Genomic DNA, 55,731 nt, shown 5'->3' on the forward strand with positions numbered 1-55,731 from the left:
GGCGCAGGATGAAGTGAAGCTGCTGCGCGCGATCGTGCGCCTGCTGGGCCGCGACATGGACATCCGCGATGTGCCGGGCTTCGAGCTGCAGACGCCGATCCGCTGGGGCAACAGTGCGCCGGGCAAGGCCGAGCACGATACCGGTGAGCGCGCACCGCGCAAGAGCCACGCGCGCCGTCCGCACGGCGATGCGCCGCGCCATGCGCATGCTGGCCCGAAGAAGGCCGGTGGTGGCCGCCGCGAGGGCGGTGGCAATGGCCAGCAGCGTGCCGGTGCGGGCGCGGGTCAGGGCCAGCGTCGTGGCGGTGGCGGCAATGGTGGCGGCCGTGGCCGCGGCCAGGGTGGCAACGGCGGCGGTCGCGCCGGCTGATCCCAGCTGACAGGGAGTGTGCTTCCCGCTGCGCGGGGGCTTCTTACCGAGGGACGGCGCTGACGCGCCGTCCTTTTTTTGTTGCTGGCTACCGTGAGTAGAAGCTGGCGGTGTGTTGCGCTGAGGGCGGATGGGCATGGGGCCCGAGGCATGCCTCGGGCGGGTTGGGCAGGACGCCCAACCCCGGTCTAGCCGTGTGCGCAGGACAGCGCACACGAGCAAGGCGCATCGAGCCCCCATGGGTGAGGGCGCTTTGCCTGCGAAGCACGGCTTCGCAAGCGACCGAACGCCCAGCCGCCAGCGGCTGGGCCGGCCCGCGGAGCGGGGTTTACGGCGTGTCCTGGCTGAGGCCCCCTGCCTCCCAAGCACAACAGAAACTCGGCGCCAAACACCTCAACCCCGCGCTTTCGCCGGATTCACCAGATTCCCGAAGAAGATCGCGTTGATCAGCAGCCGGTCCGTGCCATGCCAGTACTTGCGATGCGCCGGATCATCGGCGAACAGCACCACGTTACCCTGCCCCTGCGCCGACACCAGCAGCCACGCGCTGCCCGCCACCCGCGTGCGGTTGCGCTCGGACAAGTAACCGTTCACCCGCGGCGGCGCGTCGATGCGTACCACCGTCGAGAACGGGTTCGCACTCGGCTGCAGCGTCACCGTGTTTTCCTTGTTGATCGCCAGTTGCCGGCGCGGCACGCCGAACGCCAACGGATGGCTGGTATCCACGTCGGCACTGAGGATGTTGCCGCTGACCCGCTCGATCGCGGCGATGTCGCGCTGGTCGCCGAACGCACGGCGGCTCTCGTCGGCAGTCTCTTCTTCCTTTCCGAGCTTCTCACCGTCGGCCAGCTTCTGTTCGATCGCCCACTTCGAGGCGCTGCCGTAGGTCACCAGTGAACCTCCGGCCTGCACCCAGCGCTTCAGTGCGGCCACCGCCGTGGCATCGATGCCGGTGTAGGTGCCGCCGGACAGCACGATCGTGGTGTAGCGGTCCAGCGGCACCTTGCCCAGCTGCTGCGGGTCCAGCTTGCTGGCAGGCAGGTGCAGCTGCTGGTCGAGCAGGAACCACGCCGAACCGATCTCGGTGGCGGCCACGCCCTCGCCCATCACCAGCGCGACCGTGGGCTTGCGCAGCGCCTTGACGCCGTCACTGCCGAGGTCGATGCCTTCGCGGCTGCGGCCGCTGGGCAATGCGTGCACCTGCACACCCGCCTCGCGCGCGGCCGACGTCACTGCCTCAAGCAGCGCTGCGCCCTGCAGCGATTGCCCGGCCACCGGAATCACCAGGCTGCCGGCGGCGAAGCTGACCTCGCCCTGCGCGGTCGCGGTGGTGAACGGCTGGAATGCCGCACGTGCGCTCACGCCCTTGCCCTGCAGTGCGGCCAGCGCGCGCCCGGCGTTGTAGTCGCGCCAGTCGATCGCGTAGGCGAATCCGGCCTGGCTGCCCAGCACCGCGCCCTGCGCAGCCGGCAGCGCGGTCACGCGTGCACCGCCTTCGATACGGCTGCGGCTACCGGCGAAGGCCACGCCGTAGGCCGGTGCGATTGCATAGCTGGTGCTGCCGTAGAACACATCACCCTTGATCGGCGGCGTCTCGGCAAAGATCGAATGCACCAGGCGGAACTGCGCCTGTTGGACCGGCACAACGTAGGCGCTGCCGGCATCGAAGCGCTGGCCATCGACAGTGACGGCACGATCCAGCGCGCGCACCTCGACGCGATGCAGCAGCAACAGTTCCAGCAGGCGACGGGTCAGGGCCGGGTCATGCGCATCACCGAACACGAAGCTCTTCACCGGCTGCTGTGCGGCCTGCTTCAGCGCGCTCTGGAAGAACTGCTTCTGCAGGTCGAACAGGCCGCTGCGCTCGGTCACTGCGCCACGCACCGTGCCCAGCCCGGTGGCGACCTGGTTGCGGATGGTGAACGGGAACGTCAGCAGGCCATTCACCGATTCCTGCACGCGGCCGCGCGAGCTGGCCTGTTCGACGGTCACGCCGACGGCACCATGGAAGTCCGGGTAGGTCGAGCCGTATACCGGCGAGAAGTTGTCGAAGTTCTCGCCGGTGTAGTACAGCGAGCCCAGCGCATCCAGCGCCTGCGCGTGGTACCTGGCCAGGGTCTTGTTGAATTCGTACGACGCCGCGGGAATCAGCGGACTGTGCATGCTCTTCGGCGAGGGCTCGAAGTAGTAGGTGCTGTCCTTGCCCATTTCGTGGAAGTCGATCTGCACGTTCGGGTACCACTGGTGGAACACCTCCACCTTCGGCCGCGAGTCCTGCTGGGTCAGGGCCAGCCAGTCGCGGTTGAGATCGGTGAAGTAGTGGTTGGTGCGCCCTTGCGGGAACGGTTCGACGTGCTCCTTGTCGACCGGGTCGGCCGAGGCCGGATCGGAGGCCCACGCGTTGTGCCAGTTGGCGGCACGATCGCGACCGTCCGGATTCTGCGCCGGGTCGAACAGCACCACCGCCTGCTGCAGCCACTGCTGGGTTTCGGCGCTGCGGTTGGCCACCAGGTAGTAAGCCGTCAGCATCGCCGCCTCGGCACTGGAGGTCTCGTTGCCATGCACGCTGTATCCCAGCCACACCACCACCGGGCTGTCGCCCGCCGCACTGCGCGGCTGCGCCGGATCGGCCAGGGTCGCGTGCTGCTGGCGGATCTGTTCCAACCGCGCGTGGTTGCCTGCGGCAGTGACAGTGGCGATCAACAGCGGGCGGCCCTCATAGCTGCGGCCGATCTCGCGCACGCTGATCCTGTCCGAGCGCCGGGCCAGTTCCTGGAAGTACGCCACCAGCTGGTCGTGCCGGGTGTAACGGCTGCCGATCGGATAGCCGAGGAACTGCTCCGGCGTGGGCACGGCGGTATCGAACGCCGCTGCATCGGCAGCCTGCGGAAAGAAGTAGGTGCTCTGTGCCTGTACCGGCTGCGGCTGGAACAGTGCGGTGGCGGCGGCAAGCAGCAACGGAAGAACGGCACGACGATGCAAGGACACAGTGACTCCCCTGGAACACAACGGCAGGCGGTCGCGCGACCGGTCCCTTGGGGAGACCGGTCGCAGCGGGTGGATCAGAAGCGGTAGTCGAAGCCCAGCGTGAAGTAGCGGCCGCGCAGGTCGTACTGGCTGAAGTCGTACGGCGCGCGGATGCCCGGGAACGAGGCATCGTACGGCGGCGTCTTGTCGGCCAGGTTCTGCACCTTGGCGTACACCGTCAGCTTGTCGATGCCGGTGTAGGCCAGGTACAGGTCGTACTGGCTGTAGCTGCCGACGCGCTGCTGCACGGCCTTGGCGGCGGTGCTGGCCTCCTGGCGGTAGCTGCTGGTGTAGTACCAGGTCACCGCGGCGTTGAAGTCGCCGTATTTCCAGTCCAGGGTGGTGGTGGCCTTGTCCTTGGGCAGGGTCGCGCCGAGGTTGCTGCCGGCGTAGTCGACCAGCGGGCCACCGACCACGGTCGGGCGACGGTAGTCGCGCACGTGGGTGTAGGCGGAGGACACGGTGAAGTCGCCGAGCGCAGCGGTCGGGATGCGCTGGCGCAGCTCGACGTCGATGCCCGAGGTCTTCAGCTCGCTCAGGTTCTGGTAGCGGTTGTAGACGGCCTGCAGCTTGCCGCGCTCGTCGCGCTGCACGGCGCCGGCCACGTTGTCGTTGACCAGGGTCTGGGTGTTGTTGGTGCCGACCAGGTTGTCCAGCTGGATGCGGTAGTAGTCCACGCTGAGGTTGGTGTTGGCCCATGGCGACAGCACCACGCCGAAGTTCACGCTCTTGGTGCGCTCGGGCTTCAGTGCGTTGTTGCCAACGGTGAAGAAGGTCGGATTCTGGCGCGAGCCCGGCACGTCCGGATCACGCGGGTCGGCCACGCTGCCGTAGGCGATGCTGGTGCTGTTGGAGTTCTCCGACAGCGACGGTGCACGGAAGCCCTTCGACGCCGAGGCACGCACCAGCAGGAAATCGAGCGGCTGCCAGCGCAGGCCGATCTTCGGCGAGAACGCATCGCCGAAATCATCGTAGTGATCGGCACGCGCGGCGGCGGACAGTTCCAGGGTCGAGGCCAGCGGCACGTTCACTTCGGCGTAGGCGGCACTGACCTGGCGCTGGCCATGTACTTCGGCGATGGCCGGGCGCACCTGCAGGCCGGCATCGATCTGCCACGGGTTGTTGGAATCGAGCTTCTCGCGGCGCCACTCGGCACCGGCGGCGAAGCCGATCTCGCCAGCCCAGGTGTGGCCCAGGCTGCCGGAAATCTTGGCGTCGACGCCCTGCAGCTTGGACTCGGCCGGACGCAGCGTGGCGATGTTGATCGAATCACGTACCGACTGCGGCGTGGCCGCCGGATTCAGCAGGTTGTAGCTGCCGGTGGCCAGCGCATCGGCCAGCGCCCAGCGATTGGCGAAGCCGCCGGACACGCTCTCACGCTCGCTGCTGCGTGCGCCGAATGCAGCCACTTCCCAGTCCCAGTTCGCAGTGGTGCCACGCAGGCCGAACACGCCGCGATAGGCGGTGGAACGGTTGGTCTTGATCGTGCCGCCGAGGTCGAAGAAGGTGTATTCGATCGGGATCGCACGGCCGTACGGGTTGTACGGATTGTTGGCCGGCAGCAGCGACGACACCGGTTCGGCCAGGCCACTGTTTGCGTTCAATGCGAAGCGGCCGCTCTCCAGGGTGAAGAACGGGCTGCTGCCGAACCATGCGGCACTCTTGATCTGGCTGTACAGCACTTCGCCGAAGGCTTCGACGTTGTCGTTCAGGCGGAAGGTACCGTTGGCATAGGCCTGGTAGCGCTTGGTCGAGGGGATCAGCGTGGTGAACGGGGCCTGGTTGAAGCCGCAGGTGTCGCCGGCCAGGCCGTCGATCGGCGCGCTGGCGACGCGGGTGGTACCGACCGGGCAGTTGCCGTTGGCGTCGAGCATCGGCACCGACACGCCGTTGACCAGGTAGCGCGCGCCCTTGGCCGACCAGCCGTTCCAGCGGCCACCGGGCTTGTCGGTGTAGATGCCGCTCTTGGTCAGGTTGCGTTCGTCCTGGTCCAGGCGCTCGCGGTTGTAGCCCTGCAGGCTGAAGAGGATGTTGTAGCCGTCGGTGTCCAGATCACCGAGGCCACCGACGAACTTCAGGTTCTGCTCGTGCAGGCCGCCCTGGTCGGCACCGCCGAAGCTGCCGCCGATCTCGGCGCCTTCGAAGTTTTGCCGGGTGATGATGTTGACCACGCCGGCCACGGCGTCGGAACCGTACACCGCCGAGGCGCCGTCCTTGAGCACTTCGATGCGCTCGACCGCGACCAGCGGCAGCGCGTTGAGATCGACGAAGGTGTCAGACAGGCCACCGGCCGGGAAACCATAGTTGGCCAGGCGGCGGCCGTTGAGCAGCACCAGCGTGTTCTTCTGCGACAGGCCGCGCAGGCCGATGCCGGCCGAGCCGGAGGCCCAGCCGTTGTTGGTGGTTTCGTTGCTGGCGTTGCCGGTGTTGGCCGAGATCGAACGCAGCACATCTGCCACGGTAGCCTTGCCGGTCTGTTCCAGCTGCTGGCGGCCGATCACCTGCACCGGGTTGGAGGCCTCGGTATCGGTGCGCTTGATGTTGGAACCGGTGACACGCACGGCGGCCAGGGTGCTGGCTTCGCCACTGGCGTCGGCGGAGGTTTCGGCGGCGGCAGACAAAGGCGCGGCCAGAGCGACGGCCAGGGCCGCCACGAGCAGGGAGTGCTTGGGCATGACGATGTGGGGGAGGTGGTAAGGGCGATGAAGTTCCGCAGTAGTCCATGCCTGGCCCGGGTCCGGCCAATAACATCTCTTCATACGGATATAAGAGAAACTATCATCTCTTCATCCGGATGGAAAGAGTTACTTCACGAGAGCCCGGCATCCGCTCAGGATGGCCGGCCACCTGCGGCGTACAATTGCGCCATGGAAATCTTCAAAGTCTTCATGCTCGAGGCGGCGCACCGCCTCCCCAACGTACCGCCGGGGCACAAGTGCGCGCGCCTGCACGGCCACTCGTTCCGGGTGGAACTGAAGGTCGAGGGCGAGCCGGGTGCGCAGACCGGCTGGATCATGGATTTCGGTGACGTGAAGGCGGCCTTCCAGCCGATCTACGATCGCCTGGACCATCACTACCTCAACGACATCCCCGGTCTGGAGAACCCGACCAGCGAGAACCTGGCGGTGTGGATCTGGAACGAGCTCAAGCCCGGCCTGCCGGCGCTGAGCGAGATCACCGTGCACGAAACCTGCACGTCGGGGTGCCGTTACCGCGGCCCCACTGCCTGATCAACCCATTGATCTGAAAGGTGTTTCAAAGGCGCCCCGCGCGCCTTTGTTATTTTTGTTGCATTGCCGCATCAAGGGCGTATGCTGCAATGCATCAAGCCACTCCCTGACGCCCCCCATGGCCGCCGCCTTCAGCGATCGCTTCAGTGATGCCACCCGCCAGCTCGCCGCCGCGGCAACGCGTGCGAACCGGTTGGCGTTGGAGAACGCGGAAAGCATGTTCGGCGTGCAGCTGAAGGTGATGGAGCGCAACCTGACTGCGACCGGCGGCTGGCTGGGTGAACTGGCCCGCGGCGAGGATGCGGCCGGGACGCTCTCCAAGGGCGCGCAGCTGTGGCAGGACAACCTGCAGCGGCTGGGCCAGGCCCAGCAGGACGTGGTCGGTCTCGGCCTGCAGGCCAGCAAGGCTTGGTCCGAGCTGGTGCAGGGCTACAACGAATCAACGGCGGACGCGAACAACCACTGACGCGACGCAACACTCATTGCGTGGGTCCCTCCCCCCACGCAATCCGGACCCGGCAGATCCCTCCCTCTGCCGGGTCTTTTTTTGCTTGTCGTTTGGATACCGAAGCGCGTCTTCGTGCGACGTCTCTGCAGGCTGAAGGGCCCCGCCGGGGCGGGCAGGGGTCTGGGCAAATGTCCCCCGGCGCCGGCCGTTGGCCGTCACCTCCTCCTTTACTTTGCCCAGACCCCTGCCCGCCCCGACGAGGCTCGGCGTGCGGTGAGGAGAGCGCAGCACGCGCGGCAGCCTCTCAACGAGGCGCCGGAGGACATTCGTACGCAAGGGCATCCGTCCTGCGCCGCGCAGAATGCATCCGCCACAAGCGTGTCTTCGTCCTGATTCGCCGCGAACTGAAGGGCCCCGCCGGGACAGGCAGGGGCCTGGGCAAATGTCCCCCGGCGCCGGCCGTTGGCCGTCCCCTCCTCCTTTACTTTGCCCAGACCCCTGCCCGCCCCGACGAGGCTCGGCGTGCGGTGAGGAGAGCGCAGCACGCGCGGCCGCCTTTCAAGGAAGCGCCGACGAACTCCGAACGCAGGGCGGATGCCCTTGCGTACGAAGTAAAGGGGGAGGTGACGGCCAACGGCCGGCGCCGGAGGACATTCGTACGCAAGGGCATCCGCCCTGCGCCGCGCAGATTGAACCCGCCGCACGCGATGCAGGAACGGCTCAGCGCCCGCGACCACCGTGCCAGTGCGGGTGCCACGCCTGGAACATCAGCACGTTCCACAGGTGTGTGTGCCACTTGCGCTCGCCCCGCAGGAACGCCTCCCAGACACCACGCACGCGCGCCACATCGAAGCAGCCCTGATTGCGCAGCAGCTGCGGATCCAGCAGCGCCTCCGCCCAGTCGCGCAACGGACCAGCCAGCCAGCGCGCCATCGGCGGGCCGAAGCCGCGCTTGGGGCGGTACACCAGCGGTTCCGGCAGGTAGCGCGCCAGCAGGTGCTTGAGGATCAGCTTGTGCTCGCCATCGTGGTACTTCAGGTGCTGCGGCAGCCGCCAGGCCAGGCGCACCACCTCCATGTCCAGCAGCGGCGCACGGGTTTCAACACCCGCCGCCATGCCCGCGCGATCAACCTTGGCCAGGATGCCCTCGGCCAGGTCCATGCGGAAATCCAGCAGCTGGATGCGCGCCTCGGCCGGCAGCGCCGTGTCCTGCTGCTGGAAGATCGTCACCGGTTCGCGCGCGCCCAGCACCACCTGCGCCGGCTGCCGCCAGCGGGTCACGCGCTGCAGGTAGTGGCCTTCCACATCATTGGCAGCCACCTCGGCCACCAGGGCGCGCCAACCACCGAGGCGGCCGCGCTCGACGTTCATGCGGTTGCCGCTGCGCCGCGCCAGGTCGCGTACCCAGTCCGGCAGGCCACCACACAGGCGCGCATTGCGCAGCGCGCGGCCATAGCTGGGATGCCCGAAGAACAGTTCATCGCCACCGTCACCGGTCAGTGCCACCGGCTTGCGCGCCCCCAGCAGTTCACTGGCCAGCAACGTCGGCAGCTGTGAGGCGTCGGCAAAGGGTTCGCACCAGACCTGCGGCAGGCGCTGCAGCAGGTCCAGGCCCTGGCGCGCGTCCATGCGATGCAGGTGGTGCTGCACGCCCAGATGGCGCGCGACCTGCGACGCCCAGTCGCTCTCGTCATGCCCCGGATCGTCGAAGCCGACCGTCCACGCTTCGATCGGCAGGGTCGATTGTGCCTGCATCATCGCCGTCACCAGCGAGGAGTCGGTACCGCCGGACAGGAACGCGCCGCACGCCAGGGGCGAGTGCATGCGTGAGGCGATGGCCTTCTGCAGTACCGCTTCAAGCTGGTCGGTGGCCTGTTCCAGGCTCGGCGCCGGCTGCAGCGGCTCCTGCAGTGCACTCTGCATCGCGTCGCGTGCGCACCAGTAACGCGCGCCCCCCTGCGCGGCCTGGCTGGAGCAACCCGCGGCATGGTCGCTGAGATCGATACGCAGCATCGCGCCCGCCACCAGTTTGTGGATGCCACGGTAGATGGTGTGCGGCGCCGGCACATAGTCGTGGCGCAGCAGCAGGCTCAGGGCATCCTGGTCGATGCTCGGCGCGAAGCCGGCGAAGGCCTGCAGCGCCTTCAACTCCGAGGCGAACAGGAACTGGCCCTGATACCAGCCGTAATACAGCGGCCGCTCGCCCACCGGATCACGGGCCAGCCACAGCACGCGCGACTCCCGGTCCCAGACGCTGAAACCGAAGGCGCCTTCGATGCGCGACAGCGCCCGCTGCACGCCCCATTCGACGATCGCCTGCAGCAGCAGCCGCGCATCGCTGCAACTGCGGGGCAGATCGCGCAGCTGCGCCTGCAGGTCGCCGCGGTTGTACAGGCGGCCGTCCAGGCACAGCACGTAGCGACCGCAGTCCGAGCTCAGCGGCTGCAACGGCGTATCGGTCGGCGCCCGGCAATGGCCCAGCGCGAGGCCGGCCTCGGCGTCGGTCCAGTAGCCGATGCGGCCACGCCCACGCTGCTGCAGCGCGCGCAGCATCGGCGCCAGCTGCTGCAGCAGCTGCTCATCCTCGGCGGGCGGCAGCCAGGCCCCGACCACGCCGCTCATCGGAAGCCTCCGCACTGGCAGCGGCGGGACAGGTTCGGCAGGCAGGGGGCGGCGGGCGACATGGGGACGGCACGCGGAGCGGAGGAGACTCCATGCTCGGCGCGGGGGCGCGCGGCGTCAGTCGCTTTGCTGTCAGCGATCGTCACCAGCCGTATCACGAAGGTAACGTTTTGTAACAGCAACAGGCTATGCTGGCCGCCAAGTTGTTGCCGGGACTGAGACCCGGCCCGCGCGCCAGCAACCCCGGCTGAATGGCGCCCGCCCCCGGGACCCGGGCGGCCCGAAGCCTGGGATAGCATCGCCGCGCTCGTGCTGTGGCGGTACGTTTGCGCCCACGGAGGCCTTGGAAATGCTGGATATCGTACTGGTCGAAGACGATGCCCGCCTGGGAACGATGGTCAGCGACTACCTGCAACGGCATGGCTACCAGGTGGCCCACGAGCGCAGCGGCGAGCGCGCCGTGGCCCGGATCCTGGCGGAGAAGCCGGCCCTGGTGCTGCTCGATGTGGGCCTGCCCGACCAGGATGGTTTCGAAGTGTGTCGGCAGATCCGGCCCCACTATGACGGCATCATCTGCGTGCTGACCGCCCGTACCGACAACATCGACCAGGTGCTGGGCCTGGAACTGGGGGCCGACGATTACATCGGCAAACCCATCGAACCGCGGGTGCTGCTGGCCCGCCTGCGCGCCCACCTGCGCCGCCACCGCCGGGTCGAACCGCGTGACGGCAGCCTGCGCTTCGGCGAGCTGAGCATCGACCCGTCCACCCGCAACGTGCACCTGCAGGGCAGCCTGCTGGAGCTGACCACCGCCGAGTTCGACCTGCTGTTCCTGCTGGCCAGCAATGCCGGCCAGATCCTGGACCGCGACGCGCTGCTGCGCGGCCTGCGTGGCATCGCCTTCGATGGCCTGGACCGCTCAATCGATGCCCGCATCTCGCGCCTGCGCCGCAAGCTGGGCGACAACCCGGAGCAGCCGGAACGGATCAAGACCGTCCGTGGCCGCGGCTACCTGTTCAGCCGCTCGGCATGGGGATGAAACGCACACCGTCGGCGATGCGCGGCCACGCCTTCCACTTCCTGCGCTACGGCATCGGTTTCCTGGTCGCCCACCTGTTGTTGATCGTGCTGGGCCTGTGGGCCTGGGACGCCCTGCTGGAAGACCGCACCGAAGCCGGCCTGCAGGCCGAGATGCGCGGCACGCACGCGCTGCTGCAGCATCGCTTCGCCGAAACCCCGCGCGAGCAGTGGCCGGCACTGGCGCGCGAACTCGACGCCGATTTCGCCTACGCGCTGCGCATGGTGCCGCTGGCCGAGGCGGTGAAGGCGCTGCCGGCCAGCCAGCGCCCGCCGTTCAACAACGGCCGCGTACAGATCGACCTGGAGCACATGCGCAGCCTGCAGCGGATCGGCGACAGCGACTACGCCGTGATGCTGGGCCCGTTGGACGAGGCGCTGCCGGACGAAGGCTGGCAGGACAGCGAAGTATCCGGTGTGGCGATCCTGCTGCTGATCCTGATGGTGGCGGTGGCACTGCCGATGTACGTGATGGTGTACCGGCTGTGGCGCGACGTCTCGCAGTTGGCCCAGGCGGCCCGCCGCATGCGCGACGGCCAGCTGGACACGCGTGCGCCGCGCGCCGGCACCGCGCTGGTGCGGCCGCTGGCCAACGCCTTCAACCACATGGCCGAGCAGCTGCAGCAGCTGCTGGAAAGCCAGCGCGTGCTGGCCCAGGCGGTCGCGCACGAGGTGCGCACGCCGTTGGCACGGATGCGTTTCGGCCTGGCCGACCTGGAGGACACTGCGCTCGACGATGTGCAGCGCGATGCGCTGGGCGGGCTGCGCACCGACGTCGATCGGCTGCAGCACCTCACCGATGCCGGCGTCGAATACGCCGCACTGGGCCGCTGCCATCAGCTGACCCGCCAGCGCCTGCAGCTGGCGGCGCTGGTGCGCGGCGTGGTGGCCCAGTTCGCACCGTTGCCGATCCCGGTGCAGCAGGCGTTGTCGCCGGTGGGCCTGGTCAACGTCAACCGGCACATGCTGGAACTGGCGCTGCGCAACCTGCTCGGCAATGCGCTGCGTTACGCGCGTCGGCAGATCCGCATCGCCAGCACGGTCAATGACGGCTGGCTGTGCCTGCAGGTGGAGGACGACGGCCCCGGCATCGCACCGGAACTGCGCGGCCAGGTGCTGCAACCCTATGTGCGGCTGGACCCGGGCAGCCCCGGCTTCGGCCTCGGGCTGGCGCTGGTGCAGGTGGTGGCCGACAAGCATGGCGGCCAGGTCGAGGTGACCGATTCGGCGCTGGGCGGCGCCTGCATCCGCCTGCACCTGCCGCTGGAAACCGGCGGTGTCGTGGAGGCCGAGGCAGCCTGCTAGACCGCCGTTTCCGCGCGCGGCAAGGCAAACACGAACAGCGCGCCTCGTTCGCTGTCGCGCAGTTCGATGCGGCGGCCATGCAACTGCACGATGCGCTGCACGATCAACAGGCCCAATCCGCCGTTGTCGCCACGCCGCGCGCCGAGCGCGGCCGGTGCCTGGAACAGCTGGGTACGCAGCGCCGGGGCTACCCCGGGGCCATCATCGGCGACGCAGACCTCCACGCTGTCGGCGGTCGCGCGCAGGCGCACCTCGATCTGGCCACCCTCGGGTGCATGGCGCAGCGCGTTGTCGAGCAGGTTGGTCAGCACCCGCTCGACCAGGCCCAGGTCCGCACGGACCAGCGGCAGGCCAGGCGGAAACGCCGCGTGCAGCTGCTGGCCACGCGCCTGTGCCGCCAGTTCGAACTTCTGCAGCACGTCCTGCAGCAGCTCCGGCAGCGCAAACACTTCCCACTCCAGCCGCACTTCGCCGTGCTCCAGCCGCGCCAGTTCGAACAGCGCGCGCGCCAGCCGGCCGACCTTGGCGCTCTGTGCCAGCGCAATGCCGAGATAGCGGCGGCGCTCATCCGGTGACAGCGTGGCGTCCTTCAACGCCAGCGTTTCCAGGTAGCCGTGCAGCGACGACAACGGCGTGCGCAGGTCGTGCGAGATGTTGGCGACCAGTTCACGGCGCTGCAGATCCTGCTGGCGCAGTTGCTGCCACTGCTCGCCCAGCCGCTGCGCCATCTGCGCGTGCGCATGTTCCAGGATCACCAGTTCGTCGCGCTCACCAGCGCGCAGCGGCTCCGGCGGCGGCAGCGGCGTCGGCGCATCGATGTCAAAGGCCTGGATCCGCCGGGTCAGCCGCCGCAACGGACGCGTCACCCAGTAGAATGCGACCAGCCCGGCCAACAGGCCGAGGCTGCCGACCAGCACCACCGACCACAGCGTGGTGTTCCACTGGCTGCCGGCGGCAAGATCGTCGGCGAGCATCTGCCGGTGCTCGCCGACCAGCACCACGTACACATAGCCGGCCGGCCGGCCCTGCACGATCAATGGTGCAGCGCTGAACACCTTGCGGCCATCGGCGCTGCGCGGGTCATCGCCGAGGATCGGCAGCGGTGCACCGGCCAGCAGGCGACGCAACGGCGCCACGTCCACCCGGTTGCGCACCAGATGTCCACTGGGTGCATCGTGACCGAGGATGCGGCCCTGGTCGTCCAGCAGGTAGACCTCGACGCTGGGGTTGACCGCCATCAGCTGGCCGAACAGCGCGCGCACCGCGGCATCGCGCATGCCGCTGGTGTCCATCAGCTCGCTGCGCTGGGCGATGTGTTCGGCCAGGCCCAGCGACAGCCGCTGCACGACTTCCTGCTCGTGGCGGGTGTTGGCACGCATCTGCAGTGCCAGCAGCGCCATGCAGCACATCAGCATCAGCGCGGCGGTCACCACCGCCAGCTTCTGCCACAGGTTCGGCTTGATCATGCCGCCGCCCCGGCCGGGTCGACCAGCTTGTAGCCGCGGCCCCACACCGTCAGCAACCGCCGTGGGTTGGCCGGGTCGGGTTCGATCTTGCTGCGCAGGCGGTTGATGTGGGTGTTGACCGTGTGCTCGTAGCCATCGTGCTGGTAGCCCCAGACCTGGTTGAGCAGTTCCATGCGCGCGAACACCTGGTCCGGATGACGGGCGAAGAACAGCAGCAGGTCGAACTCGCGCGGCGTCAGTTCCAGCGTGTTGCCATCCACCGAAGCGGTGCGCGCGACCGGATCGAGCTGCAGCCCACCCAGCTCGATCGCGCCGGCATCGATGCGCGCGCTCTGCGCCATCGCCTCGGCGCGGCGCAGCAGCGCACGTACCCGTGCCACCAGTTCCGGCATCGAAAAGGGTTTTGCCAGGTAATCGTCCGCGCCCAGTTCCAGGCCGACGATGCGCTGCGTTTCACTGCCGCGCGCGCTGATGATGATGATCGGGACATACCGCGCCATCGCGCGTGCGCGCTGGCACACCTGCAGCCCGTCCACGCCGGGCAGCATCACGTCCAGCACCAGCGCATCCCACGGGCCGTCCTGCTCGAGCAGGCGCAGGCCGGCATCGCCGCTGGCGGCATGGGCGACGTCGTAGCCCTCATCACCCAGGTGCATGCGCAGCAGGTCGGCGATGTGGGCATCGTCTTCAACGATCAGCACGCGTTTGGTCGACATCGGCAGCTCGGGGCCAGTGGGGAGGCTGGCTGCATTGTGGCGCGGGACGGCCGCCGATACCTCACGAAAAATTGAATCCTGCGTGAGGATTCGTTGACCCGGGCGGGCGCAGCATGGCCCCGTCGCCCCTTCCCGGAGTCCGCCATGTCCCTCTCCCGCCGCCATCTGCTGGGCCTGGGCGGTGTCGCCACCGCCGCCGGCCTGTTCGGCCTGGGGGCCTGCAGCCGCGCCGCCCCGGCCGCCGCCGAAGCGCGCCCGTCGCGACAGTTCGAGGTCATGCACAGCGATGCCGAGTGGCGCCAGCGACTGACGCCGGCGCAGTACGCGGTGCTGCGCCAGCAGGCCACCGAGCGCCCCTGGAGCAGCCCGCTCAACAAGGAACACCGGCAGGGCACCTTCGCCTGCGCCGGGTGCGCACTGCCGCTGTTCTCCTCGTCCACCAAGTTCGAGAGCGGTACCGGCTGGCCCAGCTTCTGGGCGCCGCTGCACAACGCCATCGGCGAAGACCGCGACGTCACCTTCGGGATGCTGCGGGTGGAGGTGCATTGCCGCCGCTGCGGCGGCCATCTCGGCCATGTGTTCAACGATGGGCCACGCCCCACCGGGCTGCGCTACTGCATGAACGGTGCGGCGATGGTGTTCGCTCCCGGCGCCACGGATGGCACTGCCGACGGCTGGCGGGTGCCGGTCGGTTCTTCCCCTGCTTCCGGAGCCTGACGATGCTGCTGTTGCTGCTTGCCTATCTGGGGGGCGCGCTGACCCTGCTCAGCCCCTGCATCCTGCCGGTGCTGCCGTTCGTGTTCGCGCGTGCCGATCGCCCGTTCCTGCGCAGCACGCTGCCGCTGCTGCTGGGCATGGCGCTTACCTTTACCGTGGTCGCCAGCCTGGCCGCGGTGGGCAGCCAATGGGTGGCACAGGCCAACCAGGTCGGACGCTGGGTCGCCCTGCTGCTGATGGCGTTGTTCGCGGTCGCCCTGCTCTGGCCACGACTGGCCGACCACCTGCTGGCGCCGTTCCAGCGCATGGGTGCCCGCCTGAGTGCGCGCGCCGATGCGGCGGATGCCGCGGGGCACGGCGGCGCGTGGACCTCGCTGCTGATCGGCATCGCCACTGGCCTGCTGTGGGCACCGTGTGCCGGGCCGATCCTCGGTCTGGTGCTGACCGGCGCCGCCCTGCATGGCGCCAGCGTCGGTACCACTGCGCTGCTGCTGGCCTACGCACTGGGTGCGATCACCGCATTGGCGCTGGCGGTGTGGATCGGCGGCCGGGTGTTCCGCGCGATGCAGGCGCGGCTCGGCCTCGGCGATGTACTTCGCAAGGGGCTGGGTGTAGCCGCGCTGCTGGCCGTCGTGGCGATCAGCCTCGGCTGGGATACCGGCCTGCTGACCCGCTTGTCCACGGTCAGCACCGCGCGTATCGAGCAACGCCTGCTGGATGCAGTGCCCGGCGCGCAGCCGGCGGCACCGCCGATGATGATGATGGCCGGCGCCAATGCCGGTGCCGATGCAGCGCTGCCGGTGGAAGGCACGCTGCCCGCGCTGGACGGTGCCACTGGCTGGCTCAACAGCCCGCCCCTGAGTGCACAGCAGCTGCGCGGCAAGGTGGTTCTGGTCGATTTTTGGACCTATTCCTGCATCAACTGCCTGCGCGCGATGCCGTTCGTGCACGAATGGGAGCGACGCTACCGCGACCACGGCCTGGTGGTGGTCGGCGTGCACACGCCGGAATTCGCCTTCGAGCGTGACCCACGCAACGTGATGAAAGCGGTGCAGCAGCTGAAGGTCGAGTACCCGGTGGCGCTGGACAACCAGTACACGATCTGGCGCGCCTTCAACAACCGCTACTGGCCGGCGCAGTACTTCGTCGACGCGCAGGGCAACATCCGCGGCCACCAGTTCGGCGAGGGCAACTATGCGCGCTCGGAACAGATGATCCGTCGCCTGCTGGCCGAAGCCGGGCAGACCAATCTGCCGCCACCGGCCGATCCCGCTGCCGCCGGCCTGAAGGGCGTGGCCGTGCAGGCCGACATGGGCAACCTGCGTTCGCCGGAAACCTACCTGGGCCACGCCCGCGCCGAGCAGTTCGCCTCGCCCGGCGGGCAGCGCAGCGACGCCGCGTTCGACTACACGCTGCCGGCCACCCTGGCGTTGAACCAGTGGGGGCTGTCCGGGCGCTGGACCGTCACCGATGAGGCCGCACAGCTGCAGCAGGCCGGCGGCCGCATCGCCTTCCAGTTCCATGCGCGCGACCTGCACCTGGTGCTGGCACCGAGCGAGGACGGCAGGCCAGTGCGTTTCCGCGTCTGGCTGGACGGCAAACCGCTGCCCGCCGCCGATGCCGGCAGTGATGTTGGTGCCGATGGCAGTGGCGTAGTCGACGAGCACCGCCTGTACCAGCTGGTGCGCCAGCGCGGCGCAGTCGGCCCGCATCGCTTCGAGATCGAGTTCCTCGATGCGGGCGTGCAGGCCTATGCCTTCACCTTCGGTTGAACCGGGAGGACATGATGAAACTCTCCTTTGAACAGGGCATCGCCGCCGGTGTGGCCGGCCTGGTGGCCACGGCCTTGATTGCCGGTGTGCTGCTGGTTGACCACGGCGCGATTGCGGCGCCGGTCGAGGCCAGCGCGCAGATCCAGGCACTGCCGGCCCCCACCGGCGATGCGGCGTTCCGCGATGACGCCAGCCACGCCAGCGTGGTGTTCGCCGGTGGTTGCTTCTGGGGTGTGCAGGGCGTGTTCCAGCACGTCAAGGGCGTGAGCAATGCCGTGTCCGGCTACATCGGTGGCAGTGCGGCCAATGCGCGTTATGAGCGCGTCAGCGGTGGCCAGACCGGGCATGCCGAAGCAGTGAAGATCGACTACGACCCGCGCCAGGTCAGCTACGGGCAGCTGATGCAGGTGTTCTTCTCGGTGGTGCACGACCCGACCCAGCTCAATCGGCAGGGGCCGGACCACGGCAGCCAGTATCGCTCGGCGATCTTCAGCGACGACGCACGCCAGCAGGCTGCCAGCCGCGCCTACATCGCCCAGCTCGGCCAGGCCGGCAGCTACCGCGCGCCGATCGTCACCCAGCTGGTCAGCGGCCAGCGCTTCTACCCGGCCGAGAGCTACCACCAGAACTACATGACCAACTACCCGCAGGCGGCCTACATCCGCTACTACGACGCACCGAAGCTGGCCGCGCTGGGCAGGCAGTTCCCGGCGCTGTACCGGCGCGAGGCGGTGCTGGTGCCGATGCGGTAGCCGGCATTCCCCCTTGGGCTGACCGACGCTCGGCGGTGCTCTCTGTAGAGCCGAGCCCACGCTCGGCTGCTGTTGGCGGAAGTGCAGCCGAGCATGGGCTCGGCTCTACACACAGAAAAAGACGCACGGCCATCCAGCCGTGCGTTTGGGAAGTATCGGCCGTGCCCCGATCAGGCCCGGCCGACAACGACATGCTAGGCTCGCCATCATCATGGGTACAGCACCAGATGGTGGGAAATTCGATGGATACAGATGACCAGAGCGCGATGATCCCACCCCGCTACCAACGGCTGTCCGACGAGCTGGCCGAGGCCATCCACGGCGGACGCCTTCCGGTTGGCAGCCGCCTGCCTTCGCTGCGGCAGATGGCCCTGCAGCGCAGGCTCAGCCTGAACACGGTGATTGCCGCCTATCGCCAGCTGGAGGACGCCGGCCTGGTCATTCCGCGGCCAAAAGCCGGCTTCGAGGTGGCGCCGCGGTTGTCGGTGCCAGAGCGTTCGCTGCGTGATACCCCGTCCGCACCCACCGCACCACTGCAGCAGGTGCTGATGGCCCGTGTGCTGGAAGCACAGCGCCGCCCCGGTGTGATCGACCTGGCCTTTGCCGGTCCGCGCGGGCGCCAGTTCTATCCGGGCGCGCAGCTGGCCCGGCATACCGCACAGGTGCTGCGCCACGGCCAGCAGACGGTGGAGACCTACGCGCGCCCCAACGGCTCGCCACGGCTGCTGGCGCAGATCGTGCGGCGTGGCCCGCGCATGGGGCTGCACACCGACAGCGAACGCCTGCTGCTGACCCATGGTGCGATGGAGGGCCTGCAGCTGGCGCTGCGCGCGGTCACCCAGCCCGGTGATGCGGTCGGCATCGAGGCACCGTCCTACTTCAACCTGTATCCGTTGCTGGCCAACCTCGGCCTGCAGGCCATCGAGCTGCCCACCCATCCGCAGCACGGACTGGATGTGGATGCGCTGGACGCGCTGCTGCAGCACACACCGCTGGCCGCACTGGTGGTGATGCCGACCGTGCACAACCCGCTCGGCTGCACCATGCCGACCGCCGCCAAGCAGCGCCTGGCCGAGCTGGTCAACGCACGGCAGCTGCCGCTGATCGAGGACGCGGTGTACGCCGAGCTGCAGTTCTGCGAACCGCCGGCGCCCCTGCTGAAGGCCTTCGATCGCGACGGCTGGGTGATGGTGGTCGGAGGTTTCTCCAAGACACTGGCGCCGGATTACCGCATCGGCTGGCTGGATGGCGGCCGCTTCGCCGAGCGCATCGCGCTGCTGAAATTCCAGTCCACCGGCGGCGAGCCGCAGCTGCTCGGTGACGCGGTCGCGGCTTATCTGGAAGCGGGCAGCTACGAGCACCACCTGCATCGCATGCGCCGGCTGTACCGCGAACAGGTGGGACGGCTGCGCCAGCTGGTGGCCGAGCACTTCCCAGCCGGCACCCGCGCCACCGAACCGCAGGGCGGATTCCTGCTGTGGCTGGAACTGCCGGGCGTGGATACGCGCGAGCTGTTCGAGCGAGCGCTGCAGGAGGACATCGTGTTCATGCCCGGCCAGGTCTATTCACGTGGCGCGCGATACCGCCACTGCCTGCGGCTGTCGTGCTGCCAGACCCTGGATGCGCGCTTCATCGGCGCGGTGGAACGACTGGGCGCGATCGCGCGGGAGCTGGCGGCCGGCACTACCCAGGATCACTCGAGCAGGTGCGCGCTCAGCGCTTCGCCATCCGCTCCCGGCAGATGCGGCAGCCGTCCCCAACACGGCATCGGCAGGCGCTGCTGCAACGTGGCGATGTTCTCATCCTGGCGCTGCATCGCAGGGTCGATGTGGTTGCCGATCCAGCCCAGGCACTGCACGCCGCTGGCCTGCAGCGACTGCGCAGTCAGCCGCGCATGGTTGACGCAGCCCAGCCGCATGCCCACCACCAGCAGCACCGGCAACTGCAGTGCTCGCACCAGGTCCAGCTGGTCCAGCGTGGCCGAGACCGGCGCCAGCCACCCACCGACGCCTTCCACCACCACGATGTCGGCCTGTGCGCGCAGTCGCGCGAACGCAGCCACGATCGGCGCCAGTTCCACCTGCACGCCGTCCTCGGCAGCGGCCAGCTCCGGTGCCAGCGGCTGCCGCAGCGCATACGGGTTCAGATCGGCATAGTCCGGCACCGGCCAGCTGGCTGCCTGCAGCGCCAGCGCGTCTTCGTTGCGCAGGCCCTGCCCCAGGTCTTCGCTGCCGCTGGCCACCGGTTTCATGCCCACCGCGCGCAGGCCGCGCCGGCGCAGCGCATGCAGCAGCGCGGTGCTGGCCGCGGTCTTGCCGATCTCCGTATCGGTGCCGGTAATGAACAGGGCGGGCGGCAGCGTAGCGGGCAACGGCATCGATGGGCTCCAACAGGGCAACAGAGCGTGCATTATCGCCGGCCCGGCGCGCTTGCTAGACTGCGGGCATGTTCGCCAATGCCTCGCTTACCGGCAGCAAGCCGGAACAATACGCCCAGCTGCTGGAACAGGCCCGTGGCCTGGTCTACGCCGAGTCCGACCGCATCGCCAACGCGGCCAACCTCTCCGCACTGGTCTACCACGCCCTGCCCGACCTGAACTGGGTGGGCTTCTACCTGTACGACGGCAAGGAACTGGTGGTCGGCCCGTTCCAGGGCCTGCCGGCCTGCGTGCGCATCCCGCTGGACAAGGGCGTGTGCGGTGCCGCCGCCAGCCAGCGCGTGACCCAGCGCGTGGACGACGTCGATGCCTTCCCCGGCCATATCGCCTGCGATTCGGCCTCGCGTTCGGAACTGGTGGTGCCGCTGCTGCGCGGCGATGAACTGATCGGCGTGTTCGACATCGACAGCCCCAAGATCGGCCGCTTCGATGCCGATGACCAGGCCGGCCTGGAAGCCATCGCCCGCGTGTTCGTCGAGGCGCTGGGATGAGCGCGCCGAAGCTGCGCAACATCGGCCCCAAGAGTGCAGCGTGGCTGCGCCAGGTCGGCCTGCGCAGCCGCGAGGACCTGGTTGCGACCGGCGCAGTCGGCGCCTTCGTCAAGGTCAAGCGCGCCGGCTTCAAGCCCAGCCTGAACCTGCTGTACTCGCTGGAAGGCGCGCTGCTGGACTGCCACTGGCAGGAACTGAGCGAGCCGCAGCGTGAGGCGCTGGTGCAGGATTACGAAGCACGCATCGCCGCGCATCCGCTGAAGGCGGCCGGCCCGGCGTCGGGTCCGGTGCATGAGCAGCGCTTCGATGCCGACGATGACGCGGAAGACAGCGTGACCGAGGATGCGGACGAGGATTGACGGCCTGGTAGTGCCGGCCGCTGGCCGGCAACTGCATGATCTTCGCAGCGTTCCCGAGACTGCCGGCCAGCGGCCGGCACTACCGATGGGTTACGGCTGCTGCAGTTCCAGCAGCTCGCCTGCCAGCCCGGCTTCGCCACGTTCCAGCCGTACCCGCAGGCGCGTGCCGTGGTCGATGCGCAGTGCCCAGCACAGCGACATCGGCAGGCCGCAGACCTGCGACAGCACCATGCGCAGCGGGCCGCCATGGCTGACCACCAGCGTCGGCACCGGGTCGTCATCATCGAGCAGTCGATCCAGCGCGCGCGCGATACGCCGCTCGAAGTGGCCCCAGCTTTCACCGTTGGGCGGTGGGAATGCATGCGGATCGGCATGGAAGGCCGCCAGTGCATCCTCCGGCAGGTCGAACAGCGACTGCCCGTCCCAATCGCCGAAATCCAGCTCTTCCCATTCCTCCTCCGCTTCCACGTCCAGCCCGCGCGGGGTGGCCAGGGCCATCGCCGTGTGCAGCGAGCGCAGCCGCGGCGAACTGATCACCCGTTCCCAGGGCTGCGCAGCGTAGGCGTCGACCAGTTCCTGCGGCAGGCGGGCCAGCTGCGGTGGATCGCTGCGGCCATCGAGGAACTCATCGCGACCGTTGCCGGCATGGCGGACCAGGTCGAGGATCATGCGTGCGTCCTGTACAGGCAACGCGGGAACAGCGGAAAACGGGCGGACATCGGCAACGGCACCACGGGATCGAGGGACCATTCTAAGGGCACAGCAAAGGCAGTCGGGTACGCTCGACGCTACGGGCCGCCTGCGATGCCGTAGACTGCGCGCACTTCCAGGTGACCTGCGGCCATGGCCGGCAGGTTGAAACGGGAAGCCGGTGACGCGTGAATCCACGCCAGGCCGGCGCTGCCCCCGCAACGGTAAGCACGTCAGTTCCAGGCAACAACGCCACTGTGCCGCAGGCATGGGAAGGCGCCTGGACGGTGGCCTCGCGCCACCCGGCGGCAAGCCCGGAGACCGGCCCGGAAGCCTCAGGTCGCGGTGCGGTGGGCATGGCGCTGGATGACCGCAGCCTGCGCTGCGGCGTCGGCGCATGCCTGCCTTCGCGGCTCCTCCCCTTCGCCACGCGGGCGTGCGTGGCACCTGGAGTCCCCCATGAAGCTGCAGTCCCGAATGCTGTCCCTGGCCGTGCTGGCCGCCCTGCCCGCGCTGGCCCAGGCCGCCGATGACACCACCGCGCTCGACCAGATCCTGGTCACCGCCACCCGCACCCCGATCGCCCTGCAGGACAGCATCGCACCAGCCCAGGTGATCGACCGCGCGCAGATCGAATCCAGTCAGGCCACCTCGTTGCAGGAACTGCTGCGCGGCCGCGCCGGCATCAACCTGACCAATGCCGGCGGGCTCGGCAAGCAGAGCTCGCTGTTCCTGCGCGGCACCAACTCGGGCCACACCGTGGTGCTGGTCGATGGCGTGCGCATCAACAGTGCCGACCTCGGCCTGGCCATGTACCAGGACCTGCCGCTGGCGCAGATCGAACGCGTGGAAATCGTGCGCGGCCCGCAGTCCAGCCTGTACGGCGCCGACACCATCGGTGGCGTGATCCAGATCTTCACCCGCCGCAACCAGGGCGATTTTGCTCCGCACTTCCAGCTCGGTGGTGGCAGCAACGGCCTGCGCGAAGCCAGCGGCGGCATCGGAGGTGGCACCGAACGCGGCTGGTTCGGCGCCGACATCGCCTACCAGCATTCCGATGGCGTCGATGCCTGCCGTGGCTCGGCGACGCTGTTCACCGGCTGCTTCGCCGACGAACCCGACCGCGACGGCTACCGCAACCTGTCCAAGAGCCTGCGTGGCGGCTACACCTTCAACGACCAGTGGAATGTGGAAGGCAGTGCGCTGCGCGCCGACGGCAGGAACCACTACGACGGCTATTACAACTACTCGGAAATCCGCCAGCAGGTGCTGGCCGGCAAGGTGCGCTACACCCCGTCCGGGCGCCTGGCCTTCACCGCCAACGTCGGCCGCAGCGACAACGAGTCGGACAACTTCGGCGACTTCGGCGCACGCGGCAGCGCGCAGACCCACCGCGACAGCGCCTCGCTGCAGGGTGACTTCACCTTGACCGGAAGCCAGCTGCTGAGCACCGGCGTGGACTGGAGCGAAGACAACCTGGATGGCAGCAGCGCGGGCTACCTTGTCGACAGCCGCCGCAACACCGGTGTATTCGTGCAGTACCAGGGCCGCTTCGGCCGCCACCAGCTGCAGGCCAGCGCGCGCAACGACGACAACCAGCAGTTCGGCAACCACGCCACCGGCAGTCTCGGCTGGGCAATGCAGCTGGACCACGGCCTGCGCGTCAATGCCAGCTACGGCACCGCCTTCAAGGCACCGACCTTCAGCGACCTGTACGACCCGTGGAGCGGCGTGCCGACGTTGAAGCCGGAGAAGTCCAAGAGCGCCAACCTCGGTGTTTCGCAGCAGGGCCAGGGCTGGCATTGGGGCCTGGACGTGTACGAGACCCGCATCGATGACCTGATCACCTACGATGCGTCCACGATGAAAATGCAGCAGGTGGAGAAGGCGCGCATCCGTGGCGCCGAACTGACCGGTGGCGTGCTGCTGGCCGGCTTCGACCTCAACGCGCAGCTGAGCTACACCGACCCGCGCAACCGCACCCATGGCAGCACCCAGTTCGACAACTGGCTGCCGCGCCGTGCACAGCAGACCGCGCGCCTGGACGTCGACCGCCGCTTCGGCGATTTCCGCGCCGGCCTGACCGTGCAGGGTGCGGGCAAGCGCTATGACGATGCCGCCAACGCGGTGAAGGTCGGTGGCTACGGCACGCTGGACCTGCGCGCCGAGTACGCGCTGACGCCGGCGTGGTCGCTGCTGGCACGTGCCGCCAACGTGTTCGACCGCCGCTACGAGACGGTGGCGTGGTTCAACCAACCCGGCCGCGAATACCAGCTGAGCGTGCGTTACCAGCCGAAATGACCGCGACGGTCATGGTAGTGCCGGCCGCTGGCCGGCAACATCGTGACCCTCGGCAACGTCCTCGGGGTTGCCGGCCAGCGGCCGGCACTACCCCCTGCGTCAGCCCTGCAACCCCGGCAACTCACGCAGGTCGTCAATCACCGCCACCGCCTGTGCGGTGGCCAGGTCCAGGCCACGCGGATAACCGTAACGCACCAGTGCGATCGGCATACCCGCCTCTTCAGCGGCGCGGTAGTCGGTCAACGAATCACCCACCATCAGGCAGGCATCCACCGCCAGCCCGAAGTGCGCAGCGATGTGCCGCAGCGGCTCACCGCTGGGCTTGCGCTGCGGCAGCGAATCGCCGCCCAGTACCAGCGCGAACGCATCACCAATGCCCAGGTGCTGCAGCAGTGGCGGCACCAGCGCTTCGGGCTTGTTGGTGCAGATCGCCAGCGGAACACCGCGTGCACGCAGCTGCATCAGCGCTTCGGCCACGCCATCGAACAGGCGCGGGCTGCGCAGCAGGCACTCACGGTAGTGCACCATGAACACCGGCATCACTTCGGCCAGGTCGACCTCACGACCCGCGGCATGCACGGCCTGCTCGACCAGGCGGCGCACACCGTCGCCGATCCAGCCCAGAACCGTGGCTTCCGGCACGCGTGCCATGCCGATGTCTTCCAGCGTGCGGTTCAGTGCTTCGGCGATATCAGCTGCGCTGTCGACCAGCGTGCCATCAAGGTCGAACACGACCAGCGGATAGGGATACGACAAGGGACGGCACCTGCACGACGTGGGGCCGCCCATTGTACGCCGCTGGTTTCTGCGCCGATCCGCCTCAACCGATCCGGCGTGCGCGGGTGGCCAGGAACGTTGGCAGGTAGCGGTCGATCAGGAAGCGCGGCTGCGGCTGCCAGTCTTCCATGAAGCGATCGATGACGAACCCCGCATCCAGCTGCCCGCCGATCAGTTCGGTCAGGCTGTGGCCAAAGGTCAGCGCATCGCCGCGGCCGAGTTTCGCCTCACGTTCTGCGGCGGGCAGGTCTTCCAGGTCCGAATAGGGAATGGCGTACTGCGGCCGGATCAGGCCCTGCGCATCGAGCTGCGGATCGCGCGCGCCGACGAACAGCACCGGGTTGTAGAAGCTGGCCATCAACATGCCGTCGCGCGCCAGCACGCGGCGGCATTCGGTCCACACCGGGCGCACGTCGGGTACGTACAGGTTGGAGATCGGATGGAACACCACGTCGAAGCTGTCGTTGGCGAATACGTGCAGGTCGCGCATGTCGCCCTGCACCGTGCGCAGCTGCAGTCCATCGCGCGCCGCCACGCTGCGGTCCTGTTCCAGCTGCCCGTCGGAGAGATCGAACACGGTGACGTCGGCGCCCGCAGCGGCCAGCACCGGTGCCTGCTGGCCCCCGCCCGAGGCCAGGCACAGGATGCGGCGGCCACGCACATCGCCCAGCCAGTCCAATGGCAGCGCGCGTGGGGTCAGATGCACCTGCCAGCGGCCTTCGCGCGCGGCGGCAATGGTTGAACTTTCCACCGGGCGCGACCATTCGCGCACTTCGCTGGCCTGGCGGTCCCAGGCAGCACGGTTGTGGTCGATCAAGGCCTGTCCATGGTTCATGTGTTCTCCTTGCCCGGTGGGCGCCAATCCAGATCCTGGAAGGCCGGGCTGGCGAAACACTCGGCCAGGTAGTCCAGGAATCGCCGCATGATAGCGGGCTGCTGTCGTCGTGACGCGTACACGGCATGAATGCCGAGTTCGTCCAGGCTGAATTCGGGCAGCAGTTCGATCAGCTCGCCGGTACGCAGCAGCGGCGCCACCTGGTAGGTCGGCAGCATGGCGATACCGGCACCGGCCCGCACCGCCTCCAGCAGCAGCGAGGCCTCGTTGGCGCTGATGTTGCCGCCTACCGCCACCGACAGCGAACGGCCGTCCCGGTGCAGCTGCCACAGGCTCTTGCCGACGTAGTGGTGGGTCAGGCAGTTGTGCGCGGCCAGATGCTCGGGAGCAGTCGGCGTGCCGCGTGCCTGCAGGTAGGACGGCGTCGCGCACAGCACCGAGCGGCAGGTGGCCAGCCGCCGCGCGATCAGGCTGGGATCGATCTGGCGCGCGATGCGCACGGCCAGGTCCACCCGCTCCTCCACCAGGTTCACCGTGCGGTCGACCAGCAGCAGCTCGATGCGTGCCGCCGGATGGCGCGCAACAAAGCCGGCCACCGCCCGCGCCAGGTGGCTCTGCCCGAACGACACGCTGGCAGTCACCCGCAGCGTGCCATGCGGCTCCGGATCATCGCTGGCCAGCTCGCCCTGCAGTTCCTCGCCGATCGCCAGCATCTGCCGGAAGCGCGCCAGCGCCGCCTCGCCCGGGCCGGTCAGGCTGACCCGGCGCGTGGTCCGGTGCAGCAGGCGTGCGCCCAGCCAGCCCTCGACCTCAGCCAGGTAGCGGCTGACCATCGCCCGCGACATGTCCAGCACCTCTGCCGCCGCGGTCAGGCTGCCGCGCTCGGCCACCTCGACGAACACGGTCATGGCGGTCAATCGGTCCATATGCTCGATCCATGCAACAAACAAGCGCGTTATACGCTGTTTTTCGAGCGACTGCAGCGGCCTAGAGTGGCGCCATTCCCACCCCACAGCGCCCCACGGAGTCCTGCCATGAAGATCGCCCTCGTTGGTTCCACCGGCAACATCGGCCGCCAGATCGCCCGCCACGCGCTGGCCCGCGGCCACGAACTCACCGTCATCGTGCGCAGCGCGCAGGACCTCCCGGCCGAGCTGGCCGGTGCCCATCCGGTGATCGCCTCGCTGGATGACCAGGACGCGCTGGTTGCCGCCATCGCCGGCCACGACGTGCTCGCCAGTGCCTACGGCCCGCGCCCGGGCGATGACATCGGCCGCGTCGGCGAGGTCGCCGCGCAGCTGGCGGCTGCCGCGCGCAAGGCCGGCGTGCCGCGCCTGGTGGTGGTTGGCGGTGCCGGCAGCCTGGAAGTCGCACCCGGCGTGCAGCTGGTCGACACCCCCACCTTCCCGGAGGCCTACAAGCCGTACGCGCTGGCCCACCGCGAGGCGTTCAACCGCCTGCAGGCAGTGGACGACCTGGACTGGACCTTCTTCTCGCCGGCCGCCGAAATCGGCCCGGGTGAAGAGCGCGGCCAGTACCGCGTGCAGCCCAAGGCGTTCCTGGCCGATACCAGCGGCCACAGCCGCATCAGCTACGCCGACTATGGCGCGGCGTTCGTCGCCGAACTGGAAGCGCACGCGTATCCGAAGCAGATCATCACCGCAGCGTATTGATCCACGCACGTCCCATGTAGAGCCAAGCCCGCGCTCGGCTCTACGCGAACATGCAGCCGGGCATTGGCCCGGCTCTACACAAGGAATTCCCATGCGTACCGCTGCCCTGCTGCTTCCCCTCGCCCTGGCCGCCAGCTTCACCAGTGCGCCGCTGCTGGCCGCACCGGCCACCACGGCGCCGGCGGCGGCGACGAAATCCCAGCTGCACCTGCAGACCTTCCATCCCGGCCCGCAGGCAATGTTCTCGGTGTCCTCGGTGCTGATCGAAGGCCGCCACGACGCGATCCTGGTCAATGCGCAGTTTGGTGCCAGCGATGCGCGCAAGCTGGTCGAGCTGATCCGCGCCAGCGGCAAGCAGCTGACAACGATCTACATCAGCCACGGTGATCCGGACTACTACTTCGGCCTGGCTACCCTGCAGGACGCGTTCCCGCAGGCGCGCATCGTCGCCACCGCGCAGACCGTCGCCCATATCCAGCAGACCCAGGCCGGCAAGCTGGCCTACTGGGGACCGAAGATGGGTGCCGACGTGCCCGCGCGCATCGTGCTGCCGCAGGTGCTGGATGGCGATGCCCTGGAGCTGGAAGGCCAGCGCCTGCCGCTGATCGGCCTGGATGGCCCGACCCCGGACCGCACGGTGCTGTGGGTGCCGTCGCTGCGCGCGATCGTCGGTGGCATTCCGGTGGTGGCCGGCGAGCACGTGTGGATGGCCGACACGCAGACGCCGAAGTCGCACACCGACTGGCTGCAGACCCTGCAGCGGTTGCAGGCACTGAAGCCGAAGGTGGTGGTGCCGGGGCATTACGCGCCGGGTGCGGCGCTGGATGCCAGTGCGTTGCGCTTCACCGCGGACTACATCCGCGCGTTCGATGCCGAGACGGCAAAGGCCAGGGACAGTGCGGCGCTGGTGAAAGCAATGCAGTCGCGCTACCCGAAGCTGGATGGCGTGGCATCGCTGGAGCTGAGTGCGAAAGTGGCCAAGGGCGAGATGCAGTGGCCTTGAGGTAAAGGGTTGTTTTGCAGGGCTGCGCCCTGCACCTGCTCAATGCAACGGCAACAGCTGGATATCTGTGGGTTGGCGGGGTGGGTCCGATGGCAGGGGACGCCGTGAACCCGTCCATGGGGGCTTGGTCGCGGCATCCATGCCGCTCACGCCCCCGCAACCGGACCCACCTCGCCTTCGACAGATCTCGGCAATCTGCTGGGGTCGGATCCCGTTGCTGCGCAACGGGCTCTGACCCCGCCTTTGCCGATCAGAGGGATGTGGAATCGCTCGGTCCGTGCTCGAACAATTCCCCCTGCACCATGGCCTCCTTTTCGCGGAACCCACCCAGCCCGACGCCGACCAGGCGGTAACGCGTCTCCGCCGGCAGGTCGACGCGGGCGCGCAGGGCCAGTGCGATGTCGCGCAGTTCTTCCATCGATTCCGGCGGGCGCTCCGGGGTGAAACTGCGGGTGAGGATGCGGAACTGCGCGGTCTTCAGCTTCAGCACCACGGTGTGGCCGACGCGTTCGGTCTTGCGCGTGGCATTCCAGGTCTTCTCCGCCAGCTGCACGATCGCCTCGCCCAGGTCTTCCAGCAACAGGTCCTCGGCAAAGGTGTCCTCCGAGGAGATCGACTGCACCTGCTGGTCCGGTTCCACCGGCCGCTCGTCGATGCCGCGTGCACGGTTGTACAGGCTGCGGCCGAAACTGCCGAACGCCTCTTCCAGGTCGACCAGGGACCACTGCCGCAGGTCGCCGCAGGTGACGATGCCACGCGCGGCAAGTTTGCCTTCCATCACCTTGCCGACGCCTGGCACCCGGTTCACCGGCAGCGGCAGCAGGAAGGCGTCCACCCGCTGCGGTGGAATCACGAACTGGCCATCGGGCTTGCGCCAGTCCGAAGCGATCTTGGCCAGGAACTTGTTCGGCGCGATCCCGGCTGAAGCGGTCAGGTTCGTCTCCTCGCGGATCTGCGCACGGATGGTGCGGGCGATGTCGGTGGCCAGTTCGATGCCGCTCTTCGGCTCGGTCACGTCCAGGTAGGCCTCGTCCAGCGACAACGGCTCGACCAGGTCGGTGTGGCGCAGGAATATCTCGCGTACCTGGCGTGACACCGCCTTGTAACGTGCAAAGTCCGGCGGCACGAAGATCGCGTCCGGACACAGGCGTTCGGCGCGCAGCGCCGGCATCGCCGAACGCACGCCGAACACGCGTGCCTCGTAGGACGCCGCACACACCACCGAGCGCGCGCCGCGCCATGCCACAACCACCGGCTTGCCGCGCAGTGACGGATCGTCGCGCTGCTCCACCGACGCGTAGAACGCGTCCATGTCGACGTGGATGATCTTGCGCAGTCGGGTCATGTCAGGCGGAAAGGGCGGGGGCGTGCCGAACGGGCCACACGCCGAAGTATGGTCGTTGCACATCAACAGGATGCGCGTATTCCATTGAAAACACTACGGTTGCGTACGGTTGAAATGTTTGATCGGCGCAGTTTCCACGGGCATCCTCGAACGCTTGTTTCCCTGTTTCCCCGCTTCCAGGATTGTGCTTCATGACCCGTCTCCACGCGTTCAACCGCGAACAGCTGCTGGCCAGCGCACGCGGTGAACTGTTCGGCACCGCCGCCGGCCGTTTGCCCAACGATCCGATGCTGATGTTCGACCGCATCACCGACATCCACGAGGACGGCGGACCGCACGGCAAGGGCATGGTACGCGCCGAGCTGGATATCCGCCCGGACCTGTGGTTCTTCGGCTGCCACTTCATCGGCGACCCGGTGATGCCCGGCTGCCTGGGCCTGGACGCCATGTGGCAGCTGACCGGCTTCTTCCTGACCTGGCTGGGTGCCCCCGGCAAGGGCCGCGCACTCGGCTGCGGCGAGGTGAAGTTCACCGGCCAGGTACTGCCGGACGCCAAGCTCGTGCGCTACGAGATCGACATCAGCCGTGTCATCAACCGCAAGCTGGTGATGGCCCAGTCGGACGCCCGCATGTACGTGGATGACCGCGAAATCTACAGCGCGCGCGACCTGCGCGTCGGCCTGTTCACTGAAACCGGGAGCTTCTGATGCGTCGCGTCGTCATCACCGGCATGGGCATCACGTCCTGCCTCGGCAATGATCTGGATACCGTTTCGGCCGCGCTGCGCGAAGGGCGCTCGGGCATCACCGCCTTGGCCGACCATGCCGAAGCGGGCCTGCGCAGCCAGGTCGGCGGTCGCGTCGACCTCGATCTGGAGGCGCTGATCGACCGCAAGCAGAAGCGCTTCATGAGCGATGCGGCGGCCTTCGCTTACCTGTCCATGCGCGATGCCATCGCCGATGCCGGGCTCAGCCCCGAGCAGGTCAGCAACCTGCGCACCGGCCTGATCGCCGGTTCCGGCGGCGGCTCCAGCGAATGGCAGATCGGCGCGGTCGACCTGCTGCGCGAACGTGGCGTGCGCAAGGTCGGCCCGTACATGGTGCCGCGCACGATGTGCTCGACGGTCTCGGCCTGCCTGGCCACGGCCTACCAGATCAAGGGCGTCAGCTACTCGCTGTCGGCCGCCTGCGCGACCTCGGCGCACTGCATCGGCGCTGCCGCGGACATGATCCGCCACGGTGCGCAGGACATCATGTTCGCCGGTGGCGGTGAAGACCTGCACTGGTCGATGAGCGTGATGTTCGATGCGATGGGCGCGCTGTCGACCAGCTTCAACGAGACCCCGGCCAGCGCCTCGCGTCCGTACGACAAGGACCGCGACGGCTTCGTCATCGCCGGTGGCGGCGGCATGCTGGTGCTGGAGGACTACGACCACGCCGTTGCGCGTGGCGCGCGCATCCATGCCGAGCTGATCGGCTACGGCGTGACCTCCGATGGCGCCGACATGGTCGCGCCGTCCGGCGAGGGCGCGGTGCGCTGCATGAAGATGGCACTGCAGGGCGTCGATCGCCCGCTGGACTACCTCAACACCCACGGCACCTCGACCCCGCTGGGCGATGTCACCGAGCTCAACGCGATCCGTGAAGTGTTCGGCGATGCGGTACCACCGCTGTCCTCGACCAAGGCGCTGTCCGGCCATTCGCTGGGCGCGGCCAGCGTGCACGAGGCGATCTACTGCCTGCTGATGATGCGCGATGGCTTCGTCGCCGGTTCGGCCAACATCGGCGAGCTGGACCCGAAGGTGGAGAGCTTCCCGATCCTGCGCGAGAGCCGCGAGCAGAAGCTGGACACGGTGATGTCCAACAGCTTCGGCTTCGGTGGCACCAACGCTGCGCTGGTGTTCGGGCGGGTGTGATTGAACAGGTGTGCCGACCAACGGTCGGCACCCACCAGAAGATGTGGAGCCGAACCCATGCCCGGCTCAGTGCCAACCAAGGTCGGCACCCACCGCTACTTCGGCAGCAGCGGCAGCAGCAGGGCGTGCGCGTCCACCAGCGAGCCGACGATGCGGTGGCCCAGTGCGCGCAGCTCTTCATCCGGATGCACCAGGTCCGGCACCTGGATCACGGTCATGCCGGCGGCCAGTGCGGCCCGCGTGCCGGCCGGTGAATCTTCCAGCGCCAGGCAACGTTCGGGCGCCTGGCCCAGCCGCTGCGCGGCCAGCAGGTAGATATCCGGCGCGGGCTTCGGCCGCGCTACATCACCACTGGTGATCACGGCATCGAAGTACGGCAGCAGGCCTGCGGCCGCCAACTTGCGGTTGGCGCGCGGCTGCCGCGTGGTGGTCGCCACCGCACGCGGTACCGCGTGCGCCTTCAGCAGCTCCAGCAGCTCCAGGATGCCCGGCCGCAGCGGCAGCCCGGTCTGCGTGCGTGCTTCGTACAGTTCATGGCAACGTGCCGCCACCGCGTCGATCACGCTGTCCTCGATGCCCTGCGCGCGCAGCAACGCATGCGTATCGTGGTCGCCGAGGCCGACCATGCGCAGGAACACCGCTTCCTCCAGGCCCAGCCCGAATTCGTCGGCGGCCTCGCTCCAGCAGGCCAGCGAGACCCGCTCGCTGTCGATCATCAGGCCGTCCATGTCGAAGATGACGGCGTCGGGCAGGAACGGCAGCGCAGCGAAGGGGGTCATGGAGCGAACAACGTATCCAGGTCGGTGGAAGTGAGCTGCCGCCATTGCCCTTCGTCCAGCCCCTGCAGGTCCAGCCCGCCGACGCGGCTGCGGTGCAGGGCCTGCACGTGGTTGCCGGTGGCGGCGAACATGCGGCGTACCTGATGGTAGCGGCCTTCATGCAGTACCAGGCGTGCGCGACGCGCCTCCAGCACTTCGAGTTCAGCCGGCAGCAGGGGCGTCTTCTCGGACTCCAGCATCAGCGTGCCGCTGGCGAACAACGCCACTTCGTCGCCGCGCAGGTCCTCGCTCAACTCGACTTCGTAGACCTTCGGCAGCTTCGACTTCGGCGAGATGATCCGGTGCAGCAGGCCGCCATCGTCGGTCAGCAGCAGCAGGCCACTGGTCTCGCGGTCGAGGCGGCCCACCGTGGACAGCACCGGATCACGGTCGCGGAAGCGCGGCGGCAGCAGGTCGTAGATCAGGCGGCCGGTGTCCTTGGTCGAACAGGTGTAGCCGGCGGGCTTGTGCAGCGCGATCGACAGCCCCACCGGCGGGTCCAGCGGCTCGCCATCGACGCGGATCGCCTCGTGCGGCACCTGGTCATCGGCGTACAGCACCTCACCGTCGGCGTCGGTGACGCGGCCTTCGCGGAACATCCACTGCACCTGCTTGCGGCTGCCATAGCCCAGGTTGGCGATCAGCTTGACCAGCTTCACTTGCCCTTCCCCTTCACTGCTTCAACCAGCTTGAAACCGTCGCGCTCGGCGACCACGCGCACCGCACCGAAGCTGTCGTTGAGGGTGTGCTCGTACGGCAGATGGCGGTTGGCCACCACGTACAGGCGCCCGCCCGGGCGCAGCGCCTGCGCGGCCACGGCGATGAAGCGCTGGCCGATGTCCGGGCGGTCGGCACGCGACGGCGTGTGGAACGGCGGGTTGCTGATGATGACGTCGTAGCCCGGCTCGATGCCGGCGGTGACGTCGCGCCACAGGAAGCGCAGCGGCAGCGCGCGCGGCGGCGGCGCCAGGTTCAGTTCGGCCAGGGCCAGCGCACGCTGCTCGGCCTCGTACAGGTCCAGCGCGGTGATCTTCGGGCAGCGTTCCAGCAGCTCGCGCGAGAGATAGCCGTAGCCGGCGCCAAGGTCGGCGGCGCGGCCGGCCAGGTCGGCCGGCAGGTGCTCGGCCAGCAGCGCCGATGCCGGATCGATGCGGTCCCAGGCGAACACGCCCGGGCGGCTGAGGAAGCGTCCGCCCATGATCGGGCGCACCGCATCCAGCGCCGACCAGCGCTTGGCCAGGTCGGCGTCGTGCTGGCCCTGCAGCGGGGCGGTCCAGTACACGCGGCAGTGGTTCTTGGTCAGGCAGCCGCCGAGACCGGCCAGCTGCTTGAGGTCGCCTTCACCGGAGCGCGCGCCTTCGTTGTTGGCCTGGCAGGCAACGATGCGGCCGCCCTCGGCGACCAGCGCCAACGCGCGGGCGAACAGCGCACGGGCTTCTTCACGCTGGCGCGGTGGCAGCACCAGCACCAGCGGGTAACGGCCCTTGCCGGCCACATCGTCCAGCTGGCCGCTGACGGTCCAGCCGGCGGCCAGCCGCAGCGGCTGCGCGAACGGGGCAAAGCTCTGTTCGCAGTGCAGCTCGCGGTTGCCGGCCGCTTCGCGCAGCGGCCAGCCATCGCGGGCACGCAGGAAAGCCACCGGGCCCTCCGGCCAGCGCAGGGCGCCTTGGGAGAACGGCAGGAGCAGGGTCTGCAGGGGGGCGTCGTCGCTGGAGGCCATCGGCGCGGGTACTTCAAGCGTGAGGGCCGTCCATTGTACCGGCTTGGCCGGGCCGGCCCCGGCGGCCCGCTTTGCGAAACCCGAACGGGGCCTTGATCCGCCAGAAACATTGAAACGTTCAGGGTAGAGGCTCCCCCGGAAACCCAGGAGAACCTGCATGCGAGCCTTGTTCGTCGGTGGCGTGGTCGACAACAGTGAAATGGACCTGGAAGGCAGCCATCCGCCCGTGCACTACCCCGAGGACACCGGCGGCGGGCACTCGCGCTACCGGCTGCACCAGGTCGGCCATGGCGCCGATGGCAGCGTGGCCTATGCGGTATATGGCGCACCGGACCTGGCCGATGACGAGGTGGCCCGGGTGGCGGAAGAACGCGCCTACGCGCGCCGGTTCGAAGCGACGCCGACCTTGTTCGAGCATTGACACATCCGTAGCGCCCGAGCAGATGCTCGGGCGCCAGCCGAGCGTGGGCCCGGCTCTATCTCGGATCAAGGCGCCTTGGGTGGCAGGCGGTTGATGCTGGCAATCTCGTCCAGCCACACATGGTGCTGCTGCACCGGCGTGTCGTAGTCATCCAGGCGCAGCTGGCCGTTGCTGCCTTCATCACCAGCGACGTTGCGGTACTGCTGCACGGTTGGCCTCACGGCCACCGTGCCGAGCAGGCGACGGCCATCGTGCAGAATCAGTTCCACCTGCGTTTCACCTTCCAGCTGCGGCAGCAGGGCTTCCAGGCGCGCGATCTGCGCCGGATCGGTATGGATACGGGGAGCTATGCGGGACATCGGCGACCTCCTGCATGCAGGGTCGCCGATCGGCCGTGAATGCTCAGTGCAGCGCGCTGTCGGCGCGGGGTACCTGCACCTTGCGTACCGCAGCCACCAGCTGCGCCACCGAGTACGGCTTGGCCACGTGTTCCTGGAAACCCGACGCCAGCGCACGGCGGCGGTCATCGGCACGCGCCAGCGCGGTGACGGCGACCGCGGGCAGGGTCGTGGCATCCACGCCCATGTCCTCGCGCAGCGTGCGCACCAGGCCATAACCATCCATGCCCGGCATGCCGATGTCGGTCAGCATCACGTGGTACTGCAGATGGCCGGTGTCGGCCAGCAACGCCAGCGCCTCACCGGCCGAACTGGCCGCCGACACGCTGGCGCCCTGCTCTTCCAGCATGCGCCGCAGGTACTCCAGCACTTCCGGCTGGTCTTCCACCGCCAGCACGTGCATGCCGCGCAGCGGATACGGCTCGACGATCACCGGTTCCAGGATCGGCCCGCTGATCACTTCGCGCAGCGGGCGCCGCTCGGCATCGGGAAGGTGCTGCGGCAGGCGCACGGTGAACGTAGCGCCATGGCCGTGCCCCTCGCTGGCCGCAGCGACCGTGCCGCCATGCAGTTCGACCAGCTGCTGCACGATCGCCAGGCCCAGTCCCAGTCCACCATGGCGCCGGGTGGTGGTGCCATCGGCCTGGCGGAAGCGGCTGAACAGGTGATTGAGGAATTCGGGTGCGATGCCATCACCGGTGTCGCGCACGGTGATCTCCCAGTGGTTGCCGTCGGCCCGCAGCTGCAGGTCGATGCGGCCTTCAGCCGGGGTGAACTTGATCGCGTTCGAGAGCAGGTTCCAGAACACCTGCTGCAGGCGCGTGGCATCGCCCAGCACCAGGCTCGGCTGTTCGGGCAGCTGCAGGTGCACGTCCAGTGCCTTGCCTTCGGCCACCAGTTCCTGCGCGCCGATGGCCTCGCCCAGCACCGTGCGCAGGTCCAGCACTTCCACCTCCAGCTGCACTTTGCCCAGCAGCATGCTGCTGAGGTCCAGCATGTCCGAGATCAGCCGCTTCTGCGCGCCGGCGCTGTTGGCGATCACGTTCAGGCCCTTGTACAGAGGGCTGGTGTTGTCCACACGCTGCAGCAGCAGCTCACTCCACCCGAGGATGGTGGTCAGCGGCGTACGCAGTTCATGCGACAGCGTGGCCAGGAACTCGTCCTTCAGCCGCGCCATGTTCTCCGCAGCGCTGCGCGCGGCGCGTTCGGACTGCAGCAGTTCCTCGCGGGCCAGTTCGATCTCGCGGCGTTCGGTCACGTCCGGGCTGCTGCCGGCCAGGCCGATGAAGCGGCCCATCCGCGAGAAACGCGGGCGTGCGTTCATCTCCAGCCAACGCCACTGGCCATCGGCGCGCCGCGCACGCACCAGCGCGTGCATCGAACGCTGCGCCTTCAGCGCTTCCTGCAGTTCGTATTCGAATACCGACGCATCGTCCGGATGCACCAGGCCGCGCCAGACATCTTCCGGCACACGCGTCTCGTCGCCACCGAAGAACTCGCTGAAGGCGCTGTTGACGAAACGGGCATGGCCGCGCTCATCGAGCACCCACACCGGCATCGGCAGGCCGTCGGCCAGTGCGCTGAAGCGCGCTTCGCTCTCGCCCAGCTCCACTTCCATCTGCTTGCGCGCGGTGATGTCGAAGAACAGGATGCCGACCTTGTCCTCGCCTGGCCGGCCCACGCGCACCGCGTCGACCGCGAACGAACGACCCAGCGCACGCGCTTCCATCTCGAACTGGGCGGGACGGCCGCTGCGTGCGACCTCGCCGTAGATGCGGAACCAGTCCTGCTCATGGTTGGGTTCCAGCTCGGTCATGCGCTGTCCACGCGCATCCTTCAGCCCGGTGTGGCGCTCGAAGGCATCGTTGACCTCGAGGAAACGATAGTCGACCGCACGATCGCCCTCGAACAGCACTTGGATCACGCAGAAACCAGCGTTGATGCGCTCAAGCACGCCATGATGCAGGTCGGGTTCGGGCGCCTGCACCATCATCGGTGGGCGCTCCACGAGGGGCGGCAGTGTGGACAAGGGCGTCTGGACGGGCCGGATTGGAAGCACAGCATCTTCCAAAGCGCGTATTCACAGCGTCAAGCGCCGTCAGTCATGGTTGACGACGATGAATTGGCGGCAACCGCTCTTGTCGGTGTCGCAATCGGCCGTTGCGGTGGCTGGAAAGCGGGATCACACTCGATCTATAAATCGCATCGTCCCCGTCGATGGGACGCAGGAGACCGTCATGAACCGCTCGTTGGCCACTGCCCTGCTGCTGGCAGGCGCCCTCATGGCGGGCAGCGCGAACGCCGCGCCGCGCGCCGTCACCGATCCGGATGCGCCCCGCGCGCTGCAGGCCAATGGCCCGGTCAGCGTGAAGTGGGACGATCCAGCCGGATTCACCGAAATCCGCCAGAGCACCAACCGCTTCGAGGCCGAACGCGGCAACTGGGTGCAGCAGCTGGCCAGCTACGTGCAGACCACGGCGGCCAAGCCGCTGCAGCCCGGGCAGACCCTGGACGTGACCCTGGTCGACATCAAGCGCGCCGGCGACTACGAGCCCTGGCACGGCCCGCGCGGCAGCGACATCCGGATCATGCGCGACATCTATCCGCCGCGGATCACCCTGCAGTACACGCTGAAGGACGCCAGTGGTCGCATCGTCGATGAGGGCGAAGCCAAGCTCAGCGACACCGGCTACCTGCACAACCTGGGGCTGAAGAGCGACAGCGATCCGCTGCGCTACGAGAAGCGCCTGATCGACGACTGGGTGAAGCGCGAGCTGAGCACGCGGGCTACTGCTGCACGATGATTCCGGGCAGCTCTACCTGCCGGCAGGTGTCGACCTTGGTCGACACGCATTGCACGGTGCCGACCAAGGTCGGCTGCTACCAGAGCCGAGCGCGGGCTCGGCTCTACACGTAGACTTTCGCCACGCGCTTGACCGCGCACGGCAGCTGGTAGGCACTCACGCCGCAGCGCGGCGCCAGTTCCGACAGCGTCGGCGCAGAACCCCACAGTTCCACCACACTGCCGATGCCGGCCTGCGCATGCGCGGTCAGGTCCACCGTCAGCATGTCCATCGACACGCGCCCGATCAGTACGCCGGGCTGGCCATCGATCAGTACCGGCGTGCCGTTGGGGGCGAACTGCGGATAACCGTCGGCATAGCCAAGCGCGACCACGCCCACGCGGGTGCGCGCCTTGGCCACGAAGCGTGCGCCATAGCCCACCGGCTCACCGGCCTCGATCCAGCGCTCGGCAATCACCTTCGACTGCATCGTCATCACCGGGCGCAGGCGCTCGGTCAGCGCGGTGTTGTCCGGCAGCGGATTGGCGCCGTACAGCATCAGGCCCGGGCGCACCCAGTCGCTGCGTACATCCGGCCAGCCCAGCAGTGCCGGCGAATTGCACACGCTGGTCTCGCCGTCCAGGCCGTCGATGGCGCGCGCGAAGGTCGCCGCCTGTTCATGGGTGCGTTCGCTGTCCAGCTCGTCGGCACGCGCCAGGTGGGTCATCAGCACGATGCGCTCGACCTGCGGCAGCGCCGACAGGCGTGCATGCGCGGCGCGGAAGCTGTCCACGTCCAGGCCGAGGCGATGCATGCCGCTGTCCAGCTTCAGCCACACGGTCAGCGGGCGCGGGCTGTCGAATGCGACCAGCGCTTCCAGCTGCCACGGCGAGCCCACCGCGAACCAGAAATCGTGCTCGGCCACCAGCGCCATGTCACTGGGTTCGAAGATGCCTTCCAGCAGCAGGATCGGCGCACGGATCCCGGCCTGGCGCAGTTCCAGCGCCTCTTCAATGGTGGCCACGCCGAAACCATCAGCCTCGCCTTCCAGCGCCTGTGCACAGCGCACCGCGCCATGGCCATAGGCATCGGCCTTGATGATCGCCAGGGCCTTGCCACCGCCCAGTTCACGGGCAAGCCGGTAATTGCTGCGCAGGGCGCCCAGATCGATCAGCGCGCGGGCAGGACGCATGTGCGGTTCTCATGTTGCGGGGCGTGACCGTACTGGCCGTAGCGGAAAATATCCAGGCCTTCGGTGCTGATCTGCGGCTGGCGCGCGCTCATCAGGTCGGCCAGGTAACGGCCCGAGCCGCAGGCCATGGTCCAGCCCAGGGTGCCGTGGCCGGTGTTGAGGTACAGGTTGCGGAACGGCGTGGCGCCGATCACCGGCGTGCCGTCCGGCGTGGCCGGGCGCAGGCCTGTCCAGAACTGTGCGCGCGACAGGTCGCCGCCCTTCGGGTAGAGGTCGCTGACCACCAGCTCCAGGGTCTCGCGACGACGCTGCGACAGCGACAGGTCGAAACCGGCCACTTCGGCCATGCCGCCGACGCGGATGCGGTCGTCGAAGCGGGTGACCGCCACCTTGTAGCTCTCGTCGAGGATGGTCGAGGTCGGCGCCATCGCCGGGTCGGTGATCGGCAGGGTCAGCGAATAGCCCTTCAGCGGGTACACCGGCAGGTGCATGCCCAGCGGTGCGACCAGCGCCGGCGAATAGCTGCCCAGCGCGACCACGAAGCGGTCGGCGGTTTCCCGCTTGCCGTCGATGCGCACGCCGGTGATGCGGTCGCCCTCGAACTCCAGGCCGGTGATGTCCTGGTCGAAGCGGAATTCGACGCCGGCGTCCACGCACATCTGCGCCAGGCGCCGGGTGAACAGCTGGCAGTCGCCGGTCTGGTCACGCGGCAGGCGCAGCGCGCCAACCAGGCCGTCGACATGGGCCAGGGCCGGTTCGGCCTGGATGATGCCGGCGCGGTCCAGCACCTCGTACGGCACGCCGTACTGGGCCAGGATCTCGATGTCCTGCGCAGAGGCATCCAGCTGCTGCTGGGTGCGGAACAGCTGCGTGGTGCCCAGGTCGCGGCCTTCGAACTCGATGCCGATCTGCGCGCGCAGCTCGTTCAGGCAGTCGCGGCTGTACTCGGACATGCGCACCATGCGCGCCTTGTTGATCGCGTAGCGCTCGTGGGTGCAGTTGCGCAGCATCTGCCACAGCCAGCGGTACTGGGCCAGGTCCATGCCCGGCTTGATCGCCAGCGGCGCGTGCTTCTCGAACAGCCAGCCGATCGCCTTCTTCGGCACGCCCGGGGCTGCCCACGGCGAGGTGTAGCCGAACGACAGCTGGCCAGCATTGGCGAAGCTGGTCTCCAGCGCCGGGCCGGGTTGGCGGTCGATGACCGTGACTTCAAACCCGGCCTGTCGCAGGTACCAGGCACTGGTGGTGCCGATCACGCCGCTGCCGAGAACTAGGACTCGCATGGGACTTCTCCAACCCGATCATTCCCTGCACTGGAGCGTGCCGGGACCATAATTGGGGAAGTATAGACAGCCAATCCCAGTTGATTTGCCTGATTTGAAATCAACCGGCAGGATGTTCTCCTGCAATTCATTCCCCAAGGTTGACGGCCATGGCCACCCGTACCCGCGAACTGGACAAGATCGACCGCAAGATCCTGCGCATCCTGCAGGCGGAGGGCCGTATTTCCTTCACCGAACTGGGTGAGCGGGTCGGCCTGTCGACCACCCCGTGCACCGAGCGCGTGCGCCGGCTCGAGCGCGAAGCGGTGATCACCGGCTACCACGCCCACCTGGACCCGGCGGCGGTGAAGGCCAGCCTGCTGGTGTTCGTGGAGATCAGCCTGGCCTACAAGTCCGGTGACATCTTCGAAGAGTTCCGGCGCGCCGCCCTGAAGCTGCCCAATGTGCTCGAGTGCCATCTGGTCTCGGGCGACTTCGATTACCTGCTGAAGGCGCGGATCAGTGAGATGGCCTCCTACCGCAAGCTGCTCGGCAGCACCTTGCTGACACTGCCGCATGTGCGTGAATCCAAAAGCTACATCGTGATGGAAGAAGTGAAGGAAACGCTGAGCCTGCCGATTCCGGATTGAGGCGGTCGCAGGTTGGGGTCAGAGCCCGCGTTGCGGGATCCGGCCCCGGTCGGGGTCAGGCAAGGGGTCAGATCCCGCGCAGCGGACTCTGACCCCGGTCATGTCGACAGTCAGCGCTGCTGCGGATGCTTCTGCGAGCGCTGTTCCTGCTGCTTGCCACCCTTGTGCGGCTGCTGCGGTTCCATCTGTTGCTGTTGCTGCTGATGCTGCGGGTTGCGGCCCTGCGGTTCCTTGCCGGGATGACGGTTCTGCTGGTTTTTCATGATCGCGATCCAGTGGACAAAGGACATGCGGCGGCGGAATGCCGGCGCAGGGCCACGGTGGTCCCGGCACGGTTAATCGCAGGCGAAAAAGCAGTGATCGGCAGGATGTTGTTTTCGTGCGTTCAGGCCGTGCAGTGTGTGGAAGCTGCCACCCTTGCCTGGCATCCGAGGTCAGCGCTTGATCTGCTGCCCATCGCCGGCCGGCACGCTGTCGTAATAGCGGCCGGTACGCGAATCGAACACCCGGTTCGGGCCAGCCGGGCGCACGCCAGGCACGATGCGGCCATTGCGGTCATAGACCTTGTCGGCCGGCCTCGGCGCCGGGGCGGGCGCAATCCGGGCAGGACCCGTGGACCTGATCGGCTGCGCCGGCTGCGGCGACGGCAGCACCTGCGGCTGCGGGCGTGCGGCCTGCGGCGGCGGTACCACCGGCGCCGGAGCCACGGTGGTCGCGCTGCGGGTGACCGTCGGGTCGGCAGCAGGCACCTGGGCCAGCGCCAACGTGGGCAACAGGGCCATCAGCAGCAGGGGAAGGGTCGGTTTCATGGCACGCTCCGGCGTGGATCGCATTTACCTTGCGCCTGCACCTGTGTGCCGCCCATGAACGGCCGTCACACTTGCAAGCGCGCGCCGGCACCCCCACGTTTTCCGGCATCCCCAGGCCATCGACCCCACGGAGAGCCGGCATGACTGCCTTCGACCTGACGCCCCCCACTGCCACCCAGACCGAGGCGCTGATCGCCGGCCTCAGCAGCGAAGAGCGCCGCGTGCTGCTGCAGCACGGTACCGAAGCGCCGTTCTGCGGCGTGTTCCTGGACAACAAGCGCGAGGGCGTCTACTGCTGCCGGCTGTGCGCGCTGCCGCTGTTCCGCTCCAGCACCAAGTTCGATTCCGGCACCGGCTGGCCCAGCTTCTTCGCCCCGTTCGACCCGGCGCACGTGCGCGAGATCCGCGATACCAGCCATGGCATGGTGCGCACCGAGATCACCTGCGCGCGCTGCGGCAGCCACCTCGGCCACGTATTCCCGGATGGTCCGCCGCCCACCTACGAGCGCCACTGCCTGAACTCCGTCTCACTTTCGTTCACCGGCAATGGCGAGCCCTGGCCCGACCCGTTGCAGCGTGGCGGCGCGGAAAGCGGTGTGGCGGGCTGAAACACCCCGCTGACCGATTTCACAGAATTCCCTCTTCAGAAAACCGGGTGACGGGCCGACAAGGAGATATCCCCCCTCCTTGCGTCGCCCCATGCTCATCATCGTTGGATTCCTGGTCGTCATCATCAGCGTGATCGGGGGCTACCTCGGTGCCCACGGCCGCCTGGGTGCCCTCTGGCAGCCCTACGAGCTGGTCATCATCGGCGGTGCCGCACTGGGCGCGTTCCTGGTCGGCACCCCGGCCAAGACGGTCAAGCAGACCCTGCAGGCCATGGTCGGTGTCTTCAAGGGTCCGCGCTACAAGCAGCAGGACTACATCGATGTCCTCAGCCTGCTCTATGAACTGCTCAACAAGGCCCGCCGCGAAGGCTTCATGGCCCTGGAAGACCATGTCGAGCGGCCGGCCGAGAGCGCCCTGTTCGCCAACTACCCCAAGGTGCAGGCCGACCACCACCTGATCGACTTCATCACCGACTGCCTGCGCCTGATGATCGGCAGCAACATCGAGCCGCACGAGCTCGAGCCGCTGCTGGAGCTGGAACTGGAGAAGCACCACGCCGAGGCCATGGCGCCGTCGCAGGTGCTGACCAAGGTCGCCGACGGACTGCCCGGTTTCGGCATCGTCGCGGCGGTGCTCGGCATCGTCATCACCATGGGCTCGATCGGCGGTGACATCGTCGAGGTCGGTGGCCACGTGGCCGGCGCGCTGGTCGGTACCTTCCTCGGCATCCTGCTGGGCTACGGCTTCGTCGGCCCGATGGCGGCAGCAATGGAGGCCCGCGCCGAGCAGGACAGCCGCATCTACGAATCGGTCAAGACCGCCCTGCTGGCCTGCCTGCGCGGCTACAACCCGAAGATCGCGCTGGAATTCGCCCGCAAGACGCTGCCGTCGAACGTGCGCCCGGCCTTCTCCGATTTCGAGCAGCACCTGAAGACGGTCAAGTAAACCATGGCCGAGACCAAGCCCACTGTCATCGTCCGCCGGGTCAAGAAGGCCGGCCACGCCGCCCATCATGGCGGTTCGTGGAAGGTGGCCTATGCTGACTTCGTGACCGCGATGATGGCGTTCTTCCTGGTGCTGTGGCTGATGGCCACCACCAACAAGAACGACCGTGCGGCCATTTCCGAGTACTTCCGCAACCCCAGCCCGCTGAGCGGGCAGAACGCCACGCCGGCGCCCGGCATGGCCGGTCCGGGCGGCGCCAGCACCTCGATGATCAAGCTGGGTGGTGCCACCGACATCTCGCGCGGCAGCAGCAACGATCCCTTCCAGAACCAGAAGGAAGCGGTGCCACAGCCGGTGGACCAGCAGCAGCGCGACAAGCAGCAGCTGGAAGCGCTGATGAAGGAACTGCAGGAAGCGATCAGCAGGAGCCAGGCACTGGAGCCGTTCAAGGACCAGCTGCTGCTGGACCTGACCCCGGAAGGCCTGCGCATCCAGATCGTGGACAAGCAGAACCGGCCGATGTTCGACCTCGGCAGCGCTACGCTGAAGCCGTACACGCAACAGATCCTGCACGAGCTGGCCAACTACCTGAACCATGTGCCGAACCGGATCAGCCTGACCGGCCACACCGACATCACCGCCTATTCGGCCGCGCGCGGCTACGGCAACTGGGAGCTGAGCGCCGATCGTGCCAACGCCGCACGGCGTGCGCTGGTGGACGGTGGCCTGGAGGACAGCAAGATCACCCGCGTGGTCGGCCTGTCTTCGTCGGTGCTGTTCGACAAGGCCGACCCGCAGAACCCGATCAACCGCCGCATCAGCATCGTGGTGATGACCCAGGCCGCCGAAGCGGCCGCCCTGGCCGGTGCCGGCCCGCAGGTGGGACTGTCGGCGCCGACCGCGGACCCGGACGTGCAGGCCGCGCAAGGTGAGGCCGCGCCCGTGGCACATTGAACCGGGGTCAGATCCCTTTCCCATGGAAAGGGATCTGACCCCGCCTGCGTGCGGCCGGTACAATGGCGGTCTTTCCGTTTCCAGGTGACCCCACTCCATGTCCCAGAACTCCAAGGCCAAGCGCGACAAGCGCAAGAAGCAGCAGGCCAAGCGCCCGTTCCTCCGCCTGAATGCCCAGCAGCAGGTGCAGAACCATGCCGTGCTGACCAACGAAGACGGCCAGGTGGTCGCGGCCATCGGCCTGCAGGGCCGTGAGTGGCTGCTGGCGATCGGCGGCCAGACCATGGGCAACGCCGAGAATCCGGTACCGATGCTGGCCATGCTCAAGCACCTGGCCAACGTGCAGGAGAAGGAAGGCCGCAAGGTCAACCTGGAGTACTCCGAACTGCTGCAGAAGCTGCTGGACACCCTGGCTGCCGAATCCGAGCAGACCGCTGACGAATACCTGGACAAGCTGGTTGCCGAGTTCGAAGGCGTCGACGCCGCTGAAGGCGAAGAAGGCGAAGCCGTCGAAGGCGACGCGGCCGAAGAAGCCGCTGCCGAGGCCGCCCCGGCCGCTGACAGCGACAGCAAGCCGCAGGCCTGAACCGGCCGCGGCGGGTGACGGTCTACGTCGATGACGCGGTGCATCCCTGGCGCGGACAGCGCTGGGCGCACCTGATGGCCGACACCCTGGCCGAGCTGCACGCGATGGCGGCGCAGCTCGGCATTCCCCTGCGGGCCTTCCAGAACAAGGCCAGCGGTGCGCACTACGACGTCACTACCGAGCTGCGCGCACAGGCAATAGCGCTCGGTGCGCGGGCGATTTCCCGGCACACCGACCGTGACCTGGTCAAAGCGGTGATTGCCAACGCCAGGGCGCAGTACCGGCCGTAGGCCGCGCCCAGCAGATCGTCCCCGCCGGGTCGTGCCCGGCGGATCGGCCCATCGCTCAGAACGGGTCGCTGCCCAGCCGGATTTCCACGTTCAGCAGCGAGCACAGCGCCAGCATCGCGTCGTCGTCGCGGGTCAGCGCCATCACGCCGGTGAAGCCGTCGCTGCCGGCATCCACGCTCCACAGCGTGTAGTTGTGCTCGCGCAGGCGGTCGAAGGCGGTGGACATCAGCTGCACGCCGTCCAGGCCCTCGGCGAAGTCCTCGTCGTCCAGGTCGCCGCCCCAGTCCAGCTGCAGGTTGAAGCGCGCCGACAGCTCGTTCACCGCCGACTGCAGCGATTCCAGGTCATCGCGCTCCACATCGAAACCGGACTGCCAGGCGATGGCGGTGAACAGCGCCGGCAGCCAGTCGCTGTCCGCTTCCAGCGGCTGCCCGTCCTCGGACAGGTGCTCGCGCCAGCGGTTGAACTGCTGCAGGGCCAGCTCTTCGTCGCCCGGGTTGATCAGCACCAGCAGGTTCCAGACCCGCGCCTCGAAGCCCTCCTCGTCGAAGTCGTGGATGTCTTCCTCGAAGTCGAAATAGTCGCTGTTGTCGGGCATGGCGGAACGTCCTCTGGGGCAGGCCCGCATTCTACGGTTTATCCTGTGCCGCTGAAGCCGGCCTTGGTGGCCGTCACTGTGAATGAAGCGATGAGCGATACCCCTCCCGACCACCTGGCGATCAACCCGGCCAGCCCCTTCCATGATGCGCAGGCGCTGGAGCGCGGCGTTGGCGTGCGTTTCAACGACGTCGAGCGCGACAACGTCGAGGAATACTCGGTCAGCGAAGGCTGGATCCGCGTGCAGGCCGGCAAGGCCCGCGACCGCCGCGGCAATCCGATGACCATCAAGGTCAAGGGCAAGGTCGAGGTGTATTTCCTGGACCAGAAGCCGGAATAACCCGCTGTTCCGACCTGGGGTCAGGTCCCTTTCCTGCGGAAAGGGACCTGACCCCGCTCGACGGCGCACGACCGCCGCGTCATTCGCGCTTGCGCGATTCCAGCAGGTCCAGGTTGCGGATCAGGCGCCGCGAGATCTCATCGGAGATCACCCCGCGCCGGGTCAACCGGAACAGTTCCTCGCGCTCGGCATTCAGGCCCGCGCTGCGCAGCTGGCGGTAACCCAGTTCCATGCGCCGCACCTTCTCCGGGTCCACGTCGGGGCCGTCGTTGTCTTTCTCCAGGTGCCGCTGGTACAGCAGGCTCACCCGCGAGGCAGCATCGTTGTACAGCTGCACGTTCTCGGTGTTCTGGTTCATCACCAGCTGCTGGCGCATGCGTTCGACCCCGGCCAGCGCGGCCTTCGAGGACAGCTTGCGTGCCAGGTCCTCTTCCTTGCGCTCGCCCGAATCGGCTGGCAGCTGCAGGCCCTTCAGCAGCTGCGGCAGCGCCACGCTGGCGCCGATCAGCGAGAACAGGATCACCGCCGCGGCCAGGAAGATCACCAGGTCGCGCGCCGGGAACGCACTGCCATCGGGCAGGAACAGCGGCAGGGTCAACACACCGGCCAGGGTGATCGCGCCGCGCACACCAGCCACCGAGGTCGCCACCACGATGCGCCAGTTCGGCGCCTCGCCCCGCTCCAGGCCACGGCGGCGCGCGCGCAGCAGGTTCCAGCGCAGCGACAGCCATACCCACAGCAGGCGCAGCAGGATCAGCGCCAGGTTGATCACCACCACGTATACCAGCAGCCACCAGGCACTCTGGTGGCCGGACTCGTTCATGGTGGTGGTGGCGCGCTCGACGATGCCCGGCAGCTGCTCGCCCAGCAACACGAACATGATGCCGTTGAAGCTGAACTGCAGCATGTTCCAGACGCCCGCGCGCTGCACGCGCATGCTGCCGGAGACACGGCCGGTCAGCTCGACGTAGCTCATCGCGATACCGGCGGCGACCGCAGCGAGGATGCCCGAGGCATGGATTTCTTCGGCGAGCAGGTAGGCCGCGAACGGAATCAGCAGGTTGACCAGCATCGCCGCACCCGGCTCTTCGCCGAAGCGGCGCCACAACCAGCGCTGGAAGGTGGACACGCCGAGGGTGACCGCCACGCCCACGGCAAGGCCGGCCACCGCCACCCACAGGAAGGTCAGCGAGGCCGTGGCCAGCGAGAAGGAGCCGGTCATCACCGCGGCCACCGCGAAACGGAAGCAGACCAGGCCGGACGCATCGTTGAGCAGCGACTCGCCTTCCAGGATGTGCATCAGGCGCTTCGGGATCGGTGCCTTGGAGGCGATCGCCCCGACCGCCACCGGGTCGGTCGGCGAGACGATGGCCGCCAGCGCGAAGCACACTGCCAGCGGCATCACCGGAATCATCCAGTGGATCAGCAGGCCGGCGCCGATCACGGTGAACACCACCAGGCCGAACGCCAGTTCGAGGATCGCGCCCTTGTCGCGGAACAGGCCCTGCTTGGGAATGCGCCAGCCGTCCAGGAACAGCAGCGGCGGCAGGAACAGCAGGAAGAACACTTCCGGCTCCAGCGCATGGCCGCGGTTGAACACGCCGGCGATCACCGCGCCCAGGCCGATCTGCACCAGCGGCAACGGCAGCGAGAACGGGAGGACGCGAACCAGGTAGCCGCTGGCGACAACGGCCACCAGCATCGCCAGGACGACTTCAATGGTATGCATGCTTCTTCCAGGAAGCGGCGCGTGGGGAGGCACGAGGGCCAGCGCCGGAAACCCGGAAAAAACTACCACATGCGGCCCTGACCGCGACGGCCGGGGCCGCCGCGCGTCAGCCCCGGCTCATGCCCCGTCGAACCGGTACAGATCCATGGCCAGGAAGCCGGCATCGATGCCAGCGTCGATGCGGCGTGCGCCGAAACCGCCCTCACCGGCCGCTCCCATCGCGAAGAACAGCGGCAGCAGGTGCTCGTCGGTCGGGTGCGCACGCTCGGCGAACGGGGCCTGCCGGCGGTAATCGAACAGCGCCTGGCGGTCATCAGCGGCCAGCCGCTGCTCCACCCACTCGATGAAGGGCCGCACGTATGGCGCTTCCTTGCCGTCCTGGTAGTCGCCCCAGTCGTGCAGATTGTGGGTGATGCTGCCCGAGCCGACCAGCAGCACGCCTTGTTCGCGCAGTGGTGCCAGCGCGCGGCCCAGCGCGAACTGATGCTCGGGGCCGAGCAGCGGCTGGATCGACACCGGCACCACCGGGATGTCGGCCTGCGGGCGCAACAGCCGCAGCGGTACCCACGCGCCGTGGTCGAGGCCACGCTGCGGGTCGATGGCCACTGGCAGGCCTGCGGCGGCGATGCGGCCAGCCACTTCTTCGGCCAGTGCCGGATCACCCGGCGCCGGATATTGCAGTTCGAACAGCCCGCGCGGGAAGCCACCAAAGTCGTGGATGGTCGGCGGCTGCGGATGTGCGCCGACCAGCGGCTGCCGGCCCAGCCAGTGCGCCGAGGCCATCACGATGGCGCGCGGCGGCGGCAGGTCGCGCGCCAGCTCGGCCAGGCGCACACCGACCTGGCCCGGATGCAGGGCGGTCATCGGCGAACCATGGGAGATGTACAGCGAAGGCAGGCGGGACATGGAATTCTCCAGTTGCAGGATCAGGCGGCGATCAGCGCGAACGCAGGGTCCACTTGCCATCGCCGACCAGGAACAGCACCACCAGCGCCAGCGCCCAGAACGCCGGGTATTCCCAGCCGCCGCCGGCATTGGCGAAACCGAAGCCGTTGGCGCCGTGCACGGTGACGATGGTGCCCAGCAGCAGCGGCACGCCGACCAGGCCCACCCAGCGCGCATAGATGCCCAGCAGGAGCGCGACAGTGATCACCAGCTCGACGCCGAGGGTGAGGTAGCCAAGCACGCCGGGCAGGCCCAGCGACTCGAAGAATGCTGCCGTGCCGGCCGGGGTGAATACCAGCAGCTTGGTCAGCGCATGGACCAGGAACAGCACGCCCAGGGCCAGGCGCAGCAGGGTGGCGCCATACGGGGCCAGCGGCGAAACAGGAGCGGTCGTGGCGTGCATCGGAAAGCACCTTGAAGGGAGTGGGCTCAGGTTATTGCGCCTTCACGGGCCGATAAATACGATCGATTGACCGTATTTATTTCAGAAGGCGCAACAATGGACACCCTTGAGGCGATGCGCGTGTTCGTGGCGGTGGTCGAGCGCAACGGCTTCAGCGCCGCCGCCCAGGCCCTGGACATGTCCACCGCCGGCGTTACCCGCCAGGTCGCCGCACTGGAAAAGCGCCTGTCCACCCGCCTGCTCCATCGCACCACGCGGCGGGTCAGCCCCACCAGCACCGGCGCCGCCTACTACGCCCAATGCGTGCGCCTGCTGGCCGAGTTCGACGCGCTGGAGGCCAGCATCGGCGCGCAGGCGCTGGAGCCCTCCGGCATGCTGCGCATCAATGCACCGGTCAGTTGGGGCATCGCCCGCCTCGGCCCACTGCTGGCCAGTTACCGCGAACGCTTTCCGCAGGTGGAACTGGACCTGGCCCTGTCCGACCGCCTGGTGGACATGGTCGAGGAAGGCTACGACGTGGCCATCCGCATCACCCGCGAGCCGGGCCCCACCCTGATCGCCCGCCGCTTGGGCGAATCGCGGGTGAGCCTGTGCGCCGCGCCGGCCTACCTGGCCGCACGCGGCGCCCCTCAGACCCCGCAGGACCTGCAGGCGCACGCCTGCCTGGGCTACAGCTACTGGGCCGCCGGTGACCACTGGCCGCTGCAGGGGCCGGGCGGCGAAGTGAAAGTAGCGGTGAACAGCCTGCTGCACGCCAACAACGGCGACGTGCTGCGTGAAGCGGCGATCGCCGGCATGGGCGTCATCCTGCAGCCCGACTTCCTGCTGGAAGACGCGCTGGCCGATGGCCGCCTGGTGCGCGTACTGCCGGAATGGGAGGCCTCGCCGATCGGCATCTTCGCGGTCTACACCAGCCGCAGCCACCTGGCACCGAAGGTGCGCAGTTTCATCGACCATCTGGTGGACACCGGGGTGTAGCCGAGTCTGGCGCTTGCCGGTAGTGCCGGCCGCTGGCCGGCACATACGAACCCCGTCATGCTTCGGTCGGGTAGTGCCGGCCGCTGGCCGGCACATACGAAGCCCCGTCGTGCTTCGATCGGGTAGTGCCGGCCGCTGGCCGGCACATACGAAACCCGATCAGGCGGGGACCTCATCCAGCGCGTCGATGATCTGTTCCAGCGGCGCCGGCCGCCCCAACAGGTAGCCCTGCACCTGGTCACAGCCATGCGCAGCCAGCCAGTCCAGCTGCCCCGGCGTCTCCACGCCTTCAGCGATGATGGTCAGGCCCATGCTGTGGCCCAGCGACAGCAGCGCGCGGCAGATCGAGGCATTGCGTGGATTGGTTTCCACGTCGGCGACGAAGCTGCGGTCGATCTTCAGGATGTCCAGCGGCAGGTGCTGCAGGTAGGACATGCTGGAATAGCCGGTGCCGAAATCATCCAGCGACACGCGGATGCCCTGCTCGTGCAGGCGCTGCATGGTCTGCATCGCCTGTGCCGGCTTGCGCATCAGGCTGCTCTCGGTCAGCTCCACGTGCAGCGCGCCACGGGCCAGGCCGAAATCCTGCTGGGCACGGGTGAATTCGGCCACCAGGTCGCTGTTGAAGAACTGAACCGCCGACACGTTGACCGCGATCGGCAACTCACCCCACCCGGCCTCGACCAGACGGCGCTGCGCCTTCGCCGCCGCGCGGATCACCCAGCGGCCCAGTGCCAGGATCAACCCGGTGTCCTCGCACAGCTGGATGAACTCGTTGGGCGGGATGAAGCTGCCATCGGCCTGCGGCCAGCGCAGCAGTGCCTCCAGCGCTGCCGGGCTGCCATCGCCGGCATGCCGGATCGGCTGGAAATACAGCTGGAATTCGTTGTCGATGGCGGCATGGATGCGCCCGGCCAGGCGCAGGCGGTCGGCCAGGCGCGTGGTCACGGCCGCGTCGAACCAGACCACCACGTTGCCCTCGGCGCGCGCCGCATGCGCGGCCTGCGCGGCCATGCCGATCACCTGCTCGGCCGTGTGCCCGTCACCAGCGATGTGCACGGCCACGCCGATGCGCGGCTCGAACTGGTGCAGCGAGTCCTTGCCGCGCATCGGCGCCGACACGATCTGCAGCAGGTCGTCCAGCACGCGCTGGGTATCGTGCTCGGCACCGATGGCGAAGACGAAATCCTCGGCCGGCTGGAACGCCAGCGTGCCACAGCGTGCGCCCAGGCCCCCGAGCCGGGTCGCCATCGACTGCAGCACCGCATCGCCGATCTCGCGGCCCAGCGTATCGGCCACCAGCTGCAGCCCGCGCAGCTGCACGAAGGCGATGGTGTAGCCCTCCTCCTGCTCGTCCAGCTGTTCGGTCAGGGCGCGCACATTGAGCAGGCCGGTGGCCGGGTTGTGCCGTGCCTGATAGGCCAGGTCGCGCTCGTAGGCCAGACGCTCGCTGACATCCTCGGCCAGCACCAGGCACGCGGGCTGTCCGTCGAAGTCGAGCTTGGACAGGTGTGCGCGCACCTCGAACACACTGCCGTCCTTGCGCCGGTGCAGGCGCACGGTCGCGTCGGGGGGATCGCCCACCTGCGCCCGCTGGATGGCACCACGCACTTCGTCCCAGCCTTCGCGCGGGCGGATGTCGAGGATGCTCATCGCCAGGAACTCGTCGCGGCTGTAGCCGTACTGGCGCACTGCAGCGTCGTTGACCTCGATGAAGCGCAGCGTATCCGGGTCGAACACCCAGAACGGTGCCGGATTGCGGTCGAACAGCAGGCGGAAGCGGCGTTCCACTTCGCTCATCTGCTCGCGCGCCTGATAGCGTTCGCTCAGGTCGGTCAGCGCACCGATCATGCGCCGCTCGCTGTCGGCCACTTCCACCCGCTGCCCGCGCGCGCCGACCCAGCGCACCTCGCCCCCGGGAAGCACCAGGCGGAACACCTGGTCGAGCACAGCGCTGCCGGCGAAGGCCTGGTCAAAGGCCTGCTGCAGGCGCGCGGCATCATCGCGATGCACGCGCGCGAAGAAATCCGCGACCGGCAAGGCGTCGGTCTGTACCCCAAAGATCTCGCGGGCCAGCGGCGACCAGCGCAGCAGCGCGGCGTCCTCATCCACGTACCAGGTGCAGACACGCCCGACCTGGTGCGCCAGGCGCAGCTCGGCGTGGCCCGTCTTCAGTTCCTCGGCCATCGCCTGCTGGCTGCGGGTGCTGCGGCGCACGGCGTACAGCAGTACCAGCAACACCGCGATGTAGGCCAGTACGATCGCCACCGACGCCTTCAGGTACGGCCACCACGGTGCGAGTACATCTTCGTCGGCCAGGCCGACCTGCACCGCCAGCGGGCTGCGTTCGAGCGTGCTGATGGTGAGGATGCGCGGCACGCCGTCGACAACGCCGGGCATGCTGCCCAGCTCGACCACTGCCTGCGTGCCGAGCAGGTCCCGGCGCGGCAGGTCATAGCGGCGGCCCACCGTGCCATGCGGATCGGGTACGCGGGCCAGCATGTAGCCCTGGGCATCGCTGATCGAGACCAATCCGTTGGGACCGACATCCAGGCCGCCGACGATGCGCTGCAGTTCGCCACAGCGCAGCCGTGCCAGCAGCCAGCGCCCATCGGCCATCGGCAGCGCCAGCGGGACCACCCAGCCCCCGTCGCTGGCGCGCTGCGGTGGGCCGATGTACAGCGCGCTGCCCGAGCCGCGCCGTTGCGGATCGGTCCACAACGGCAACTGCAGGTCGCCCTTGCCGGCCGTCAATGCGCGGCCATAGCTGTCGAGCACCACGATGCTGTGCAGTTCGGCGTGCCGGCGCAGCACGCCGCCGATGGAGGCATCCAGCAAGGCCGGCGCCTGTGCCGGCACGCTGCGGAACAGTTCCGCGGCGTCGGCGGCGATGCCGGTCATGGCCCGCTCCAGGTTGCGCAGCTCCAGCGCCAGCAGGCGCTCGCTGCCCACCGCCAGCGCGCGGCTCTGCCGCTGCGCCGCTTCCAGGCGGCGGTGGTGGTCGTTGACCAGCATGAGGGCCAGACCGGTCACCAGCAGTACGCCCAGCAGCACACCGCCCCAGGTGATGGCGCGCAGCGGCCGGGCCAACGCCCGTTTCAGCGCGGGCATCGGTTGATGTTCCTTGTGCAGTCGGCTGGCTTCATGCGCGAACGAATCCTCCACGTCCCCGACCTCAACGGCCGGCGGACGCCATTCTTGACGCCTGACCCCATCCTGCATGGCCACCTCCCCGTGTCCGCGCAGGGCTCGAGGGTCCAGCATGCACCACCCCGGTGACGGCGTGAAGATCGCATCCGCACGTTCAGCCAGATCCTGCACAGGGCGGGCCCCGCAGGGGGGCGGCCAGTGGCGCCGGAGCGGATTAGACTTGGGGTTTTCCGCTGCAAGAGAAGTCCATGTCCAAGCTGCGCCGTCCCACCCTGGCGCTGGCCATTGTTGCCAGCCTGTCCCTGGCCGCCTGTGACCGCCCGGCCGACCCGGCCGTCGGTGCCACCGCGCCGGCCGATGCCGCCCCCGCTGCGGCCAAGCCGATGCTGGGCAGTTTCGGCTTCGATGCCAGCGGCATGGACCGCAGCATCGCCGCCGGCGACGACTTCTTCGGCTTCGCCAACGGCACCTGGGTGAAGAACACCGAGATTCCGGCCGACCGCTCGCGCTTCGGCAGCTTCAATGTCATTGCCGAGAAGACCCTGGCCGACACCCGCGCCATCCTGGAAGGGGCCGCCGGCAACACCCAGGCCAGCGGCGACGACAAGTTGATCGGCGACTACTACGCCGCCTACATGGACGAAGCCGGCATCGAGCAGCACGGTCTGGCGCCGGTGCAGCCGCAGCTGAAGGCCATCGATGCGATCGCCGACAAGGCCGGGCTGGCCCGCGCACTCGGCGGCGACCTGCGCGCCGACGTCGACCTGCTCAACGCCACCAACTTCTACACCGACCGCCTGTTCGGCCTGTGGGTGTCGGTGGACATGCTGCAGCCGGATCGCACCGCGCCGTACCTGGTGCAGGGCGGCCTGGGCATGCCCGACCGCGATTTCTACCTGGGCGATGGCCGCATGGCCGAACTGCGCAAGCAGTACCAGGCCTACATCGCACAGATGCTGCAGCTGGCCGGCGTCGCCGACCCGGCCGGCAAGGCGCAGCGCATCCTCGCGCTGGAAACGAAGATCGCGCAGGCGCATGCCACCCAGGAAGAAACCAACGACGTGACCAAGGGCGCCAACCCCTGGACCCAGGCCGACTTCAATGCAAAGGCGCCGGGCCTGGACTGGAACGCCTTCCTCGATGCGGCGGCGCTGGGCAACCAGCAGGACTTCATCGTGTGGCAGCCCAAGGCCGTGGCCGGCCTGTCCAGGCTGGTCGCCACCGAGCCGCTGGACGCCTGGAAGGACTACCTGGCGTTCCACGCGCTGGACCGTGCCGCCGCCTACCTGCCGAAGAAGTTCGCCGATGCCCGCTTCGCCTTCCATGGCACCGCGCTGAGCGGCACGCCGCAGCAGAGCGACCGCTGGAAGCGCGCGGTGGACGATGCCAACCATGCCGTCGGCGAAGCGATCGGCAAGCGCTACGTCGAAAAGCACTTCGACGCCAGGACCAAGGAGCGTGCGGACGAGATGGCGAAGAACATCATCGCCGCTTTTGCCAAGCGCATCGACGCGCTGTCGTGGATGTCGCCGCAGACCAAGGCGCATGCCAAGGCCAAGGTCACGGGCCTGACCGTGGGCATGGGCTATCCGGAGAAGTGGCGCGACTACACCGGCCTGGAGATCCGCCGTGATGACCCGCTGGGCAATGCACAGCGCGCCGAGCTGTTCGAGTACCAGCGCAACATCGCCAAGCTGGGCAAGCCGGTCGACCACAGCGAGTGGGCGATGCTGCCGCAGACCATCAATGCGATGAACGTGCCGCTGGAGAACCGCCTGGTGTTCCCGGCCGCGATCCTGCAGCCGCCGTTCTTCGACGGCGCTGCCGATGACGCGGTGAACTACGGTGCGATCGGTGCGGTGATCGGCCACGAGATCAGCCACGGCTTCGACAACGCCGGCGCGCTGTTCGACGAGACCGGCAAGCTGCACAACTGGTGGACCGCCGAGGACCTGAAGCAGTTCAACGCCGCCGGTGATGCGCTGGCCGCGCAGTTCAGCAGCTACGAGCCGTTCCCCGGCGTGCACGTGAACGGCAAGCTGACCCTGGGCGAGAACATCGCCGACGTGGCTGGCCTGGGTACCGCCTACGATGCCTACCAGCTGTCGCTGCAGGGCAAGCCGGGCCAGACCCTGGAAGGCTTCAGCCCGGACCAGCGCTTCTTCCTCGGCTTCGCCCAGGCGTGGCGCAGCAAGAGCCGCGAGCAGGCGCTGCGCAATTCGCTGCTGACCGATGTGCATGCCCCGGGCCAGTTCCGCGCATTGACCGTGCGCAACATCGACGCCTGGTACCCGGCGTTCGAAGTGAAGGAAGGCCAGAAGCTGTACCTGGCCCCGGACAAGCGGGTCAAGGTGTGGTGATGTAACCGGAACGGGCGCCGCAAGGCGCCCGTTTCATTTCCGGGTAGCGGCCAACCATCGTCGGCGCATGCCTCGTTCTGGTGGATGCCAACCTTGGTCGGCACATACTCCGCTCTGGTGGGTGCCGACCTTGGTCGGCACATACTTTGCTCTGGTGGGTGCCGACCTTGGTCGGCACGGGGTAGGAATCCACGCATGGCGTGGATCTACCTGCGGGTGATGGCAGCCATCAGCAGGGCACTCCCAGCCAACACCGCCGCAGCCCACAGATTCGCATGCAGGCCCACGCCATCCAGCAGGCGGCCACCACCCCACGCACCCATTGCGATGCCGATGTTGAATACCGCCACATACAACGCGGTGGCGATCTCCACGGCCTGCGGCACCGCCTTCATCATCCAGCTCATCAGGCCCACCGATACACCGCCATAGGCCAGACCCCACAGCAGCAGCACCGCAATACC

General features: G+C 68.2%; 52 protein-coding genes, 1 pseudogene and 1 riboswitch (2 of these 54 cut by a window edge). Of the genes and pseudogenes, 27 read left to right on the forward strand and 26 right to left on the reverse strand.

Annotated features, from left to right (window positions below):
- A protein-coding gene (locus VG556_RS15955; protein ID WP_014035874.1) for a DEAD/DEAH box helicase crosses the window boundary here: on the forward strand, window positions 1-370 show its 3' portion. The gene continues 1,052 nt to the left of window position 1, outside the view; 370 of the gene's 1,422 nt are visible here — the last part of the coding sequence; its start codon lies beyond the left edge, outside the window; the stop codon is at window positions 368-370.
- Between the two features lie 393 nt (window positions 371-763).
- Here the strand turns inward: VG556_RS15955 and VG556_RS15960 are convergent, their stop codons facing one another.
- Complete coding sequence (locus VG556_RS15960; RefSeq protein ID WP_049405087.1) at window positions 764-3,358, reverse strand: M14 family zinc carboxypeptidase; 2,595 nt, start codon at window positions 3,356-3,358, stop codon at window positions 764-766.
- Between the two features lie 74 nt (window positions 3,359-3,432).
- Window positions 3,433-6,072, reverse strand: coding sequence for a TonB-dependent receptor (locus tag VG556_RS15965; RefSeq protein WP_049405089.1), 2,640 nt, complete (start codon window positions 6,070-6,072; stop codon window positions 3,433-3,435).
- Window positions 6,073-6,264: 192 nt separating this feature from the next.
- Here VG556_RS15965 and queD point away from each other — a divergent pair, with 192 nt between their 5' ends.
- A complete protein-coding gene (gene queD, locus VG556_RS15970; RefSeq protein WP_014645831.1) occupies window positions 6,265-6,627 on the forward strand; it encodes a 6-carboxytetrahydropterin synthase QueD in 363 nt (120 codons plus the stop codon).
- A 118-nt stretch (window positions 6,628-6,745) separates the two neighbouring features.
- On the forward strand, window positions 6,746-7,093 hold the full coding sequence (locus VG556_RS15975; protein ID WP_014035870.1) for a phasin family protein: 348 nt from the start codon (window positions 6,746-6,748) through the stop codon (window positions 7,091-7,093).
- 702 nt (window positions 7,094-7,795) lie between these two features.
- Here VG556_RS15975 and asnB read toward each other — a convergent pair.
- Complete coding sequence (gene asnB / locus VG556_RS15980) at window positions 7,796-9,697, reverse strand: asparagine synthase (glutamine-hydrolyzing) (RefSeq protein WP_100449314.1); 1,902 nt, start codon at window positions 9,695-9,697, stop codon at window positions 7,796-7,798.
- Between the two features lie 349 nt (window positions 9,698-10,046).
- Here asnB and VG556_RS15985 point away from each other — a divergent pair, with 349 nt between their 5' ends.
- Together VG556_RS15985 and VG556_RS15990 are read left to right on the forward strand one after the other, a co-directional pair.
- Entirely contained in the window at window positions 10,047-10,736 is a 690-nt protein-coding gene (locus VG556_RS15985) for a winged helix-turn-helix domain-containing protein (RefSeq protein WP_014645829.1), read from the forward strand.
- On the forward strand, window positions 10,733-12,079 hold the full coding sequence (locus VG556_RS15990; protein WP_049408265.1) for an ATP-binding protein: 1,347 nt from the start codon (window positions 10,733-10,735) through the stop codon (window positions 12,077-12,079). Before VG556_RS15985 ends, VG556_RS15990 begins: the two co-directional genes overlap by 4 nt.
- Here VG556_RS15990 and VG556_RS15995 read toward each other — a convergent pair.
- Window positions 12,076-13,545, reverse strand: a complete 1,470-nt coding sequence (locus VG556_RS15995; protein ID WP_032959213.1) for a sensor histidine kinase — start codon at window positions 13,543-13,545, stop codon at window positions 12,076-12,078. The two genes, VG556_RS15990 and VG556_RS15995, sit on opposite strands and share 4 nt — an antisense overlap.
- On the reverse strand, window positions 13,542-14,261 hold the full coding sequence (locus VG556_RS16000; RefSeq protein ID WP_014645826.1) for a response regulator transcription factor: 720 nt from the start codon (window positions 14,259-14,261) through the stop codon (window positions 13,542-13,544). Before VG556_RS16000 ends, VG556_RS15995 begins: the two co-directional genes overlap by 4 nt.
- Before the next feature lie 144 nt (window positions 14,262-14,405).
- Here VG556_RS16000 and msrB (VG556_RS16005) point away from each other — a divergent pair, with 144 nt between their 5' ends.
- The 4 genes and pseudogenes from msrB (VG556_RS16005) to VG556_RS16020 form a co-directional block, all read left to right on the forward strand.
- Window positions 14,406-14,978, forward strand: a complete 573-nt coding sequence (gene msrB / locus VG556_RS16005; protein ID WP_032959218.1) for a peptide-methionine (R)-S-oxide reductase MsrB — start codon at window positions 14,406-14,408, stop codon at window positions 14,976-14,978.
- Window positions 14,979-14,980: 2 nt separating this feature from the next.
- Complete coding sequence (locus tag VG556_RS16010; protein WP_100449313.1) at window positions 14,981-16,750, forward strand: cytochrome c biogenesis protein DipZ; 1,770 nt, start codon at window positions 14,981-14,983, stop codon at window positions 16,748-16,750.
- A 14-nt stretch (window positions 16,751-16,764) separates the two neighbouring features.
- Entirely contained in the window at window positions 16,765-17,502 is a 738-nt protein-coding gene (msrA, locus tag VG556_RS16015; protein ID WP_032959274.1) for a peptide-methionine (S)-S-oxide reductase MsrA, read from the forward strand.
- Window positions 17,503-17,744: 242 nt separating this feature from the next.
- Window positions 17,745-19,181, forward strand: a pseudogene (locus VG556_RS16020) (PLP-dependent aminotransferase family protein); the annotation flags it as partial.
- Window positions 19,182-19,195: 14 nt separating this feature from the next.
- Here VG556_RS16020 and bioD read toward each other — a convergent pair.
- Window positions 19,196-19,879: a dethiobiotin synthase gene (gene bioD / locus VG556_RS16025; RefSeq protein ID WP_032959221.1), complete on the reverse strand. Its 684-nt coding sequence runs from the start codon at window positions 19,877-19,879 to the stop codon at window positions 19,196-19,198.
- A 68-nt stretch (window positions 19,880-19,947) separates the two neighbouring features.
- On the opposite strand from bioD, the gene VG556_RS16030 reads away from it, so the two are divergent.
- Window positions 19,948-20,430 (forward strand): GAF domain-containing protein, encoded by a 483-nt coding sequence (locus VG556_RS16030; protein WP_032959222.1) that lies wholly within the window; start codon window positions 19,948-19,950, stop codon window positions 20,428-20,430.
- Entirely contained in the window at window positions 20,427-20,789 is a 363-nt protein-coding gene (locus tag VG556_RS16035) for a TfoX/Sxy family protein (RefSeq protein WP_014645820.1), read from the forward strand. The genes VG556_RS16030 and VG556_RS16035 overlap by 4 nt, the downstream gene beginning before the upstream one ends.
- 90 nt (window positions 20,790-20,879) lie before the next feature.
- Here the strand turns inward: VG556_RS16035 and VG556_RS16040 are convergent, their stop codons facing one another.
- Window positions 20,880-21,458 carry a histidine phosphatase family protein gene (locus tag VG556_RS16040; RefSeq protein ID WP_049408270.1) on the reverse strand — a complete coding sequence of 193 codons (579 nt, stop codon included), beginning with the start codon at window positions 21,456-21,458 and terminating at the stop codon, window positions 20,880-20,882.
- A 142-nt stretch (window positions 21,459-21,600) separates the two neighbouring features.
- Window positions 21,601-21,823, forward strand: a riboswitch (cobalamin riboswitch).
- Window positions 21,824-21,938: 115 nt separating this feature from the next.
- Between VG556_RS16040 and btuB the strand changes: the two genes are divergently transcribed.
- A complete protein-coding gene (gene btuB, locus VG556_RS16045) occupies window positions 21,939-23,780 on the forward strand; it encodes a TonB-dependent vitamin B12 receptor (protein ID WP_111144227.1) in 1,842 nt (613 codons plus the stop codon).
- A gap of 99 nt (window positions 23,781-23,879) precedes the next feature.
- On the opposite strand, the gene gph is transcribed toward btuB, so the two are convergent.
- From gph to VG556_RS16060, 3 genes are all read right to left on the reverse strand, one after another.
- Window positions 23,880-24,536, reverse strand: a complete 657-nt coding sequence (gene gph, locus VG556_RS16050) for a phosphoglycolate phosphatase (RefSeq protein ID WP_049408274.1) — start codon at window positions 24,534-24,536, stop codon at window positions 23,880-23,882.
- 64 nt (window positions 24,537-24,600) lie between these two features.
- Complete coding sequence (locus VG556_RS16055; protein WP_014645816.1) at window positions 24,601-25,392, reverse strand: class I SAM-dependent methyltransferase; 792 nt, start codon at window positions 25,390-25,392, stop codon at window positions 24,601-24,603.
- Entirely contained in the window at window positions 25,389-26,318 is a 930-nt protein-coding gene (locus VG556_RS16060) for a LysR family transcriptional regulator (protein ID WP_014645815.1), read from the reverse strand. The genes VG556_RS16055 and VG556_RS16060 overlap by 4 nt, the downstream gene beginning before the upstream one ends.
- A 108-nt stretch (window positions 26,319-26,426) precedes the next feature.
- Between VG556_RS16060 and VG556_RS16065 the strand changes: the two genes are divergently transcribed.
- Both VG556_RS16065 and VG556_RS16070 read left to right on the forward strand, forming a co-directional pair.
- Window positions 26,427-27,065 carry an NAD(P)-dependent oxidoreductase gene (locus tag VG556_RS16065; protein ID WP_032959230.1) on the forward strand — a complete coding sequence of 213 codons (639 nt, stop codon included), beginning with the start codon at window positions 26,427-26,429 and terminating at the stop codon, window positions 27,063-27,065.
- Window positions 27,066-27,156: 91 nt separating this feature from the next.
- The gene (locus tag VG556_RS16070; protein WP_049408276.1) at window positions 27,157-28,068 is read left to right on the forward strand and encodes an MBL fold metallo-hydrolase; all 912 of its coding nucleotides are present in this window, start codon (window positions 27,157-27,159) and stop codon (window positions 28,066-28,068) included.
- A 250-nt stretch (window positions 28,069-28,318) separates the two neighbouring features.
- Here VG556_RS16070 and dinB read toward each other — a convergent pair whose 3' ends face one another.
- Window positions 28,319-29,413, reverse strand: a complete 1,095-nt coding sequence (gene dinB / locus VG556_RS16075) for a DNA polymerase IV (protein ID WP_049408302.1) — start codon at window positions 29,411-29,413, stop codon at window positions 28,319-28,321.
- Between the two features lie 191 nt (window positions 29,414-29,604).
- Between dinB and fabA the strand changes: the two genes are divergently transcribed.
- Both fabA and fabB read left to right on the forward strand, forming a co-directional pair.
- On the forward strand, window positions 29,605-30,120 hold the full coding sequence (gene fabA, locus VG556_RS16080) for a 3-hydroxyacyl-[acyl-carrier-protein] dehydratase FabA (RefSeq protein WP_014035851.1): 516 nt from the start codon (window positions 29,605-29,607) through the stop codon (window positions 30,118-30,120).
- On the forward strand, window positions 30,120-31,328 hold the full coding sequence (gene fabB, locus VG556_RS16085; protein WP_049408278.1) for a beta-ketoacyl-ACP synthase I: 1,209 nt from the start codon (window positions 30,120-30,122) through the stop codon (window positions 31,326-31,328). The genes fabA and fabB overlap by 1 nt, the downstream gene beginning before the upstream one ends.
- 95 nt (window positions 31,329-31,423) lie before the next feature.
- Here fabB and VG556_RS16090 read toward each other — a convergent pair whose 3' ends face one another.
- From VG556_RS16090 to VG556_RS16100, 3 genes are read right to left on the reverse strand one after another with little or no spacing between them, the layout of a single operon-like run.
- Entirely contained in the window at window positions 31,424-32,107 is a 684-nt protein-coding gene (locus tag VG556_RS16090; RefSeq protein WP_014645810.1) for an HAD family hydrolase, read from the reverse strand.
- Window positions 32,104-32,805, reverse strand: a complete 702-nt coding sequence (locus VG556_RS16095) for a pseudouridine synthase (RefSeq protein WP_014645809.1) — start codon at window positions 32,803-32,805, stop codon at window positions 32,104-32,106. Before VG556_RS16095 ends, VG556_RS16090 begins: the two co-directional genes overlap by 4 nt.
- The gene (locus VG556_RS16100; protein ID WP_100449310.1) at window positions 32,802-33,866 is read right to left on the reverse strand and encodes a class I SAM-dependent methyltransferase; all 1,065 of its coding nucleotides are present in this window, start codon (window positions 33,864-33,866) and stop codon (window positions 32,802-32,804) included. The genes VG556_RS16095 and VG556_RS16100 overlap by 4 nt, the downstream gene beginning before the upstream one ends.
- Window positions 33,867-34,023: 157 nt before the next feature.
- Here VG556_RS16100 and VG556_RS16105 point away from each other — a divergent pair, with 157 nt between their 5' ends.
- Window positions 34,024-34,287, forward strand: coding sequence for a hypothetical protein (locus tag VG556_RS16105; protein WP_005407925.1), 264 nt, complete (start codon window positions 34,024-34,026; stop codon window positions 34,285-34,287).
- 65 nt (window positions 34,288-34,352) lie between these two features.
- Here the strand turns inward: VG556_RS16105 and VG556_RS16110 are convergent, their stop codons facing one another.
- Window positions 34,353-34,646, reverse strand: coding sequence for a DUF3247 family protein (locus VG556_RS16110; protein WP_032959238.1), 294 nt, complete (start codon window positions 34,644-34,646; stop codon window positions 34,353-34,355).
- Between the two features lie 43 nt (window positions 34,647-34,689).
- The gene (locus VG556_RS16115; protein ID WP_014645806.1) at window positions 34,690-36,678 is read right to left on the reverse strand and encodes a hybrid sensor histidine kinase/response regulator; all 1,989 of its coding nucleotides are present in this window, start codon (window positions 36,676-36,678) and stop codon (window positions 34,690-34,692) included.
- Window positions 36,679-36,922: 244 nt separating this feature from the next.
- Here VG556_RS16115 and VG556_RS16120 point away from each other — a divergent pair, with 244 nt between their 5' ends.
- Window positions 36,923-37,489, forward strand: coding sequence for a DUF3016 domain-containing protein (locus VG556_RS16120; protein ID WP_014645805.1), 567 nt, complete (start codon window positions 36,923-36,925; stop codon window positions 37,487-37,489).
- Window positions 37,490-37,592: 103 nt separating this feature from the next.
- Here VG556_RS16120 and alr read toward each other — a convergent pair whose 3' ends face one another.
- Both alr and VG556_RS16130 read right to left on the reverse strand, forming a co-directional pair.
- Complete coding sequence (gene alr / locus VG556_RS16125; protein ID WP_014645804.1) at window positions 37,593-38,660, reverse strand: alanine racemase; 1,068 nt, start codon at window positions 38,658-38,660, stop codon at window positions 37,593-37,595.
- Entirely contained in the window at window positions 38,639-39,943 is a 1,305-nt protein-coding gene (locus tag VG556_RS16130; RefSeq protein ID WP_014645803.1) for a D-amino acid dehydrogenase, read from the reverse strand. Before VG556_RS16130 ends, alr begins: the two co-directional genes overlap by 22 nt.
- A gap of 149 nt (window positions 39,944-40,092) precedes the next feature.
- On the opposite strand from VG556_RS16130, the gene VG556_RS16135 reads away from it, so the two are divergent.
- Complete coding sequence (locus tag VG556_RS16135; RefSeq protein ID WP_004140558.1) at window positions 40,093-40,572, forward strand: Lrp/AsnC ligand binding domain-containing protein; 480 nt, start codon at window positions 40,093-40,095, stop codon at window positions 40,570-40,572.
- Window positions 40,573-40,682: 110 nt separating this feature from the next.
- Here the strand turns inward: VG556_RS16135 and VG556_RS16140 are convergent, their stop codons facing one another.
- Together VG556_RS16140 and VG556_RS16145 are read right to left on the reverse strand one after the other, a co-directional pair.
- On the reverse strand, window positions 40,683-40,862 hold the full coding sequence (locus VG556_RS16140; RefSeq protein WP_014645802.1) for a hypothetical protein: 180 nt from the start codon (window positions 40,860-40,862) through the stop codon (window positions 40,683-40,685).
- 144 nt (window positions 40,863-41,006) lie between these two features.
- Window positions 41,007-41,381 carry a classical arabinogalactan protein 4 gene (locus tag VG556_RS16145; protein WP_100449309.1) on the reverse strand — a complete coding sequence of 125 codons (375 nt, stop codon included), beginning with the start codon at window positions 41,379-41,381 and terminating at the stop codon, window positions 41,007-41,009.
- Window positions 41,382-41,521: 140 nt separating this feature from the next.
- Between VG556_RS16145 and msrB (VG556_RS16150) the strand changes: the two genes are divergently transcribed.
- The 5 genes from msrB (VG556_RS16150) to VG556_RS16170 all read left to right on the forward strand — a co-directional run bounded on the left by msrB (VG556_RS16150) (window position 41,522) and on the right by VG556_RS16170 (window position 44,765).
- A complete protein-coding gene (gene msrB / locus VG556_RS16150; RefSeq protein WP_005415117.1) occupies window positions 41,522-41,989 on the forward strand; it encodes a peptide-methionine (R)-S-oxide reductase MsrB in 468 nt (155 codons plus the stop codon).
- 91 nt (window positions 41,990-42,080) lie between these two features.
- Entirely contained in the window at window positions 42,081-42,935 is an 855-nt protein-coding gene (gene motA, locus VG556_RS16155; RefSeq protein ID WP_014645799.1) for a flagellar motor stator protein MotA, read from the forward strand.
- A gap of 3 nt (window positions 42,936-42,938) precedes the next feature.
- Window positions 42,939-43,889 carry a flagellar motor protein MotB gene (gene motB / locus VG556_RS16160; RefSeq protein ID WP_014645798.1) on the forward strand — a complete coding sequence of 317 codons (951 nt, stop codon included), beginning with the start codon at window positions 42,939-42,941 and terminating at the stop codon, window positions 43,887-43,889.
- Between the two features lie 97 nt (window positions 43,890-43,986).
- Window positions 43,987-44,475: a hypothetical protein gene (locus VG556_RS16165; RefSeq protein WP_049408290.1), complete on the forward strand. Its 489-nt coding sequence runs from the start codon at window positions 43,987-43,989 to the stop codon at window positions 44,473-44,475.
- A 14-nt stretch (window positions 44,476-44,489) separates the two neighbouring features.
- Window positions 44,490-44,765, forward strand: a complete 276-nt coding sequence (locus VG556_RS16170; protein ID WP_049408292.1) for a DUF4031 domain-containing protein — start codon at window positions 44,490-44,492, stop codon at window positions 44,763-44,765.
- A 55-nt stretch (window positions 44,766-44,820) separates the two neighbouring features.
- Here the strand turns inward: VG556_RS16170 and VG556_RS16175 are convergent, their stop codons facing one another.
- Window positions 44,821-45,363: a DUF6630 family protein gene (locus VG556_RS16175; protein ID WP_032959249.1), complete on the reverse strand. Its 543-nt coding sequence runs from the start codon at window positions 45,361-45,363 to the stop codon at window positions 44,821-44,823.
- A 90-nt stretch (window positions 45,364-45,453) separates the two neighbouring features.
- Between VG556_RS16175 and VG556_RS16180 the strand changes: the two genes are divergently transcribed.
- Entirely contained in the window at window positions 45,454-45,702 is a 249-nt protein-coding gene (locus tag VG556_RS16180) for a DUF3297 family protein (RefSeq protein ID WP_005415112.1), read from the forward strand.
- Between the two features lie 79 nt (window positions 45,703-45,781).
- Here the strand turns inward: VG556_RS16180 and VG556_RS16185 are convergent, their stop codons facing one another.
- From VG556_RS16185 to VG556_RS16195, 3 genes are all read right to left on the reverse strand, one after another.
- Window positions 45,782-47,431 carry a Na+/H+ antiporter gene (locus tag VG556_RS16185; RefSeq protein WP_014645794.1) on the reverse strand — a complete coding sequence of 550 codons (1,650 nt, stop codon included), beginning with the start codon at window positions 47,429-47,431 and terminating at the stop codon, window positions 45,782-45,784.
- 117 nt (window positions 47,432-47,548) lie between these two features.
- Complete coding sequence (locus VG556_RS16190; RefSeq protein ID WP_049408294.1) at window positions 47,549-48,337, reverse strand: dioxygenase; 789 nt, start codon at window positions 48,335-48,337, stop codon at window positions 47,549-47,551.
- 31 nt (window positions 48,338-48,368) lie between these two features.
- Window positions 48,369-48,779 carry a DoxX family protein gene (locus VG556_RS16195; RefSeq protein ID WP_046428617.1) on the reverse strand — a complete coding sequence of 137 codons (411 nt, stop codon included), beginning with the start codon at window positions 48,777-48,779 and terminating at the stop codon, window positions 48,369-48,371.
- Between the two features lie 96 nt (window positions 48,780-48,875).
- On the opposite strand from VG556_RS16195, the gene VG556_RS16200 reads away from it, so the two are divergent.
- Window positions 48,876-49,757: a LysR family transcriptional regulator gene (locus tag VG556_RS16200; RefSeq protein WP_049408296.1), complete on the forward strand. Its 882-nt coding sequence runs from the start codon at window positions 48,876-48,878 to the stop codon at window positions 49,755-49,757.
- Between the two features lie 159 nt (window positions 49,758-49,916).
- On the opposite strand, the gene VG556_RS16205 is transcribed toward VG556_RS16200, so the two are convergent.
- Window positions 49,917-52,979, reverse strand: coding sequence for a bifunctional diguanylate cyclase/phosphodiesterase (locus VG556_RS16205; protein WP_032959255.1), 3,063 nt, complete (start codon window positions 52,977-52,979; stop codon window positions 49,917-49,919).
- Between the two features lie 176 nt (window positions 52,980-53,155).
- On the opposite strand from VG556_RS16205, the gene VG556_RS16210 reads away from it, so the two are divergent.
- Window positions 53,156-55,267, forward strand: a complete 2,112-nt coding sequence (locus tag VG556_RS16210) for a M13 family metallopeptidase (protein ID WP_032959257.1) — start codon at window positions 53,156-53,158, stop codon at window positions 55,265-55,267.
- Window positions 55,268-55,473: 206 nt separating this feature from the next.
- Here VG556_RS16210 and VG556_RS16215 read toward each other — a convergent pair whose 3' ends face one another.
- Window positions 55,474-55,731, reverse strand: partial view of an MFS transporter gene (locus tag VG556_RS16215; protein ID WP_100449307.1) — the 3' portion only. 915 nt of this gene lie beyond the right edge of the window; only the last 258 of its 1,173 coding nucleotides appear in the window; its start codon lies beyond the right edge, outside the window; the stop codon is at window positions 55,474-55,476.

The organism is Stenotrophomonas sp. CASM106 (assembly GCF_049384825.1).
In the GTDB taxonomy this organism is placed as follows: Bacteria; Pseudomonadota; Gammaproteobacteria; order Xanthomonadales; family Xanthomonadaceae; genus Stenotrophomonas; species Stenotrophomonas muris.

Coding starts and splice junctions, on each gene's coding strand:
- VG556_RS15965 (WP_049405089.1), bottom strand. CDS start 6,072: ATGCCCAAGCACTCCCTGCTCGTGGCGGCCCTGGCCGTCGCTCTGGCC.
- queD (WP_014645831.1), top strand. CDS start 6,265: ATGGAAATCTTCAAAGTCTTCATGCTCGAGGCGGCGCACCGCCTCCCC.
- VG556_RS15975 (WP_014035870.1), top strand. CDS start 6,746: ATGGCCGCCGCCTTCAGCGATCGCTTCAGTGATGCCACCCGCCAGCTC.
- asnB (WP_100449314.1), bottom strand. CDS start 9,697: ATGAGCGGCGTGGTCGGGGCCTGGCTGCCGCCCGCCGAGGATGAGCAG.
- VG556_RS15985 (WP_014645829.1), top strand. CDS start 10,047: ATGCTGGATATCGTACTGGTCGAAGACGATGCCCGCCTGGGAACGATG.
- VG556_RS15990 (WP_049408265.1), top strand. CDS start 10,733: ATGAAACGCACACCGTCGGCGATGCGCGGCCACGCCTTCCACTTCCTG.
- VG556_RS15995 (WP_032959213.1), bottom strand. CDS start 13,545: ATGATCAAGCCGAACCTGTGGCAGAAGCTGGCGGTGGTGACCGCCGCG.
- VG556_RS16000 (WP_014645826.1), bottom strand. CDS start 14,261: ATGTCGACCAAACGCGTGCTGATCGTTGAAGACGATGCCCACATCGCC.
- msrB (WP_032959218.1), top strand. CDS start 14,406: ATGTCCCTCTCCCGCCGCCATCTGCTGGGCCTGGGCGGTGTCGCCACC.
- VG556_RS16010 (WP_100449313.1), top strand. CDS start 14,981: ATGCTGCTGTTGCTGCTTGCCTATCTGGGGGGCGCGCTGACCCTGCTC.
- msrA (WP_032959274.1), top strand. CDS start 16,765: ATGAAACTCTCCTTTGAACAGGGCATCGCCGCCGGTGTGGCCGGCCTG.
- bioD (WP_032959221.1), bottom strand. CDS start 19,879: ATGCCGTTGCCCGCTACGCTGCCGCCCGCCCTGTTCATTACCGGCACC.
- VG556_RS16030 (WP_032959222.1), top strand. CDS start 19,948: ATGTTCGCCAATGCCTCGCTTACCGGCAGCAAGCCGGAACAATACGCC.
- VG556_RS16035 (WP_014645820.1), top strand. CDS start 20,427: ATGAGCGCGCCGAAGCTGCGCAACATCGGCCCCAAGAGTGCAGCGTGG.
- VG556_RS16040 (WP_049408270.1), bottom strand. CDS start 21,458: ATGATCCTCGACCTGGTCCGCCATGCCGGCAACGGTCGCGATGAGTTC.
- btuB (WP_111144227.1), top strand. CDS start 21,939: ATGAAGCTGCAGTCCCGAATGCTGTCCCTGGCCGTGCTGGCCGCCCTG.
- VG556_RS16055 (WP_014645816.1), bottom strand. CDS start 25,392: ATGAACCATGGACAGGCCTTGATCGACCACAACCGTGCTGCCTGGGAC.
- VG556_RS16060 (WP_014645815.1), bottom strand. CDS start 26,318: ATGGACCGATTGACCGCCATGACCGTGTTCGTCGAGGTGGCCGAGCGC.
- VG556_RS16065 (WP_032959230.1), top strand. CDS start 26,427: ATGAAGATCGCCCTCGTTGGTTCCACCGGCAACATCGGCCGCCAGATC.
- VG556_RS16070 (WP_049408276.1), top strand. CDS start 27,157: ATGCGTACCGCTGCCCTGCTGCTTCCCCTCGCCCTGGCCGCCAGCTTC.
- dinB (WP_049408302.1), bottom strand. CDS start 29,413: ATGACCCGACTGCGCAAGATCATCCACGTCGACATGGACGCGTTCTAC.
- fabA (WP_014035851.1), top strand. CDS start 29,605: ATGACCCGTCTCCACGCGTTCAACCGCGAACAGCTGCTGGCCAGCGCA.
- fabB (WP_049408278.1), top strand. CDS start 30,120: ATGCGTCGCGTCGTCATCACCGGCATGGGCATCACGTCCTGCCTCGGC.
- VG556_RS16090 (WP_014645810.1), bottom strand. CDS start 32,107: ATGACCCCCTTCGCTGCGCTGCCGTTCCTGCCCGACGCCGTCATCTTC.
- VG556_RS16100 (WP_100449310.1), bottom strand. CDS start 33,866: ATGGCCTCCAGCGACGACGCCCCCCTGCAGACCCTGCTCCTGCCGTTC.
- VG556_RS16105 (WP_005407925.1), top strand. CDS start 34,024: ATGCGAGCCTTGTTCGTCGGTGGCGTGGTCGACAACAGTGAAATGGAC.
- VG556_RS16110 (WP_032959238.1), bottom strand. CDS start 34,646: ATGTCCCGCATAGCTCCCCGTATCCATACCGATCCGGCGCAGATCGCG.
- VG556_RS16115 (WP_014645806.1), bottom strand. CDS start 36,678: ATGATGGTGCAGGCGCCCGAACCCGACCTGCATCATGGCGTGCTTGAG.
- VG556_RS16120 (WP_014645805.1), top strand. CDS start 36,923: ATGAACCGCTCGTTGGCCACTGCCCTGCTGCTGGCAGGCGCCCTCATG.
- alr (WP_014645804.1), bottom strand. CDS start 38,660: ATGCGTCCTGCCCGCGCGCTGATCGATCTGGGCGCCCTGCGCAGCAAT.
- VG556_RS16130 (WP_014645803.1), bottom strand. CDS start 39,943: ATGCGAGTCCTAGTTCTCGGCAGCGGCGTGATCGGCACCACCAGTGCC.
- VG556_RS16135 (WP_004140558.1), top strand. CDS start 40,093: ATGGCCACCCGTACCCGCGAACTGGACAAGATCGACCGCAAGATCCTG.
- VG556_RS16140 (WP_014645802.1), bottom strand. CDS start 40,862: ATGTCCTTTGTCCACTGGATCGCGATCATGAAAAACCAGCAGAACCGT.
- VG556_RS16145 (WP_100449309.1), bottom strand. CDS start 41,381: ATGAAACCGACCCTTCCCCTGCTGCTGATGGCCCTGTTGCCCACGTTG.
- msrB (WP_005415117.1), top strand. CDS start 41,522: ATGACTGCCTTCGACCTGACGCCCCCCACTGCCACCCAGACCGAGGCG.
- motA (WP_014645799.1), top strand. CDS start 42,081: ATGCTCATCATCGTTGGATTCCTGGTCGTCATCATCAGCGTGATCGGG.
- motB (WP_014645798.1), top strand. CDS start 42,939: ATGGCCGAGACCAAGCCCACTGTCATCGTCCGCCGGGTCAAGAAGGCC.
- VG556_RS16165 (WP_049408290.1), top strand. CDS start 43,987: ATGTCCCAGAACTCCAAGGCCAAGCGCGACAAGCGCAAGAAGCAGCAG.
- VG556_RS16175 (WP_032959249.1), bottom strand. CDS start 45,363: ATGCCCGACAACAGCGACTATTTCGACTTCGAGGAAGACATCCACGAC.
- VG556_RS16180 (WP_005415112.1), top strand. CDS start 45,454: ATGAGCGATACCCCTCCCGACCACCTGGCGATCAACCCGGCCAGCCCC.
- VG556_RS16185 (WP_014645794.1), bottom strand. CDS start 47,431: ATGCATACCATTGAAGTCGTCCTGGCGATGCTGGTGGCCGTTGTCGCC.
- VG556_RS16190 (WP_049408294.1), bottom strand. CDS start 48,337: ATGTCCCGCCTGCCTTCGCTGTACATCTCCCATGGTTCGCCGATGACC.
- VG556_RS16195 (WP_046428617.1), bottom strand. CDS start 48,779: ATGCACGCCACGACCGCTCCTGTTTCGCCGCTGGCCCCGTATGGCGCC.
- VG556_RS16200 (WP_049408296.1), top strand. CDS start 48,876: ATGGACACCCTTGAGGCGATGCGCGTGTTCGTGGCGGTGGTCGAGCGC.
- VG556_RS16205 (WP_032959255.1), bottom strand. CDS start 52,979: ATGCAGGATGGGGTCAGGCGTCAAGAATGGCGTCCGCCGGCCGTTGAG.
- VG556_RS16210 (WP_032959257.1), top strand. CDS start 53,156: ATGTCCAAGCTGCGCCGTCCCACCCTGGCGCTGGCCATTGTTGCCAGC.